This window comes from Bacillus sp. JCM 19034 (genome assembly GCF_001310635.1).
Classification (GTDB): domain Bacteria; phylum Bacillota; class Bacilli; order Bacillales; family Bacillaceae_D; genus Halalkalibacter.
Genome location: NZ_BAXR01000001.1, coordinates 287,065 through 344,735, shown reverse-complemented (window position 1 = coordinate 344,735; position 57,671 = coordinate 287,065). Strand labels below are relative to the sequence as shown.

Annotated in this window: 43 protein-coding genes, 16 pseudogenes, 2 riboswitches and 1 other annotated feature (1 of these 62 running past the window's edge); of the genes and pseudogenes, 6 read left to right on the top strand and 53 right to left on the bottom strand. The window is 36.0% G+C overall.

Annotation, left to right across the window (positions count from 1 at the left end; all coding sequences use genetic code 11):
• Positions 1-177: 177 nt before the first annotated feature.
• The 32 genes and pseudogenes from aroH to prsW form a co-directional block, all read right to left on the bottom strand.
• On the bottom strand, positions 178-540 hold the full coding sequence (gene aroH / locus JCM19034_RS01810; protein WP_062046801.1) for a chorismate mutase: 363 nt from the start codon (positions 538-540) through the stop codon (positions 178-180).
• Positions 533-1,623: pseudogene (gene aroB / locus JCM19034_RS01805) on the bottom strand (3-dehydroquinate synthase). The gene aroH and the pseudogene aroB overlap by 8 nt, the downstream one beginning before the upstream one ends.
• Positions 1,623-2,795, bottom strand: coding sequence for a chorismate synthase (gene aroC / locus JCM19034_RS01800; RefSeq protein WP_062046798.1), 1,173 nt, complete (start codon positions 2,793-2,795; stop codon positions 1,623-1,625). The pseudogene aroB and the gene aroC overlap by 1 nt, the downstream one beginning before the upstream one ends.
• 148 nt (positions 2,796-2,943) lie before the next feature.
• Positions 2,944-3,710 (bottom strand): annotated as a pseudogene (locus JCM19034_RS01795) (protein-glutamate O-methyltransferase CheR); the annotation flags it as partial.
• Between the two features lie 35 nt (positions 3,711-3,745).
• Positions 3,746-4,189, bottom strand: coding sequence for a nucleoside-diphosphate kinase (ndk, locus tag JCM19034_RS01790; protein WP_062046796.1), 444 nt, complete (start codon positions 4,187-4,189; stop codon positions 3,746-3,748).
• A 169-nt stretch (positions 4,190-4,358) separates the two neighbouring features.
• Positions 4,359-5,330 (bottom strand): heptaprenyl diphosphate synthase component II, encoded by a 972-nt coding sequence (gene hepT, locus JCM19034_RS01785; protein WP_062046793.1) that lies wholly within the window; start codon positions 5,328-5,330, stop codon positions 4,359-4,361.
• 76 nt (positions 5,331-5,406) lie between these two features.
• On the bottom strand, positions 5,407-6,255 hold the full coding sequence (locus tag JCM19034_RS01780) for a menaquinone biosynthesis protein (protein WP_062046791.1): 849 nt from the start codon (positions 6,253-6,255) through the stop codon (positions 5,407-5,409).
• Positions 6,252-6,866: a UbiX family flavin prenyltransferase gene (locus tag JCM19034_RS01775; protein WP_062046789.1), complete on the bottom strand. Its 615-nt coding sequence runs from the start codon at positions 6,864-6,866 to the stop codon at positions 6,252-6,254. Before JCM19034_RS01775 ends, JCM19034_RS01780 begins: the two co-directional genes overlap by 4 nt.
• Positions 6,851-7,726 carry a UbiA-like polyprenyltransferase gene (locus JCM19034_RS01770; protein WP_082393680.1) on the bottom strand — a complete coding sequence of 292 codons (876 nt, stop codon included), beginning with the start codon at positions 7,724-7,726 and terminating at the stop codon, positions 6,851-6,853. Before JCM19034_RS01770 ends, JCM19034_RS01775 begins: the two co-directional genes overlap by 16 nt.
• Positions 7,727-7,738: 12 nt before the next feature.
• Complete coding sequence (locus JCM19034_RS01765) at positions 7,739-8,458, bottom strand: demethylmenaquinone methyltransferase (RefSeq protein WP_062046787.1); 720 nt, start codon at positions 8,456-8,458, stop codon at positions 7,739-7,741.
• Between the two features lies 1 nt (position 8,459).
• Positions 8,460-9,241: pseudogene (locus JCM19034_RS22670) on the bottom strand (heptaprenyl diphosphate synthase component 1).
• 31 nt (positions 9,242-9,272) lie between these two features.
• The gene (gene mtrB / locus JCM19034_RS01750; protein ID WP_062046782.1) at positions 9,273-9,491 is read right to left on the bottom strand and encodes a trp RNA-binding attenuation protein MtrB; all 219 of its coding nucleotides are present in this window, start codon (positions 9,489-9,491) and stop codon (positions 9,273-9,275) included.
• Between the two features lie 215 nt (positions 9,492-9,706).
• A pseudogene (gene spoIVA / locus JCM19034_RS21475) lies at positions 9,707-11,183 on the bottom strand (stage IV sporulation protein A).
• A 199-nt stretch (positions 11,184-11,382) separates the two neighbouring features.
• Positions 11,383-12,135, bottom strand: coding sequence for a hypothetical protein (locus JCM19034_RS01740; RefSeq protein ID WP_062046780.1), 753 nt, complete (start codon positions 12,133-12,135; stop codon positions 11,383-11,385).
• A gap of 21 nt (positions 12,136-12,156) precedes the next feature.
• Positions 12,157-12,309: a DUF2768 family protein gene (locus tag JCM19034_RS01735; protein WP_370621772.1), complete on the bottom strand. Its 153-nt coding sequence runs from the start codon at positions 12,307-12,309 to the stop codon at positions 12,157-12,159.
• A gap of 282 nt (positions 12,310-12,591) precedes the next feature.
• Positions 12,592-12,831, bottom strand: a complete 240-nt coding sequence (locus JCM19034_RS01730; protein ID WP_370621800.1) for a stage VI sporulation protein F — start codon at positions 12,829-12,831, stop codon at positions 12,592-12,594.
• Between the two features lie 103 nt (positions 12,832-12,934).
• Positions 12,935-13,984: pseudogene (locus tag JCM19034_RS01725) on the bottom strand (NAD(P)H-dependent glycerol-3-phosphate dehydrogenase).
• Between the two features lie 23 nt (positions 13,985-14,007).
• A pseudogene (plsY, locus tag JCM19034_RS01720) lies at positions 14,008-14,630 on the bottom strand (glycerol-3-phosphate 1-O-acyltransferase PlsY).
• 14 nt (positions 14,631-14,644) lie between these two features.
• A pseudogene (der, locus tag JCM19034_RS01715) lies at positions 14,645-15,957 on the bottom strand (ribosome biogenesis GTPase Der).
• Between the two features lie 38 nt (positions 15,958-15,995).
• Positions 15,996-16,622 (bottom strand): hypothetical protein, encoded by a 627-nt coding sequence (locus tag JCM19034_RS01710; RefSeq protein WP_062046776.1) that lies wholly within the window; start codon positions 16,620-16,622, stop codon positions 15,996-15,998.
• A 113-nt stretch (positions 16,623-16,735) separates the two neighbouring features.
• A pseudogene (rpsA, locus tag JCM19034_RS01705) lies at positions 16,736-17,892 on the bottom strand (30S ribosomal protein S1).
• A gap of 97 nt (positions 17,893-17,989) precedes the next feature.
• On the bottom strand, positions 17,990-18,496 hold the full coding sequence (locus tag JCM19034_RS01700; RefSeq protein WP_082393678.1) for a lysophospholipid acyltransferase family protein: 507 nt from the start codon (positions 18,494-18,496) through the stop codon (positions 17,990-17,992).
• Between the two features lie 70 nt (positions 18,497-18,566).
• Positions 18,567-19,232 (bottom strand): (d)CMP kinase, encoded by a 666-nt coding sequence (gene cmk, locus JCM19034_RS01695; RefSeq protein WP_062046772.1) that lies wholly within the window; start codon positions 19,230-19,232, stop codon positions 18,567-18,569.
• Between the two features lie 98 nt (positions 19,233-19,330).
• Complete coding sequence (locus JCM19034_RS01690; RefSeq protein WP_062046768.1) at positions 19,331-19,660, bottom strand: flagellar brake protein; 330 nt, start codon at positions 19,658-19,660, stop codon at positions 19,331-19,333.
• Positions 19,612-19,932: pseudogene (locus JCM19034_RS24460) on the bottom strand (flagellar brake domain-containing protein); the annotation flags it as partial. The gene JCM19034_RS01690 and the pseudogene JCM19034_RS24460, both read right to left, overlap by 49 nt.
• Before the next feature lie 214 nt (positions 19,933-20,146).
• Entirely contained in the window at positions 20,147-21,499 is a 1,353-nt protein-coding gene (ypeB, locus tag JCM19034_RS01685; protein ID WP_062046766.1) for a germination protein YpeB, read from the bottom strand.
• An 18-nt stretch (positions 21,500-21,517) separates the two neighbouring features.
• A complete protein-coding gene (locus JCM19034_RS01680) occupies positions 21,518-22,654 on the bottom strand; it encodes a cell wall hydrolase (RefSeq protein ID WP_062047327.1) in 1,137 nt (378 codons plus the stop codon).
• Between the two features lie 311 nt (positions 22,655-22,965).
• Positions 22,966-26,412, bottom strand: a pseudogene (gene metH / locus JCM19034_RS01675) (methionine synthase).
• A gap of 20 nt (positions 26,413-26,432) precedes the next feature.
• On the bottom strand, positions 26,433-28,265 hold the full coding sequence (locus JCM19034_RS01670) for a bifunctional homocysteine S-methyltransferase/methylenetetrahydrofolate reductase (RefSeq protein ID WP_082393676.1): 1,833 nt from the start codon (positions 28,263-28,265) through the stop codon (positions 26,433-26,435).
• Positions 28,266-28,282: 17 nt separating this feature from the next.
• A pseudogene (locus tag JCM19034_RS01665) lies at positions 28,283-29,403 on the bottom strand (methionine biosynthesis PLP-dependent protein).
• Between the two features lie 105 nt (positions 29,404-29,508).
• Positions 29,509-29,613, bottom strand: a riboswitch (SAM riboswitch).
• 141 nt (positions 29,614-29,754) lie between these two features.
• A complete protein-coding gene (locus JCM19034_RS22135) occupies positions 29,755-29,919 on the bottom strand; it encodes a hypothetical protein (protein WP_197276323.1) in 165 nt (54 codons plus the stop codon).
• 14 nt (positions 29,920-29,933) lie between these two features.
• A complete protein-coding gene (prsW, locus tag JCM19034_RS01660) occupies positions 29,934-30,581 on the bottom strand; it encodes a glutamic-type intramembrane protease PrsW (RefSeq protein ID WP_062046764.1) in 648 nt (215 codons plus the stop codon).
• A 176-nt stretch (positions 30,582-30,757) separates the two neighbouring features.
• On the opposite strand from prsW, the gene JCM19034_RS01655 reads away from it, so the two are divergent.
• The gene (locus tag JCM19034_RS01655) at positions 30,758-31,723 is read left to right on the top strand and encodes an asparaginase (protein WP_082393675.1); all 966 of its coding nucleotides are present in this window, start codon (positions 30,758-30,760) and stop codon (positions 31,721-31,723) included.
• A 131-nt stretch (positions 31,724-31,854) separates the two neighbouring features.
• Here the strand turns inward: JCM19034_RS01655 and JCM19034_RS01650 are convergent.
• From JCM19034_RS01650 to JCM19034_RS01610, 9 genes and pseudogenes are all read right to left on the bottom strand, one after another.
• A pseudogene (locus JCM19034_RS01650) lies at positions 31,855-32,821 on the bottom strand (YpdA family putative bacillithiol disulfide reductase).
• A gap of 70 nt (positions 32,822-32,891) precedes the next feature.
• Positions 32,892-34,151 carry a Glu/Leu/Phe/Val dehydrogenase gene (locus tag JCM19034_RS01645; RefSeq protein ID WP_062046759.1) on the bottom strand — a complete coding sequence of 420 codons (1,260 nt, stop codon included), beginning with the start codon at positions 34,149-34,151 and terminating at the stop codon, positions 32,892-32,894.
• 173 nt (positions 34,152-34,324) lie between these two features.
• Positions 34,325-34,918: a genetic competence negative regulator gene (locus JCM19034_RS01640; protein WP_370621771.1), complete on the bottom strand. Its 594-nt coding sequence runs from the start codon at positions 34,916-34,918 to the stop codon at positions 34,325-34,327.
• Positions 34,919-35,093: 175 nt separating this feature from the next.
• On the bottom strand, positions 35,094-35,792 hold the full coding sequence (locus JCM19034_RS01635; protein WP_062046758.1) for a Ger(x)C family spore germination C-terminal domain-containing protein: 699 nt from the start codon (positions 35,790-35,792) through the stop codon (positions 35,094-35,096).
• Positions 35,765-36,286, bottom strand: a complete 522-nt coding sequence (locus JCM19034_RS01630; protein WP_062046756.1) for a hypothetical protein — start codon at positions 36,284-36,286, stop codon at positions 35,765-35,767. Before JCM19034_RS01630 ends, JCM19034_RS01635 begins: the two co-directional genes overlap by 28 nt.
• A gap of 7 nt (positions 36,287-36,293) precedes the next feature.
• Positions 36,294-37,868, bottom strand: coding sequence for a spore germination protein (locus tag JCM19034_RS01625; protein WP_062046754.1), 1,575 nt, complete (start codon positions 37,866-37,868; stop codon positions 36,294-36,296).
• A complete protein-coding gene (locus tag JCM19034_RS01620; protein WP_062046752.1) occupies positions 37,855-38,910 on the bottom strand; it encodes an endospore germination permease in 1,056 nt (351 codons plus the stop codon). Before JCM19034_RS01620 ends, JCM19034_RS01625 begins: the two co-directional genes overlap by 14 nt.
• A gap of 51 nt (positions 38,911-38,961) precedes the next feature.
• The gene (locus JCM19034_RS01615) at positions 38,962-39,201 is read right to left on the bottom strand and encodes a hypothetical protein (RefSeq protein WP_062046741.1); all 240 of its coding nucleotides are present in this window, start codon (positions 39,199-39,201) and stop codon (positions 38,962-38,964) included.
• Positions 39,202-39,457: 256 nt separating this feature from the next.
• Positions 39,458-40,638: pseudogene (locus JCM19034_RS01610) on the bottom strand (M20 family metallopeptidase).
• A 416-nt stretch (positions 40,639-41,054) separates the two neighbouring features.
• On the opposite strand from JCM19034_RS01610, the gene JCM19034_RS01605 reads away from it, so the two are divergent.
• Complete coding sequence (locus JCM19034_RS01605; RefSeq protein WP_062046739.1) at positions 41,055-41,282, top strand: hypothetical protein; 228 nt, start codon at positions 41,055-41,057, stop codon at positions 41,280-41,282.
• Between the two features lie 2 nt (positions 41,283-41,284).
• Here the strand turns inward: JCM19034_RS01605 and JCM19034_RS01600 are convergent, their stop codons facing one another.
• The 3 genes from JCM19034_RS01600 to JCM19034_RS01585 all read right to left on the bottom strand — a co-directional run bounded on the left by JCM19034_RS01600 (position 41,285) and on the right by JCM19034_RS01585 (position 44,593).
• Entirely contained in the window at positions 41,285-41,743 is a 459-nt protein-coding gene (locus JCM19034_RS01600; RefSeq protein ID WP_062046738.1) for a DUF2663 family protein, read from the bottom strand.
• Positions 41,744-42,048: 305 nt separating this feature from the next.
• Positions 42,049-43,548, bottom strand: coding sequence for an ATP-dependent DNA helicase RecQ (locus tag JCM19034_RS01590; RefSeq protein ID WP_062046733.1), 1,500 nt, complete (start codon positions 43,546-43,548; stop codon positions 42,049-42,051).
• A complete protein-coding gene (locus tag JCM19034_RS01585) occupies positions 43,538-44,593 on the bottom strand; it encodes a helix-turn-helix domain-containing protein (RefSeq protein WP_062046732.1) in 1,056 nt (351 codons plus the stop codon). Before JCM19034_RS01585 ends, JCM19034_RS01590 begins: the two co-directional genes overlap by 11 nt.
• A gap of 288 nt (positions 44,594-44,881) precedes the next feature.
• On the opposite strand from JCM19034_RS01585, the gene JCM19034_RS01580 reads away from it, so the two are divergent.
• Positions 44,882-45,130: a ferredoxin gene (locus JCM19034_RS01580; protein WP_062046730.1), complete on the top strand. Its 249-nt coding sequence runs from the start codon at positions 44,882-44,884 to the stop codon at positions 45,128-45,130.
• A gap of 43 nt (positions 45,131-45,173) precedes the next feature.
• On the opposite strand, the gene JCM19034_RS01575 is transcribed toward JCM19034_RS01580, so the two are convergent.
• Entirely contained in the window at positions 45,174-45,923 is a 750-nt protein-coding gene (locus tag JCM19034_RS01575) for a M14 family metallocarboxypeptidase (RefSeq protein ID WP_231686790.1), read from the bottom strand.
• Positions 45,863-46,222, bottom strand: coding sequence for a LysM domain-containing protein (locus JCM19034_RS22665; RefSeq protein WP_231686752.1), 360 nt, complete (start codon positions 46,220-46,222; stop codon positions 45,863-45,865). The genes JCM19034_RS01575 and JCM19034_RS22665 overlap by 61 nt, the downstream gene beginning before the upstream one ends.
• Before the next feature lie 171 nt (positions 46,223-46,393).
• Positions 46,394-46,616, top strand: a binding site (T-box leader).
• Positions 46,617-46,721: 105 nt separating this feature from the next.
• Between JCM19034_RS22665 and serA the strand changes: the two genes are divergently transcribed.
• Positions 46,722-48,311 (top strand): phosphoglycerate dehydrogenase, encoded by a 1,590-nt coding sequence (gene serA / locus JCM19034_RS01570; RefSeq protein ID WP_062046728.1) that lies wholly within the window; start codon positions 46,722-46,724, stop codon positions 48,309-48,311.
• Positions 48,312-48,516: 205 nt separating this feature from the next.
• On the opposite strand, the gene JCM19034_RS01565 is transcribed toward serA, so the two are convergent.
• The 6 genes and pseudogenes from JCM19034_RS01565 to JCM19034_RS01545 all read right to left on the bottom strand — a co-directional run bounded on the left by JCM19034_RS01565 (position 48,517) and on the right by JCM19034_RS01545 (position 53,780).
• Positions 48,517-49,281, bottom strand: a complete 765-nt coding sequence (locus JCM19034_RS01565; RefSeq protein WP_197276322.1) for a peptidoglycan DD-metalloendopeptidase family protein — start codon at positions 49,279-49,281, stop codon at positions 48,517-48,519.
• 66 nt (positions 49,282-49,347) lie between these two features.
• Positions 49,348-50,460 carry a Ger(x)C family spore germination protein gene (locus tag JCM19034_RS01560; protein ID WP_062046726.1) on the bottom strand — a complete coding sequence of 371 codons (1,113 nt, stop codon included), beginning with the start codon at positions 50,458-50,460 and terminating at the stop codon, positions 49,348-49,350.
• Positions 50,438-51,465 (bottom strand): annotated as a pseudogene (locus tag JCM19034_RS01555) (GerAB/ArcD/ProY family transporter). The gene JCM19034_RS01560 and the pseudogene JCM19034_RS01555 overlap by 23 nt, the downstream one beginning before the upstream one ends.
• Positions 51,466-51,557: 92 nt before the next feature.
• Positions 51,558-52,187, bottom strand: coding sequence for a spore germination protein (locus JCM19034_RS23860; RefSeq protein ID WP_269431646.1), 630 nt, complete (start codon positions 52,185-52,187; stop codon positions 51,558-51,560).
• 5 nt (positions 52,188-52,192) lie between these two features.
• Positions 52,193-53,004, bottom strand: a pseudogene (locus JCM19034_RS23855) (spore germination protein).
• 182 nt (positions 53,005-53,186) lie between these two features.
• Positions 53,187-53,780 carry a cob(I)yrinic acid a,c-diamide adenosyltransferase gene (locus JCM19034_RS01545; protein WP_062046724.1) on the bottom strand — a complete coding sequence of 198 codons (594 nt, stop codon included), beginning with the start codon at positions 53,778-53,780 and terminating at the stop codon, positions 53,187-53,189.
• A gap of 160 nt (positions 53,781-53,940) precedes the next feature.
• A riboswitch (cobalamin riboswitch) is annotated at positions 53,941-54,136 on the top strand.
• A gap of 129 nt (positions 54,137-54,265) precedes the next feature.
• Between JCM19034_RS01545 and metE the strand changes: the two are divergent.
• Both metE and JCM19034_RS21470 read left to right on the top strand, forming a co-directional pair.
• Positions 54,266-56,532: pseudogene (gene metE, locus JCM19034_RS01540) on the top strand (5-methyltetrahydropteroyltriglutamate--homocysteine S-methyltransferase).
• 9 nt (positions 56,533-56,541) lie between these two features.
• Positions 56,542-56,712 carry a hypothetical protein gene (locus JCM19034_RS21470; protein WP_156323841.1) on the top strand — a complete coding sequence of 57 codons (171 nt, stop codon included), beginning with the start codon at positions 56,542-56,544 and terminating at the stop codon, positions 56,710-56,712.
• Between the two features lie 43 nt (positions 56,713-56,755).
• Here JCM19034_RS21470 and JCM19034_RS01535 read toward each other — a convergent pair whose 3' ends face one another.
• Positions 56,756-57,671, bottom strand: the 3' portion of a protein-coding gene (locus JCM19034_RS01535) for an ATP-binding protein (protein WP_062046722.1). The gene runs 872 nt beyond the window's last position; the window shows 916 of its 1,788 coding nt (coding positions 873-1,788); the start codon falls outside the window, past its right edge; it ends in the stop codon at positions 56,756-56,758.

Genomic DNA, 57,671 nt, shown 5'->3' with positions numbered 1-57,671 from the left:
ACAGAATAAACCTCCTAAGACCACTGGTATAGGAGGCGAACTTATTTTAAAACTCAACTACACTCAGCTCTCCTCAACTCAATCTCATTCTCATTCTTCTACTAAACTAATCTTTACTCAACTTAGATTGGAATAATCTAAATATCTCGACTCGCCTTAAGTCTACTCTGAACTTACTTATTCGTCAAGGTCAGGTCTAAGTTTAACGGCTTCCCTTAAATAAATATGCTTAATGTCAGCTTGATTCTTTTCTGTATTAACAGTCATTAATACGCGCACACAAAGTGGCAAGCTTCCGGGGACTGGAATTTCACGTGCACAGACAACTGGTACATATGACCAACCATCTATTTCCCGCAACACCTTTGCAGGAAAAGCCTGGTCCAAATCTTCTGTCACCGTAAATAAGACATGTGCAACCGACTCTGGTTCAATTTGATTTTCCTGTATTATTTTTTTGACAAGCTTTAATGTTTCGTTTGAAATATCCTCTACCGTATTATCTTGAACCGTTGTTGCCCCTCTAATTCCTCTAACCATGTGAAACCTCCATCCGTTCTTCAAGAAGTTTGCAAATTTTCTCAGGTGGAATATTCACAATTATTGCTTCTCCCAACTTTTTCAGTAACACCATTCGAATCGTACCAGCTTCAACTTTTTTATCCTGACTCATCGTTTTCAGAAGACGATCTCTACTCAATGAGTTAGGAATTTTCGTTCGATAGCCTAGTTGCTTAAACCATTCTTCATATTGAGCGATAGGAAGAGATGTACCTAACATTTCTTCTGATAGTCGTAATGCGAAAAGCATACCAATCGCTACTGCCTCACCATGAGTCATCGCACCATAACCAAGCTCTGCCTCAATTGCATGCCCTAATGTATGGCCGAAATTTAAATGAGCCGGATCCCAATTTCTTTTTCGTCTTCACTTACTACGTCTGCCTTAACTGCTATTGATTTAGCGAGCATTTCATTTATTTGTTGTGTCGGTATTGAATCAAATGAGTGCCAATGGTTTCTTAACGTCTCTAGAAAATTGTTATCGCGGATAAATCCGTGTTTTATCACTTCAGCAAAGCCTGATCTCCACTCATCTAAAGGTAATGATGTCAAGCATTGTGTATCATATAGAACTGCTTCGGGTTGATGAAAGCAGCCAACCATATTTTTACCAAGATTATGATTAATCGCTACTTTCCCCCCGACACTGCTATCATGAGCTAGTAGTGTTGTAGGCACTTGTACAAAACGTATTCCCCGCATGTAGGTTGCTGCAACAAAACCTGCTAAATCTCCAACGACACCTCCACCAAGAGCCACCACGACTGATTTACGATCAAGTCGGGACTCTAAAGCTTTTGTTAACACTTGCTCATAAACAGTAAATGATTTAGATCCCTCTCCACTTTTTATAACATAATCAAAAACAGTGGTAGATTGGTCAAAGCTTTCTTTCACGTCTTCTAGATACAGTGGTGCAACATTCGAATCAGTTACAATTAAAACGGAAGATATCGATGGTATCATTTCCTTAACTAATGACCCGACCTGATGTCTTAATCCTTCATCAATTATCACAGTATATCGTTTGGATTCCGTCTCAACATGAACAGTCTGCATTAAAACTTCCTCGCTTCATCATTGTGTCGCTTCACATTATCTTTAATCGTCGACATTTTGTCATGTCCAAATGTTTCCAGCAGTGCGTTAGCCACTTCCCAAGCAACAACAGCTTCTGCAACAACTGATGCAGCAGGAACCGCACAACTATCAGAACGTTCGATACTCGCAGCAAAAGTCTCCTTCGTATCAATATCTACACTTTGTAATGGCTTATAAAGTGTTGGGATAGGTTTCATAACACCTCGCACGACTATCGGCATTCCATTTGTCATACCGCCTTCAAAGCCACCAAGACGATTTGTTCTACGTGAATACCCATTCTCTTCATCCCAAATAATTTCATCGTGAACCTTGCTTCCTGGAAGACGAGCTGCTTCAAAACCAATACCAATTTCAACACCTTTGAAGGCGTTAATACTCATTATAGCAGCCGCAATTTTTGCATCTAACTTGCGATCGTATTGGACGTGGCTTCCTAAACCGATCGGAACATTATCAATCACAACTTCTACAATTCCACCGATTGAATCACCGTCTTTTTTCGCTTGATCAATTGCTTCAATCATTTTCGTACTAGCTTCTTCATCAAGACAACGAACTTGAGACGCCTCTGAGCGTTCCCTAAGGTCTGCTATCGATTCATAATCTGTTTTTTCAGCCTTCACTCCTCCTATTTCAAGGACATGACCACCTACTTGAATATTAAAATCAGATAATAATTTCTTAGCTACAGCACCAGCTGCTACTCGCACTGTCGTTTCACGAGCAGACGATCGTTCAAGTACGTTTCGCATATCACGATGACCGTATTTGATAGCTCCATTTAAATCTGCGTGTCCAGGGCGTGGCCTTGTCAGCTTCCTTTTCACTTCTTTTTCTGCATCTTCTCCGATTGGCTCTGCACCCATTATTTTCGTCCAATGAGTCCAATCTTTATTTTCTACTACTAAAGCTACTGGTGCTCCTGTTGTTTTCCCATGACGTACTCCACTCAATATTTGTACTTGATCTTTTTCAATTTGCATTCGTCTCCCACGACCGTAACCGCCTTGTCTCCGTGCTAACTCCCCATTAATATCTTCAGCAACTAACTCTAACTGTGCTGGAATCCCTTCAATAATTGTCGTTAATTGTGGTCCGTGTGATTCCCCCGCTGTTAAATATCTCATTTTCCTGCCTCCATTATCGTTTCCATTCTCTTTATCGCTTTTATGCGTTAAATTATAACATGATTGAGCATGTCTGTCTCGTACATTTTGAAAATAAATCATTGCAATAGTATATTTTAAACAGGAGATTATCAGTTAAGCAGTTACATTTTTTATAAAAGAATGTATCCTCTGTTTCAAATTGATACGTCGTTGGGTTAAAAATCTGTTCCGTGCTACCAACGAATAGAACACCACCTGAACGCAATGCACGACTAAATTTATGGTAAAGTTCATTTTTCGCTTCATCTGTAAAATAGATCATAACGTTTCGACATACAATTAAATCATAATTTTGCTGAAATGAATCAGCTAATAAATTTTGTTGCTTAAACGTTACTGTATTTTTGATTTCATCTTTCACTTTATAACCCATTGGATCCTTATTGAAATATTTTTTAAATAAAAGTTAGGAACTTCTTTTATTGAACGCTCTGGATACAGTGCTAACGCTGCCCTTTTTAGTACTTCCTTATCAAGGTCTGTTGCCAATACTGAGACCTTTGATAAAGGCATAAATTGAGATAAGATCATTGAAAGTGTATACGGCTCTTCACCAGTTGAACAAGCTGCACTCCATACCTTCAAGTTATTATTTTCACGATATAATCGAGGTAATATCTTTTTCTCTAACACATCCCAACGACTAGCATTGCGGAAAAATTCTGACACATTTATAGTCATTCTTTCTAAAAATTCATTAAAAAGATGCTCATCCTGAGTCATTGCATCATAATATGTATGAAACGATGTAAAACCTCTCTTTTCATATAATGATGTTAATCGCCGTTTCATTTGTGCTTCTTTATATAAAGCAAGGTCAATAGCCGTTTTGCGTTTCACTTTCTCTATAAACGTTTCATAATCATTACTCATTTTGTCTCTCCAGTCTCCGGTCACCTATATATATCTTATGTCCACTTAGAAATAGACTTCTTATAATCAATTAATTCTGAATCTTTAAAGAAAATGGAAATCTCCCTTTTAGCACTTTCGACTGAATCTGATCCATGTATAATATTATTCGGAATTTGTACTGCTAAATCTCCCCGAATTGTGCCTGGTAACGCCTCAGCTGGATTCGTTTTACCAATCATTAAACGAGCTGTTTCAATTACATTTGGACCTTCAAAAACCATAGCAAACACTGGTCCTGAAGTAATGAAATCAACAAGCCTTTCAAAAAACGGTTTCCCTTTATGTTCAGCATAATGTTCTTCTGCCATTTCATTAGTAATCATTAACAATTTAGCAGCTACAAGAGTAAACCCCTTTTTCTCAAATCGTGTCATAATTTCCCCTATAACACTTCGTTCAACGCCATCAGGTTTAACCATAATATATGTACGCTCCATAATCTTCTCCTTTATAATAGATTCACTCCCAAGTATAGCAAATGAGACTAGAGTCGACAATATGAGAAAGAACAGAGTACTTCTTAGATCTTTAAGTGTTAGTAGTCACCCGGAATGTTTAAAAGATTAATATAAAAAGAAGAAAGTTGGCAAACTTGCCAACCCTCCCCTAAAATTTTCTTTTACCAATATAAGAAGCAATTTCATACAAATATTTCTTTTCTATAATATCTGGTAATGTCTCCAACGTTTCAAATGCCTTATGTAAATATTGATCACTAATCTTAATGGAATATTGAATTGCATTTGTGTTTTTAATCATCGCTATAATATCTGAAATGCACTCAGCATTTTTTTCAATATCTTGAAAGAACGATTGGATTTGCTTACGAATATCATCATGGTTATACATCGCATATAAAGCTGGGAGTGTCACATTCCCTTGCAATAGATCACCACCAGCAGGTTTCCCAAGCTGTTTTTCCGTCCCGACAAAATCTAAAACATCATCTGTAATTTGAAAAGACATACCAACATAATAACCGAATCGATAAAGCTGATTTTGGATATAGGAACTTGCATTTGCCGCTAATGCCCCTAACTGACAACTAACAGCAATTAAAAGAGCTGTCTTACGCTTAATTCTCCTTAAATAGATTCGAAAATTTTGCTCTAAATTGTATTGATCTCGAATTTGTTCGATCTCACCGAGGCACATTTCCATCATAGCGTTTGATAGAATTTGATGAATTTTAGGATTATCAAAATGAGTAGAGGTCTCCAATGCTTTGCCGAAAATAAAATCACCTGTATACATGGCAACCCGGTTATCCCATTGCGATTTGATCGTTTTCTTACCTCGCCTCAAATCTGCATCATCGATCACATCATCATGTACTAACGAGCCCATATGAATCAATTCTAAAGGTGCAGCGATATGTTTTAAGGAGTTTATATCATATGAACCAAAACGTGCTGCAAGTAATACAAAAACTGGACGTATACGTTTTCCACCGGCCTTTAACAATTGTAGCGATGCATTTGTTAAAACGTCATGTTGTGCTTGTACATTTGCTTCTAATTCTTTTTCAATCATTTCTATATCTGACTGGAATTGCATATAGATTTCTGCTAGCTTCATGTCGTCCACCTTATTATTCAAACGAATTCATTACACTTCCTTTAATTAGAACATTGTTTCACATATCATGCAAGTATTAATATTGCATAACTGGATTCCATACATGTAAATGATCAATTGGTTTATGCAAATAGCCTAGTTTAAACAGTAGCTCAAAATAATAGAGCAAGCCTTTTTGTTCTTGCTTACCAAAATCATTACAAAGCTGTTCAAAATAACTTTCCCAAAAATCCTTTATCCCACCATGTGTAAGTAAAATATCCTTTATCATTGGTTGGTAGTGGTGCAGTTCACTCCTCTTTTTACTTTCCACGAGAGCCTCATAGATTTTTAATACTTTGCTAGGTTGTTGTTTAATACACTCGTTCCTTACCGCGAAAACAGCAAATGTCATTGGTAAACCTGTTTCTTTATACCAGATCTCCCCTAAATCATATACGTACAATCCGTTCTGCTTTTGCCGATTGGCGATAATGGCGTCGTCACCAATTAACAAACATGCATCGAATTCATTTAGCATTCGCTCAAAATGGGGCTCTACAATTTCATAGGAAACGTCCTTTTGATAAAAATATTCTATTATAATTTTCAACAAATGAATAGAAGTCTCCGAGCTTGAAGTAAGTGCAACTCTTTTTCCGTCAAGCTGATCAATTCTATACTTGGAAAACATAAAAATCGATTGAACTTTACCATATGTTGTAACTGATAAATTAGGCAATAACGTAAATGCATGATCGTTCTTTGCATAGGCAAATGATGAAATTCCCCCGATATCAACTAAACCTTTGGCCATAGCCTGATTTAGCTGCGAAGGTACTTGAGGGACAAAACGAACATCATCCTTCTTTAATTGATCCCGATTTAAATAATAGAAGAAAGGAAGTATGTTTGTGTATGAAATTTCTCCAATTGTTAGGCTCATGACTTCTCCCCCCATCGAGTAAACAAAGAATGATCTACCCCTAAATTGTCGAGGACTTTCCCAACGACAAAATCAATTAAATCATTAATATCGGTAGGCTGTTGATAGAAACCTGGCATTGCAGGTAAAATTGTTACACCCATTTTTGAAAGCTTCAACATGTTTTCTAAATGAATTTCATTTAAAGGTGTTTCTCGTGGTACGATAATTAGTTTTCGTTTCTCTTTTAACATAACATCTGCGGCCCGTTCTAACAAATTATTAGAGGAGGCACTTGCGATACTTGAAAGAGTCCCCATTGAACAGGGAATGATCACCATGCCATCATGCTGGTAGGAACCACTTGCAATCGCCGCACTGTAATCATTCAAGGAATGAATTTGTAACCTCTCGCTATTTTCTGAAAAAAGTTGATTCAACAGTTTTTCTCGATTACTTGTATCTAAATTCAACTCTAATTGAAAAACTTGCCATGCAGCTTCTGTTAACACAAGATGTACTTTACATGATATAGATAATAGCTTTTGAACAAGTCTAATACCGTACTGGGCACCACTTGCCCCTGTTATCCCAACCGTATACGTCCCCTTCACTTTTAAAGATTGGTCCATATGAGTACATCCCCAATCGTAAAAAGAAATAACACAACACTCAATATCCCATTCATAGGAAAGAAGGCGATTTGTACCTTCGATAAATCATGCTCTGACACGAGAGAGTGTTCATATACAAGTATCCCGCCAGCAATTATCACCCCAACAAAATAAAGCCATCCTAACGGCGTTACAAAAAATAAACTTAAAAAGGAGAGAAAGCTAATTAAATGAAAACCTCTAGCAATGACCAATGCCCGTTTTATCCCAAAACGACTTGGTATAGAAAACAAACCATGCTCTTTATCATAACTCGCATCTTGTGTTGCATAAATAACATCAAATCCGGCAATCCAAAATGCAACAGCAGAAAATAATAAAAAAGCTTCAGCTGGTAATGTAGCTGTTGCTCCGACCCAACCACCTAATGGTGCTATACCAATTGTAATTCCTAATATGAGATGACAAGTCCAAGTAAATCTTTTTGTATATGAGTAAATAACAAGAAAAAAGACCGCAATCGGCAACAGATACACAGCAAGCATATTTAATTGGTACGCTGCAAAAAACAGAACAACAAATGATATAACAATAAATAACCACACTTCCATTTTTGAAACTAATCCAGCTGGAATCGCTCGTTTGGCTGTTCTTGGATTGTGCTTATCAATTTGGGCATCTATGACTCGGTTTAAAGACATAGCAGCACTTCTTGCCCCTACCATGGCAAGAGTAATCCATATCCATTCCGAAAGAGAAGGGAACTCTCCCCGAATAATAAAACTACCAAGTATCGCTCCCAAAAAAGCAAAAGGTAAAGCAAAAACAGTATGTTCAAACTTGATCATTTCTAAGATGATTTTTAATTTTCTAACCAACACAATCGGCTCCTATCTCTTATCTTCCATCGGTTTTATCCCCATATGCATCGCTACAACCCCACCAGAATAAGGTTTTACTGTCACATTTTCTAAACCGGTTTTCTCAAACATTTTTGCCAGTGTATCGCGGTCAGGAAATGACATGGTCGATTCTTGGAGCCAGGAATACTCCTGATAACTTTTGGCAAATAGTTTTCCGAAAAGCGGCATAACCCTCTTAAAATAAAAGAAGTATAATTGTTTAAAAACTGGAATTGTCGGTTGTGATGTTTCTAAACAAACGACTTTTCCACCTGGTTTTGTAACGCGATACATTTCGTTTAAAACTCTCATATAATCAGGCACATTACGTAGGCCAAATCCAATTGTTACAAAATCAAATGAATTTGATTCATAAGGCAAATCCATCGCGTTACCAAGCACTAGATGAGCATGATTCAGTTGTAAGTCATTAAGTTTTTCTTTTCCGATTTTTAACATGTTTTCACTAAAATCCAACCCAATGACTTGTCCATTACTCCCAATGGCTTCGGCTAATGCGATCGTCCAGTCAGCAGTCCCGCAACAAAGGTCTAAAGCGTGATTTCCTTTTTTAACATTCATTCTTTTCATTGTATCTTTCCGCCATGCCTTATGACGTTGAAAGCTAATAACTGAGTTCATAACATCATACTTTTTATAAATTGATTGGAACACTTGATGGACACGTTCCTCTTTCGTTTGAGACATTTCATTCACCCTCTGCGATATTCTCTATGGAATCATAGTAACTAAGATTATCAATATGCCATATAACAAACGGCTTCATTGACGTCCATGATTCTGTAAATTGTAAAATCCGGTCTTTTAATTCTTCAATTTTTTGATCGAGGATAAACTCGAGGCGATTACGTGTATATTCCTTTTGCATCGTTTTCATAAAAACCGTTTCATTTCCCGACAGCCAGGTTTCTTTTTCAGTAATAAGCTTTTTTAAATAAAAGAATTCTTTTATTAAAATCTGCCATTTTTTTTCATCAAAGTGTGAAGCGATTTGTTGCATTAAGCCTGTTTCAACAATGTTAACGATGCCTTCAAACTCTTTCAATGTTAGTCGCTCTTGTTCATAATGTTTCATTTTCACTTCATTAATTTGTTGAATCGTATAACTAATTTTTGAATGAGGGGAACATTGCCACTTTTAGCAAGCAAATGATAATAAAGTGCCACATAATAATCACCTGCTAAAACGGTTAATTGTCTTCTTTTTCTTAAGTGATCAGTATGTACATCTTGTAGTGTCACTTTATCATGTAAATCAAGCCCAGCTTGAACTAACAAAGTTGACAAAATAAATACATCTAAATCGTGCTTGGCAATCCTATTATGTAACATCGCATATAAAAAACGAATTTTATCATTATCTACTTCAACCTTTGAAACATACGATTGTAAATAATGATGTTTTATTGCTTGGTTAAACTGCTCTTTAATTGCCTCGATATTCTCTTCAAATAAACATAAACTTCCCATTGTATGTCCCCCAAAAATCCTTATCTGATAATTATTCTTTCGTATCAATCTTCCCATAACTTGTTTGAATAATAGCATGCCCGCGAATTTTTACTGCTGAAGTATGTTCAGTGAATTGGGCAATCATCACTTCACCCTTGTCAAGCTTTTCTGAATGATGGAACCGTGTATCTGATCCTCTAGTTAATCCTATTACGTTAACACCATTTTCCATAGCTTTAATCACAAAATATTCATTTTGATTACTCATTCTAAAACTCTCCTATCCGATCATTTTCTCGGCTAATCCTCATACACATATAGTATCATACATTCTAATTTTACGCTGTCACAAGAGCATATGTAAAAATCTTAGCATATTCCTAAATAAAAAAGCAAAAGAAAGTAGCACCTTCAATCATTGATCACAATATCAGTTCAATTGAAGTGCTACTTTTTACATTATTCAACTATTTATTTCACTTTTTACAGGATAATGGCGATTAATCCTCCTGAGCCTTCATTAATGATTCTCTCAAGCGTTTCTTTTAATTTGTAGCGTGCATTTTCTGGCATAAGGGAAAGCTTTGCTGAAATGCCTTCTCGAACGATTGAATTTAATGATCGACCGAAGATATCCGAATTCCAAATCGAGAGCGGATTCTCTTCAAAATCTTGCATTAAATAACGAACAAGCTCTTCACTTTGCTTTTCAGTCCGATAATTGGTGCAAACTCTGATTCAACATCGACTTTAATCATATGAATAGAAGGAGCTACTGCTTTAAGCCTTACACCAAAACGAGAGCCTTGCCTGATAATTTCAGGTTCGTCTAAACTCATGTCAGACAATGCAGGTGCAGCGATTCCATAGCCTGTTTGCTTAACCATACGCAAGGCATCGGCGACTTGATCATATTCTTCCTTTGCATGAGCAAATTCTTGCATTAGTTGTAAGAGGTGATCCTTTCCACGGATTTCTACACCAACAACTTCTTTTAATACTTGATCATACAAATCATCAGGTGCATATAAATCAATTTCTGCTACCCCTTGCCCCATTTCAATTCCAGCTAATCGTGCCTGCTCAATAAACTCATATTCTGTAAAATGTCCAACAACACGATCAACATCTCGTAATCGTTTTATATCTTGTACTGTTTCTCTTACTGATTCTTCGTAACTTTGACGAAGCCAGTGCTCCTCCCGAAGAACCATAACCCAACTAGGTAAATTCACGTTTACTTCATGAACAGGAAATTCATAAAGTACTTCTCTTAGAACATTATTAATGTCGTGGTCAGTCATCCCTTCAATGCTCATTGTAAGGACAGGAATATCATATTCTTCACTTAAACTTTTTCTTAATTGTTCTGTTTCTGGGTGTTGAGGACGAACACTATTTATAACCATGATAAACGGCTTACCAACTTCTTTTAACTCTTCGACTACTCGTTGTTCTGATTCTTTATAGTCATGTCGTGGGATTTCACCGATTGTTCCATCCGTGGTTACAATAATACCAAGTGTTGAATGTTCTTGAATGACCTTTCTCGTTCCAATTTCAGCTGCTTCTTGGAACGGAATCGGCTCTTCGTACCAAGGAGTGTTGATCATTCTTGGGCCATGCTCATCTTCATAACCTTTTGCACCTGGTACAGCATAGCCAACACAATCAACTAAACGTATATTGACATCTAATCCATCATCAACATGTACCGAAACCGCTTGATTGGGTACAAACTTAGGTTCTGTTGTCATGATGGTTTTTCCGGCTGCACTTTGTGGTAATTCATCTTGTGCTCTTGCTTTTTCTGCTTCATTTTCAATATTCGGGAGTACGACTAGCTCCATAAATTTTTTAATGAATGTCGATTTCCCTGTTCGAACTGCACCTACAACCCTAGATAAATATCACCGCCTGTTCGTTCGGCAATATCCTTGAAAATATCAACCTTTTCCACATGATCCCCTCCCGATCAGTAAAGATTTGAGATTCATCTACCTACTTCTTAAAACAAACCTTGGACATTACCATTACTATGATGGTGTACAAGGTTTATGACAAGAAGTTACTAGTAGAATGAAATCTCTTAGCTACCGAGAAGGGTCCATACAAAAAAAAGCCCCTTCCTCTGATTATATATATCAAAAAGAAGGATCTTATAGACCAATTTTTTTATGATTTTTATTTCTTAGAGACATTTCATAGACAGGCTCCCCGTGTTCATCAATTACATATGGAACACTCCTTGCAGGGACAAAGTGAGAATGTTCAACTAGTATAGGGCGAATGTCTTCCCCTTCTTCAAAATCATGCTCGTGCTCTGTCAACATTTGATAAAGGTCCAGTCGATAATCTATGACAACCTCATGGTCATTTGTAAACAATAATGGTAAGAACTGATCCGTATAAGGACTTTTCACTAGTGGCTCCTCGGAAAAGCCAAGCTCTTCAAAATCAAGCATAAACAATCCATTATCAACGATTTCTTTAATTGGAACATATGTATGCTTCCTAATATAATCATTGACCCTTCGATGGTACTGCTGAATAGTGGATTGCGGTCGTAAATCAATAACTTTAACCTCTGGTTCATCCTCGACATTGACGAGTGCATAACGAAACACACCACCATTCTCAAAAGCAGTACCAGGTGGTTGTTGTAAATATTGCGGCACCAATTGGTTGAAATCGACTATGTAACGATTATATAGTGAAGTATGTTCATCAAACGTATAAATGGGTAATACACCTGTATCTATTTGAAATTGTTCAATAGCAGACTGAACAGCTTGTAACTGATCGGGATAAGTGATTTGATTTTCAAGGCGTTGTTCATCCGGTAGGAAGCACCCAGAAAGAAAAATGCTACTTAATAATGCTACCACTATATAATTAAATGTTCGCTTCATACCACTTTAGCTCCTTTTAACTTAAACTGTTGCAGTAGGACCTCCAATGACAATGATAAACACAATAATCCCAGCAACCACTAAACAAATAAATGAAAATGATAAAACTACTTTTTGAACCCAACCGGATAATTTCTCTCGACTAAATATCGCTGTACCTGCCGAAACAAACATTAGGCAAGTGCAAAAAATGAAACCCACATATTAAACATCGCTTGTGACAATTGAGTTCCCTTCCTTCTTTCATAATCTTTTAACAGTTATTATAACATACTTGTCCAAAAACAACGTGACAGACTTACGAACGTTTAAACATAAAAAGTTGAAGAAGCGGGGCACACTCCTTCAACAATGACGAAACCCTTCGTCTAAAACACAGCCCTATTATTATATTCTTTCAGTAAAGTATATGCTCCTAGATGGAACATGCTTGTGATATTGCCTAAGTTGTAAACTTTACTTTTTGTTTAACAATTTAGCAAGTGAAGCGAAATCTGCAGGCATATTGTTGTTTACAATTGCATTGACGATTTGGTCTTCTTTTTCTTTTGGTACTTCTTTATTAGCAAGCTTAGCTACTTGAGCAATAAGCTGTCGAACTGTCTTTTCATCTTGCAAATTAGCCGAACTAACTGAATTAGCTAGTTTCATAATTTGATCTGGTTTCACACTCGTCTTTTTCTGAATCTGATCCATAAATGAATCATTATTTCCAACCATGGTTCGCCCTCCCTCAAATCTATAATCACCATATCATATGCATTGGTTAACAGATGGTGAGAGCAACTAACTATTTATCCTAATCTTCTTTATAAGTTGAATGTATAAGATCTACGGGCAAATCTTCAACTTCATGCTTTTTTACTCGTCCCATCAATTCTTCGGCTGCTTCTTGAGGTTTCATTTGTTCAAAAAGCACTTTATATAGAGCTATTGTAATAGGCATGTCAACCTGTAACTTATTGGCTAACTCATATGCTGCTTGGGCAGTCCGTACTCCCTCAACGACCATACCCATTTCATCAAGAGTTTCATTTAATGTTTTTCCTTTTCCTAACATTAATCCTGCTCGAAAATTACGAGAATGTAAACTTGTACACGTCACGATCAAATCACCTAAGCCTGATAAACCAGCAAATGTCATTGGATTAGCCCGAGTTTCATCCCAAGTCGTGCTATTTCCGTTAACCCACGAGTCATAATCGCTGCTTTAGAGTTATCTCCTAACTGAAGTCCTTCCGTTAATCCGCATACTAAAGCAATAATATTTTTCAATGCTCCTCCAATTTTCAACACCAATTAAATCTGGATTTGTATAAACCCGAAAATGTTGGTTGAAAAATAAATCTTGAGCAAACTCAGAAGCTTGCTCACTTTTTGAGGAAACCGTTACCGTTGTCGGCTGTCTTCTACTCACTTCTTCTGCATGGCTTGGACCTGATAAAGCAACAACGTGTTCTAGCTTTCCGGAAGCTTGCATTTCCTCTTCAATCATCTCAGATATTCTTTTATGGCTACCAGGTTCAATACCTTTACTTGCATGAATAATCATAACTTTATTAATCAATTTTTTCGTTAATTCCCTAATCGTTTCCCTGATTGCTTTCGTCGGTACAACAATAATAACGACATCAACATTTTGAAGAGCTTGTTCCATTTTTTCGAAGGCTTTTACCTTTTCAGGTAGTACAATACCTGGTAAATATTCTTTATTCGTATGATGAGCATTTATTTCCTTAATTTGTTCTGATCTTCTTGCCCAAATACGGACATCATGATTATTATCAGCAAGCACCATTGCTAAAGCACTTCCCCAGCTACCTGCTCCTATAACGGCTACTCGTTTCAAATCTCTTCCACCTCAATATATATTCATTTACTTTTTTGTCCAATCTTACTTTCTTGACCAGTAAGAAGTCGTTTTATATTCGTTTGATGTCTCCAAATTAACAAAACAGCAATAACAATGGTTAAATAAATATAAGGATTAGGATAGTCGAATAATAGCACCATAAATAAAGGAGTACCGATGACAAATATAATCGAACCTAAAGAAACATAACGAGTAATGAAAATACTTCCGATTGCAATTATACCGGCATACAATGCTGGTAAAAAACAAGTGTTGCTAACACACCAATTGTCGTTGCTACTCCTTTTCCACCACGAAAACCATAATAAATAGGCCAATTATGTCCAGCAATCGCTGCAAATCCCGCTAAAGCCGGAAATACACCAGCCTCATCAGGGGCAAAAGCATGACCTAACCACACTGCAGCGATTCCTTTAGCAATATCTAAACTTAACACAAAAATAGCCGGACCTACACCGAGCACACGCAATGTATTTGTTGCACCGGCATTACCACTTCCATGCTGACGGATATCAACTTTTTTTATTTTTTTTGCAATGATATAACTAAAGCTGATTGAACCAAGGAGATAACTAATGATTATGACAAATAGTAATGAAATTGCAATAGCTCCTTCTCCCATTTCATCTACTCCCTTTAACTATTTTTCTTTCTAGCTATAATTTTTATAGGTGTCCCTTCAAATTCAAACGTATCTCTTAAACGATTTTCTAGAAAACGCTCATATGAAAAATGCATTAACTCTGGTTCATTAACAAAAAAGACAAATGTTGGTGGCTGTACGGCCACTTGAGTTACGTAATTTATTCTCAAACGACGTCCTTTATCAGTTGGCGTTGGATTCATCGCTACTGCATCCATAATCATATCATTTAATACATTTGTCGGTACACGTAAATGATGGTTTTCAGAAACTTTACGAACCATTGGTAGTACAGTATGTAACCGTTGCTTTGTTTTTGCCGAAACAAATAGAATAGGAGCATATGTTAAGAACAGCAATTCATCCCTTAGTTTTCGCGTGAAATTTTGCATCGTTTTGTCATCTTTCTCCACTGCATCCCATTTATTAACAACGATAATAACTGCTCTACCAGCTTCATGGGCATATCCAGCTATTTTTTATCCTGTTCAATGAGACCCTCTTCTGCGTCGATGACAACTAACACAACATTAGAGCGTTCAATCGCTCTTAAGGAACGAAGGACACTATATTTTTCGGTTGCTTCATATACTTTCCCACGTTTTCTCATACCTGCCGTATCAATTAATACATATTCTTGTTCACCTTGTGAAAAAGCGGTATCTATCGCATCACGAGTTGTACCAGGAATATTACTTACAATGACCCGTTCTTCACCTAACATCGCATTGACAAGCGATGATTTCCCAACATTCGGACGACCTATTAACGCAATCCGAATCGTATCCTCGTCATACAGTTCCTCTTCTTCTTCAGGGAAATGCTCAATTACTTTATCTAATAAATCTCCTAACCCTAATCCATGAGCACCTGAGATAGGATAAGGTGTATCCATTCCTAATGAATAAAATTCATAAAGCTGTTCTTGCATATCTGGATTGTCAATTTTATTTACACCTAAAACGATCGGCTTATCAGAGCGAAATAAAAGATTAGCTACTTCTTGATCAGCGGATGTGACCCCCTCACGACCATTTACAATAAAAATAATAACATCAGCCTCTTTAATAGCAAGCTCCGCTTGAGCACGCATTTGAACGAGCAACGGTTCTTCCCCGAGTTCAATTCCACCTGTATCAATGACATTAAATTCTCTATTTAGCCATTCTGCTTTGCTATATATTCTATCACGAGTGACCCCAGGCATATCTTCTACGATTGCAACTCGTTCTCCAACAATCCGATTAAAAATCGTCGATTTGCCGACATTTGGTCGACCAACGATTGCCACAACTGGATTTGGCATTTTACCACAACCTTTTCTTATTTTCATTGACAATCATTTTATTTTAGCTGATTTCCTGAATATTGTCGACCTGTTCTAACGATTACGTAGCCTTTTATATGTGAAGATATGAAAGTTACTAGTAATTGCAGGAAATAACCTAACGCATAATACATGCAAACAATACCTACTATATCAAAAAAATATAAATTGCCGACCGAGGCATTTTGATCAAAAAAAGGTGTTAATGAATATAGAAATTCTCCATGAATAAGTCCTGAAATCGAGAGTAAACATTTCATTTTTAATGTCGAAACTAAAAAGTAACCGATAGCTGAAACTAAACTAGCTAATAGCCATCGACTATCAATAAAGGCAATAACAGGATCATAAATAAGTAATAGTCGAAAGCCTGCAAAGCACGCTGCTACAGATAACGTCATGAGAAGAAAAGAAAAATATTTCTCTCTTTTTCTTAATAGCCGTATTTGATCGTAAAGATAAATAGCCAAAATGATGTAAACAATGTGAAATGATTGACTAACGACCTTAAGTTCGTATGGTATTAGTATAAGCAAGAGCAATAAAGCACAGCTTCGCCAATAGTTTTTACTATGAACACGACAAAAAAAAGTGATCACGACCCAAAATAGCCAACCTAACCAATATACAAAAACACCGTCCATAATACCACCTCATCCTCATTATGGACGGAAATATCGTAAATAATCCTCGTAAACGAGTAAAAAAAAGGATTAGTACGATGTTCCGTTACTAACCCTTTCTTCTTTACAATTTTTTATTTTTTATATTGATCAAGCTTATTACCAATCATATCACCTAAGGAGAAACCAGACGATTCTTCATTTTGTTGTGCCTCATATTGCTTATAATCTTCTTCATCATTTGTTTCATCTTCCAAAAGTGCACGTATACTTAATGATATACGTTTCTCCTCAATATTTACATCAAGTACCTTTACTTGAACTGTTTCGCCTTCTGTTAACACTTCCGAAGGTGTTCCGATATGGCGGTTTGCTATTTGGGATATATGAACAAGTCCCTCAACACCCGGAGCTAGCTCAATAAATGCTCCAAAATGAACAAGTCTTCTTACTACACCTTCTAAAACATCGCCTACTTTAACAGAACCAGAGAACGATTCCCATGGTCCAGGTAGCGTATCTTTAATTGATAATGAAATACGTTCACTATCTACATCTACAGATAACACCTTGACGTTTACTGTATCTCCTTCAGCAACTACATCTGATGGATCTTCTACACGATGATGTGCTAGCTGTGAAATATGAACAAGTCCATCTACACCACCCACATCAATAAATGCTCCAAATGATGTTAAGCGTTGTACTTTCCCTTCAACAACATCACCTTCTTTTAAGGAGTGTAATGCATTTTTTTCTTTTGCTCTAACTCTTCATCTAAAACGGCACGCTGAGATAGGATTAGCTTATTATTTTCTTTATCAAGTTCGACAATTTTCAAGCGTAATGTACGACCTTTATAGTCAGAAAAGTCTTCTACATAATGTCTCTCAACTAATGAAGCCGGAATAAAGCCACGTACACCTAAATCAACAACTAGTCCGCCTTTAACAACTTCAGCCACTTCAACTTCAAGTACTTCACCTGATTCGAATGTCTTTTGCAGATCACTCCATGCTTTATCCGCTTGGACAGCTCTTTTGGATAAGATTAATTCATCATCATCAAGTTTAATAACTTTTAGGTCAACTTCATCATCAACAGATAAGACATCACTTACTTTTTCTACGTGTAAGCTTGATAATTCGCTGATAGGAATAATTCCATCCACTTTAAAGCCTACATCGACAAACGCCTGTTTATCTTCGACCTTTGTTACCTTTCCTGTGACAACATCTCCTAAAGATAAAGATTTCATCTCCGCCATTTCGTTGTTCATTTCTTCGACCATTGACTTCTGCCTCCTTCATTACTCGCCGTCTATATACGGTATTTTAAACAAAATATTTATTAAATCTTTCACGCTTGCGAAAGAATTTTAATAACGTTTACTTATTGTGATTTATTAACTTTTGAATTTCACTCATAATTAATTGTGTTGCTTCTTCTGCAGAAGCTTTTCTTTCCTTTAATTCTGAAAAATCAATCGGCTGACCGTATACTAATGTCACCTTTTTCCGGAATTTATATGGTCCAATGATAGCACTTGGTACTACCTTAGCATTCGTGCGTAATGCAAAAAAACCAGCCCCAGACAATCCTTTACCAAGCTTTCCGTCTTTACTCCTCGTTCCTTCTGGAAAAAGCCCTACAATATGATTTTCTTTAAGTAATGTGATGGCTGTACGTAACGCCTGTTTATCACTCATGCCGCGTCGAATAGGGAATGCATTTAGTTTCGTTAAAAGCCAGTTTAAAAAGCGATTTTCAAACAACTCTCTTTTAGCCATATAGTGAACGTTTCGCTTAAGATATGACCCTAATAAAGGAGGATCTAAATTACTAATATGATTACAGCATAATAATACGCCGTCTTCTTTTGGTACATTTTCCATCCCTTTTACTTCTACTTTAAAAAAACATGAGAAAAACAAGAAACAAATTTTTTACCAAGATTATATATCGTCATTGTCCGGCTCTCTCCTTAGCCAAATCGGTGATTCGATTGACAACCTGATCTATTGTTAATGAAGTAGTATCTAGTTCAATAGCATCTATGGCTTTTTTTAATGGGGCGATTTCTCTATTTGAATCCATTTCATCTCGTTTTGAAATATCGTGAATTAATTGTTTAAAGTGAACTTGCTCTCCTTTGTTAATCAATTCTTCATATCTTCTTTTGGCACGCTCTTCAACGGTTGCTGTTAAAAACACCTTTAATTCAGCGTGCGGTAATACATATGTACCTATATCACGCCCATCTAAAACAGCATGGCCTTTTTTCGCTAACTGGCGTTGGCGTTCAACCATATCATTTCGAACTTCTTTATGTTGAGAAACAACTGAAACATTTGCTGTAATAGATGCTGAACGGATTTCCTCCGTCACGTCCTCACCATTTAAAAGTACAATCGTTCCTTGCTTCCCATTTTTGAGTTCGATTTCTTTTTCACTTAATAAATGTGAGAGTAAAGCTCCATCATTAATGTTAACATTTTCCTGCAATGCTGCATATGTAAGTGATCGATACATCGCTCCCGTATCGATATATACAAAAGATAGTTTCTCGGCTACTAACTTAGCAACCGTACTTTTCCCTGCCCCAGCAGGCCCATCAATGGCAATATTCATCTTGTCTACACCTTCCAAACGAATCAACTAATAGTATTTTATCTTAATTTTATCACATGTATTGGCATTTGGTCTAACGAATGATTAAAATACTAGCATTAAATTCGTTTTTGCCTCCGTTGCTCCAACTGCTTTTCGAAACAATACTGTACAACTAACTGTCTTTCCTCTTTAGATAATGTTAAAAATTCTAATGAAACACGCTTATTTAAATTACCTTTACTTGGTGTTACTCGAACAATTTTACATTTTGTTTGTAAATAGTAGATTTCACCGGTTTGTTGATGAATGGCGAGCCATACTTTCACTTCACCTTGATTGGGAAACATATATTCTTCTGGAACAATCACTGCACATCCGCCACCACTTAAATCCCATGTTACTGAACGCAATGGAGGGTATGAATGATCTTCTGGATAAACAGCCACATCAAGGCAGTCTCAATACGGACATAATTGCGCCGCTGTATACGCTTGTAAGTTTCCTTACCTGGATCTTCTAACAGTAGAACAGGTACCTTTAATTTTTTCCTGCTTACGATTTTTGTATGTAACATATAAACAGCTTCATCCTTACCAACAAATGAGGCTTTAAACTCCGTTCCGTCTAAAAAATAGCTCTGTTTTTTCGTTTCTATATCTATTGGATAATCAACTACTAAATGAGAGTCAATATAATCAACTAACCGACATCGATATTTTTTTTCTGTTGATTCGTATTTTTATCTTTTAATTCTAATACGATCGTTGTCCCCATTTCGACCACTAATATTACCTCCTAATTACCACTACTCACCTTCTCCTATTATGACATAATAAGACAAAAGTAACACTATCGTTTCATGAAAATTGCAAACTTTTTTCCTATTCTCTAACGCAAAAAAGAAGGAGGGCACCCCTTCTTTTTTACATAACTTAGGAAAATTGATAAGATGGTTCAGCTTGATCAAGCATTTCAACTTTTTCTTCTTCCCCGTCCTCTGCATTTATAAATATACGGTACGTGTCACTATTTATGACTCCGAAGAACTCATAGCATAAAACCTCTTCACCTAATTCATTTTCAATCACTGCTATGTGATCTTCCATCACCTCTAGACGTGGATTCAAGCTTTCCATTGCTTCTTCTACCGTAATATCAGGTTTTGGAATAGAACGTTCCTTATGATTAACTAAGTAGCTTACAGCATCATATCCTAAAATATCATTATCGTCTAACGAAACTTGAAGTGTAATTTGATCAGGGTAAATTCTAACATTATCTTCTAGGTATACATATTCTAAAACAGCTATAGAGTCATATTGCGTACTATCAATTAACTGCATATTATCCTTACCTTGATTTTCTAAAAATTCAGATCCCGCTTCTGAAGCTTCATTTAAGCTCTTATTAATCTCCGTTATTTGACGTTCTTGTAAAAACCATATTGGTTCACCGCCAAATACACTCATATCCATATAGTAATTTGATGCATGATCAGGATCATTCACAACAATACTGTAAGCAGGATATTCTAGTCCGTTTCCTGTTTTGGAGACTTCAACCTCTGTTTCTTGATTTATCCCTATAAACGCTAAAGCTTTCTCCTTTGCTTCCTCTTCCGTAATTTCATCACCTTCTTCTAAGGCTCGCTTTAACTCACCATTTAGATCATCAATAGCTGCTAAACTTACTCCCCAATCTGTTTCGCTATAACCTTCAACTGCTTTATTCATTACTTCAAAGTTCGTAACTACTTCATTCTCTTTAGCTTCACCCGTCTGTTCTAATGCTTGTTCAACATCAAGCCACCTTGACCCTTGCTGTAACATCATGGCTTGTGCTCTTCTCACCTCTTGACGTATCTCCTTTGAATAATCGTATAGCTTTTCCAACGTATCGTATTCTTCATCAGTTAAAGGCTCTTTACCCAAATCACGAATTGAGGTTCGATAAGAGAAACGTCCAATTTTAAATAAGAACTCCTCTGTTTTTCCAATATCGACGAAACTTAATGGTAATTGGCCGATACTTTCTTGAGCCAGACTAGTTAGGCGCCATATTTCGGCAAGTGCTGGAGAAAGCTGTCTTCTCGTATTCATCGCTAAACTAGAACCTAATTGATCTTCAATTTGATCTAAGTAATAAGCTAATTCATGAAAGGCTCTTTGATAGTTATTTTCTGCTTGTATTTGTAGACCTTGACTTTGAGTTTGTTGCTGGTAGCCCCATACTCCTGTCGAGACTAGTGCAATTGCTAATAAGCCGATAACAAGATTTTTACCCATCCTACTCACCTCCAAAAATTAATGACAGAAAATATGTTTACCAATTCGTTTAATTTGCGGTCGACTCCAAATCCATCCAGATGTTGCTGTATCAGGATTAAAATAATAAATCGCATTACCTGTTGGATCTTGACCGTTTAAAGCATCTAACACGGCCCTTCTTGCTGTTTCATCAGGCTCCATATAAATTTGTCCATCGGCAACAGCGGTAAATGCACGTGGTTCAAAAATAACTCCAGACACTGTGTTAGGGAAAATTGGACTGTTCACACGATTAATAATAACCGCAGCAACAGCAACTTGACCAACATATGGTTCGCCTCGAGCCTCTCCATAAACAGCTTGAGCCATTATCTGGATATCATTGTCAGAATACCCTGGTGGTACATTATTTGCTTTTTGTATATTAGCTTGATTATCTTGTTGGTCTGGTACTTCTTCATAAGGAGTAGGCTCTTCCTGAGCAGGTGGTGTCTCTTGTTCAGGTTGTTCTCCTTGTCCTTCAGTAGGTGGTGTTTCTCCCTGTTCTGCTGGTGGAGTTGGTGTCTGCTGATCTCCTCCTTGTTGAGGTTGTTGGTCTTGACCACCAGTCTCTTGTCTAGGTGCCTGGTCTTGCCCAGGAGATGGACTTTCTCTGTTATCTTGTGGAGGCACTGCTTGCCCCTTGTCCTCTTGCGGATGTTTTTTATCTGTACCTTTTTGTGCTTGAGGTGCCTGTCCTTTTTTGGCACTTCCTTTTGGTCCTTTTTGAATTTCTATTGGTGTTGTTCCATAATGAGTGAAATTCCTACCTTCTGTTAATGCTTTTTGCACAAACTCTTCATGATACTGTGTTGAATTTTCTAAACGTTCCTTTAATTCTGGACCTACTAAACCATCAACTGTCATCCCGAATTGATCTTGATAGTTCCGTACAGACCAATACGTTCCCCAACCGAAAACTCCATCAATCGTCCCATCGTAAAAACCGATATATTGTAACCTTGCCTGTAATTCTACGACATCGTCTCCCGTAGCTCCCCTTTGAATGATTTGATCTGAAAATGCGTAAGAGTGTTGAGATACACTACAAATACTAACAAAACCTAGCACAATCGCTATACAAATGATTTTTGCTATCTTATTAATCAAACTATTTCCCTCCTTATCATCCATACTTAACATTCGGGCTGACTTACTAAGGATATTGTTTGTAGGGAAGCATATTTTATACAAATTGATCATAAAAACAAATCATTTTCTAACATTTCTTTTCATCAAACAAACACATAATACTATTTTTGATATATCTATACTTAGGAAAGATTAAGATGTATAGGGGGTTTATGTACTGTTTAATTAAGAGGGGAAAATAGGATATGGAATGGCAATAGAAAATATCATTTTAAAAAGTGACTTCCTTAAGAAGTCTAAAGAAGTCACGAGTCATAAAAAGTAAATCACGAGTTAACAAAGGAGACAGTTCCCTATTTTGCTAAAACATTAAAATATCGTCCTTCAGGATGAGCAAAAACCATCGCAGTTACGGATGCCTCTGGTTCCATCATGAACCCTTCCGTTAAAGATATTCCGATTTTTTCTGGCTTTATTAAAGAGAATAATTTCTCTTGGTCTTCTAAATTTGGACATGCTGGGTATCCAAACGATACACGAACCCCTTGATATTTTGCCGCAAAACGTTCATCCATTGTCATATCAGGCGAATCTGGAAAGCCCATTTTATCTCTCATTAATTGGTGAACACGTTCAGCAAATCCTTCAGCAATCTCCAATGCTGCTGCTTGAATTAAATGACTATACAAATAATCTCCATCACGTTTCGCTTGCTCTGCCAAATCTCTAATACCTTGTCCTGCTGTAACGGCCAGAAAGCAACATAATCCATTTCACCACTGGAAACAGGTCTTAAATAATCTGCTAAACATAAAAATGGCTTATGGTTTTGCCGAGGAAAACGAAAGCGTTGCAAAATCTTTTTTTGATCTGTTGGATCATAAATAATAACATCGTTCCCTTCAGCCTGAGCAGGAAAGAACTGATACATGCCATGTGCCTTTATCATCTTGTTCTTTTTTGCTTCCAATAAAAATTGATCAACCTTCTCTTTTAAAGCAATAGCCCGTTTGTCACCTTCTGTTAACAAACGACTGACTTTCCCTTGTAAACCTAAATGTCGCCCAAGTAGCATTTGCATATTAATATACGGTTCTAAATGTGACAGTTCGTAATCACGTAAAATATGGGGAGTAAGATCATTCGGCTTAAATACTGGTGCTTCACTAATATCGGAACGTTCAGGAATAACAAAAGTTGATTTCACTTCTTGTTTTTTCGTCTCATTTACAAGCTCTCGCTTTTCTTGAGCTGCTTTTACCTCTTCTGCTAACTTCCCCCTTTCCTCTTTCTTCGCTAAGCGATTTGCAATTTCTAACCCGTTCATTGCATCTTTCGCATATAAGACGAGACCATCGTACTCGGGTGCAATACGCGTATTCGTAAATTTCCTCGTTAAAGCTGCACCACCGACAAGGATGGGGAGTGAAATTTTCTGTTGTTTTAAATCTTGCGCAGTCAAAACCATTTGCTGGGCAGATTTCACGAGCAAACCTGATAAACCAATAGCATCAGGATTCTCTTTTTTAACCGCTTCAATTAATTCGTTTGATGTCACTTTAATACCTAAGTTAACAATATTAAATCCATTATTACTTAAAATAATCTCAACTAGGTTTTTCCAATATCATGAACGTCACCTTTTACTGTTGCAAGAAGAATTTTCCCTTTACCATTATCATCGGCTTTTTTCTCCATTTTTGGCTCAAGATAGGCCACTGATGCTTTCATAACTTCCGCACTTTGTAAAACCTCAGCCACAATTAATTCATTATTGTTGAATAGGCGACCAACCTCATCCATTCCATCCATTAATGGGCCGTTAATAATGTCTAATGGATCGTCAAATTTTTCTAACGCTAAATCTAGATCTTTAATAAGACCATCCTTGGTTCCTTCAACGATATATAAAGCTAGTCGTTCATCCAATGATAAATTTGAATGTTCTACTTTTTTCTCAGCTTTTTTTCCACGATAAAAAGCTGTAAAGTTCGCTAAATTTTCATCTGTTGTCTGAAATAATAATTGAGTTGACATTTGTTTTTCTTCATCAGAAATAGAGGCATATCGTTCTAGCTTTTCTGTATTGACGATCGCATAATCTAGTCCAGCTTGTGTACAATGATACAAATAAACAGCGTTTAAAACTTCACGTCCGACTGGCGGTAATCCAAATGAAACGTTACTAACGCCAAGAATCGTTAAACATCTTGGCAGAGCTTCTTTAATTAAACGAATTCCTTCAACAGTAGCATTGGCAGAACCGATATATTGTTCATCACCAGTTCCTACAGGAAAGACGAGTGGATCGAATATAATATCTTCAGGCTGTAAGCCATATTGGTTAACTAATAGATCATATGATCGTTTCGCCACTTCTAACTTTCGTTCTGCAGTAACGGCCATCCCTACTTCATCAATCGTCCCAACGACAACCGAAGCACCATATTTTTTTATTATAGGAACTACAGCTTCAAAACGCTCTTCTCCATCTTCTAAATTAATGGAATTAATAATCGCTTTACCTTGTGAATACGTTAATGCTTTTTCAATTACCTTCTCATCCGTTGAATCGATCATAAGCGGAACTTTCACTTTATTAATAACGAATGAAAGAAACTTCTCCATATCTTCTAATTCATCTCGATCAGGATCAGCTAAACAAATATCAATGACATGTGCACCGCGTTTAACTTGTGCTCTAGCAATTTCGGATGCTTCCTCATATTTCCCATCTGCTATTAATTGTTTAAATTTTCGTGATCCAATCACATTTGTCCGTTCTCCAACAAATAAAGGACGCATACTATCATCATAAATAAGAGGTTCTATACCAGATACAGCATGCCCATGTTCCCTTTTAAATGTTCGCGGTTGAAGACCATTCGTAGCCTTCACCATAACACGTATATGTTCTGGAGTTGTTCCGCAACAGCCACCAATCACATTTAGCCAGCCTTTTTCAGCAAAAGCTATCAGCTTTTTCGCAAGTGAATCTGGAGATTCATGATAATGACCATCTTCATCAGGTAATCCAGCATTAGGGTAACAGCTTACATACGTTGTTGCAAGTTCAGATAATGAACGAATATGATCACGCATAAACTCGGGTCCAGTTGCACAATTTAAACCAACAACTAGTGGCTTCATATGCTCTAATGATAAATAAAATGCCTCGATATTTTGCCCTGCTAAAGTAGTTCCCATCGGTTCAATTGTTCCAGAAATCATTAAAGGCAATTTGACATTCATTTCCTTGCTTGCTTTTTCGATTCCTATAAAAGCCGCTTTTACATTTCTCATATCCTGGCTAGTTTCTAATAAGAAAAGGTCAATGCCTCCTTTAATTAATCCACGTGCTTGCTCGTGATAGGAATCGATTAATCTTTCAAATGTAGTTCCACCAGTTACAGAAAGTGATTTTGTCGTTGGCCCCATTGCTCCTGCGACAAACCTAGGCCATTCTGAAGTTGAAAATTGATTCGCTACGTTTCTGGCAATTTTTGCAGCTAATCGACTTAACTCCTCTGCTTTATAGCCAAGATCATAATCATCTAATACGATATCTGTAGAACCAAACGTATTTGTCTCAATAATATCGGCACCAGCTTCTAAATATTCACGATGGATTCTTTCAATTACATGAGGGCTGTTTCATTTAAATACTCATTACAACCCTCATAATCTTCACCACCAAAATCTTCTGCAGTAAGATTAGCAGCTTGAAGCATTGTTCCCATAGCTCCATCAAGAATCATAATTTTCTTTTCTAGCTGTTGTTCAAACATTGATTTTGTCATACTCGCTTCCCTTTCTCATTTTAAACTTTCCTAACGGCCTTTGTTTTTTGATCAATATAACCTTTAAGCTCAACGGACATTTCATAACGTAAAAAAGGTGTAATTACATAAATACCGTTAAAATATTCGAGTGCTACATCGATTAAGGATTTAGCTATTTTTAAGCCTTCAGCAGTGGATTTTTGGCGATCTTCTCCACAAGCTGCCATAGCATCGCGAATTGTGTCTGTTAATTTTATTCCAGGAACTTCATTATGAAGAAATTCGGCGTTTCGACTATTAATAAGAGGCATGATTCCAATATATATAGGATGAGATAAATGTTTCGTTTCATTATAAAGTGCTTCAATTTGCTTTTCATTAAAAACCGGTTGTGTCATAAAATAGTCCGCTCCACTGTGGATTTTCTTCTCTAGTCGTTTAACGGCTTTATCTAAGTATTTTACATTCGGATTAAAAGCTGCACCTACAGAAAATTGCGAATTTTCACCCAACTCTTTCCCTGAAAATGAAATTCCCTCATTTAACTGCTTAATCAATTGAATTAATTGAAAGGAAGTTAGATCGTACACTGAAGTTGCACCTGGAAAATCACCGACTTTTGTAGGATCACCTGTAACAGCTAAAAGATCATTCATTCCTAGTGCATGTAAACCCATTAAATGCGATTGTAATCCGATTAAATTTCGATCTCGGCATGTAATATGAACGAGTGGGCGAGCATTTAACTGCTGCTTCACAAGTGAACCAAGGGCTAAATTATCTACACGTGGTGAGGCTAATGAGTTATCAGCAAGAGTGATTGCGTCCACACCAGACTTTTTTAACTTTTTAGCTCCTTGCATAAACTGTTGTGTATTTAATTGTTTTGGTGGATCTAATTCTACTATTACCGAAGGGCGTTCTTTCACAATTTCTTGTAAAGGCTTTTCTACTTTCGTATGAGCAGGCTTGATTGTTAGATGATGAAATTGGCGAACTACTTTTTTTGTTGCAGGTACTGCTTCTTCCTTTAATTTGGAAAAAGCAGCGATATGTTTAGCAGTCGTCCCACAACATCCACCGAGCAACCTTACTCCTTGTTCTATAAATTTTTTCCCCATTGTTTGAAAATAATCCGCATTCGACTGATAAAAAACACGCCCATCACGAAAATCTGGTAAACTTGCATTTGGATAAGCAGCTAAATAGCCTTTTTTAGGAGTAGGCACAAACTCAAATGAACGAAGCATATGATAGGGTCCCATTCGACAATTTAAACCGACAACATCTGCACCATGTTGATACAATTCATCAAAAGCTTCTGTTACGGAAATACCTCCATTTAATACACCGATTTCTCCTAACGATACATTTGTAATAATTGGCAAATCCGTTAAACTTCTCATAAGATTAGTTGCCATTTTTGCTTCTTCTAAATCATAAAATGTTTCGAGTAATAAACCATTTACTCCCGATTCAAGTAATACTTCTGCTTGCTCCTTAAATACGTCTTTAACAACTTCGAGCTCCACTTCTTCTAATTGAAATCTTCTAATTCCACCAATCGTTCCAAATACAAACGTCCCCTCTTTTGCCGCTCGTTTTGCTAGTTGGACACTTTTGTGATTAATATCTCTCACTTGTTTCTCTAACCCATATTTCTCAAGCTTAACAGCATTAGCAGCATAAGAATTTGTTTGAATAAGGTCTGCTCCAGCGTTGACATATTGTTCATGTATGTTAAGAACAATATCCGGTTGTGAGCAATTGAGCTCTTCAAAGCATTGATCAATACCAATTGCATATAGTTGAGTTCCCATTGCTCCATCGCCGATCATAACTTTAGACTGTAGTTGAGTTAAGAATGACAAGACACTGTCACCTCTCTTTACTTATATTTAATATTTTCTTTGACAAAATGAAACGCCTGTTTTAAATCAGCTATTAAATCTTCTGCTTCTTCAATTCCGACGGAAAAACGTAACAACCGATTACATACACCGTTTGCAATGCGAATATCTTCTGGAATATCCATATGCGTTTGCGTTGCAGGGTAAGTCATTAAACTTTCCACCCCGCCTAAGCTTTCAGCAAATGATACTAATTGTAACTGTTGGAGAAAAGGATTAACCCATTCTTCATGCTCAATTCGAAACGAAACCATTCCACCTTTTCCAGGATATAATACTTCATGAACTCCTTCCTCGCTTACTAAATAATTGACAATTTCTTTGGCGTTCTCTTGATGCTTCTTCATTCGTAATCCTAAGGTTTTCATACCTCTTATTAGTAACCAAGAATCAAATGGTGATAAAATAGCTCCGACACCATTTTGGTAATAAAAATCTTCTCACAAAGTTCCTCACCTTTAGCAACGATTAACCCAGCAATCACATCATTGTGGCCTGCTAAGTATTTCGAGGCACTATGAATAACGATATCAGCTCCTTCTTCTAACGGACGTTGAATTAATGGCGTATAAAACGTATTATCGACGATCAATAATAAATCATGTTTTTTTGCGAATACTGCTAATTCACTAATAGACGCTTCCTGCATAAGTGGATTAGTAGGTGTTTCAATAAATAGTGCCTTTGTTTTATCGGTCAAACATGCTTCTACATTCCGTAAATCTCGTGGGTCCGCATATGAAAAATGTAAGCCCCAACGGTTCCATCCCTGTTCAAACAAGCGATATGTACCACCATACAAATCTTTTGATGCAATAATTTCATCTCCCGATTCAAAAAGAGAAAATACCGTTTGAATGGCAGCCATTCCTGAACTACATGCAAATCCACGATCCCCTTTCTCTAAACTAGCAATCGCCTGCTCTAATACTTCTCTTGTTGGATTTCCCGTACGAGAATAATCATAGCCCGTTGACTCACCAATTCCAGTATGACGATACGCCGTTGAAAAATAGACAGGAGTATTAATTGTTCCTGTTCTGTCTTGTGATCTATTCCCTATTTGTACAAGCTCCGTTTGTAAATGTCTGTTTTTCAATTTAATAACCCCCAATTCAAATGTGATAACTCAGAATAATAGCTTTAATTAGAAAACACCTTCTTCAAAATAAGAAGAAGGTGTCTAATAGTCAATCAGCTCTTCTTCTTATCTCTCAAGTCAATTGTGACTTGTTGGAATTAGCACCTGACCTTTTGGCTGGTTGCTGAGACATCATAGGGCCATTCCCTCCGCCTCTCGTGATAAGAAATCAACATATTGTGTTTTAATAAAAGTACAATACTTTTGAAAAGAATGCAAGGGGCTATCCCCTACTTTTTATAAAAATATCCATCATACGTTTCACACAGGAAACAAATGAATGGATTGAGGTAACATAAAATATTTAGTCTATTCAAGAGTAGCATCTGTATGTAATTGTTGATCATTATCACAGACACAGCGTTTAAATCCTGTTTCAAACTCACCATTTTCTTTTAAGTGACCTCGTAGAATATACTTTTCTCCACAAATTAAACAACGAATAACAATTTTGTATCGTTCTTTGTGCATCATTAGTGATCCCCTTTCTAAATATCTAATTGATGAGCTCGTTTCATTTTCGTTATCGCTATCCACCATAATAACAGCATAAATGGAATCGTGCCAAAAAGAAAATACATCTCAAATAAAATGATAATATAATCATATGTTCCGTGTAGAAGCACGGGGAATAATAACGCTAGCAGTAAATTTTTATACTTTCCAGTTTTTTCTAATTTACTACGTCCAAAATAATATCCCATAATTACACCATATAACGCATGACTTGATACAGGAAATATAGCACGCCCTAATGCTGCGTCTAGACCATTTGCTAACAAATAAAACACATTTTCTAATGTGGCAAAACCTAATGAAAGAGAAACGGCAAATACAATTCCATCATAACGTTTTGTAAACGTTGCATGCTGATATGTAAAAATATATAAAAGAAACCACTTAAAAAATTCCTCAACAAAGCCGTAAAGGATAAATGTCCTTAGTAAAGGTTGGATAAAGTAACCTTCTGCCAAAAAAGCATATTGTAAAACCATCACTGGAAACACTAATAAAGCACCAACAAAAAATGTTTTTAATATAAAGCCAATTGTTGTTCCACTATAGTGATTTCTTAAATAAAAATATGATAATAATGCCAGACCTGGAGCTATAGCCGCAGTTATAAGTGCTATCATTTTAAACCCTTTCTCTTATACCTATTTAGCTATTGGACATAGCAAAGGAAAATACATTTCTCCTATGTGCCTCAATCTTACAAATTGATACAACATTTTGATCAACCAGCTACCCATAAACAACACTATTTTGCTATACTAAATAAGATAAAGTTAAATGGAGTTGAATTGTTACATTGAAAAAAATACTTATAGTTAACACTGGCGGAACAATAGCTATGCAAGAAAATAATTTCGGAACCTCTTTAAAAGATGATATAAATCCATTATATGCAACGATTGAATCGCTATCAACAATTGCTTCGATCATTGTCGATGATTTCCTAAATATTCCGTCTCCACATATGACACCAGCTTTAATGGTTCAATTAGCTGATCGGTTAATCGAACGTGTAAAACAAGATCAACTAGACGGGGTTGTCGTTACACATGGAACGGATACTCTCGAGGAAACAGCTTACTTACTCGATTTATCACTTAATTGGGATATACCAGTAATTGTCACTGGGGCAATGCGTTCAAGTAATGAGGTTGGTGCTGACGGGCCACACAACTTACTTTCAGCAGTGAAAGTAGCATCATGTGATGACGCAAAAGGTAAAGGTGTACTTGTTGTATTAAATGACGAAATTCACACGGCGAAAAATGTTACAAAATCACATTCAAGCAATATTGCAACATTTCAAAGTCCACAATATGGTCCCATTGGAATTGTGACGAAAAGAGGTGTTCGATTCCACCACACGCTAACTAAACGAGAATGCTTTAAGCTTACATCCTTATCAAAAAATATAGCCTTATTAAAAGCTTATACAGGAATGGATCCACTGCTTATTGAAGTGATTGCAAATACGCAGATCGATGGCTTAGTGATCGAAGCTTTTGGACAAGGGAATCTCCCACCTGGTTTAGTAGATCCAATTCAAAAACTACTATCGAAAAACATTCCTGTCGTCCTAGTATCACGTTGCTTTAGTGGAATTGTTCAAGATGTTTATTCATATGAAGGTGGGGGACGAATACTAAAAGAATTAGGTGTCATTTTTGCAAATGGCTTAAATGGACCAAAAGCACGTCTCAAATTAATGGTTTTATTAGAGCACACAAATGATCTTACTAAAATTCAAAAACAATTTGAATAAGAACATATATTTGTAAAGCGTCGGCGGGAATCTTTACAGGTTTACAGTTTCGTATAATCCATGTATTAGGAGTTTTAGCCGACGCCCTTTTTCGACACATTCATTTTCAGTTTTCGTTAAAACAGTTCAGTCTATCCGTAAGTTGATACGATATGATTGGCAATTGCTTCCCCATGAAAGCGCCCATTTTCGATAAATATTTCATTTGCATTATTACCTGCTGCAATCACTCCTGCTATAAATAAACCTGCTATATTTGTTTCCATTGTATCTGGATGGAAATATGGTCGACCTGTCTCCTTTTCAACCTTTACACCCATCGCTTCAATAAAACGATGATTCGGATGATAGCCAGTCATAGCAAATACAGCATTGGCAGGTACTTCAAAACTGCTTCCACCAACTTGATATTTAACAGTGTCCTCAGTAATTTCCTTAACGTCAGCGTTAAAAACCATCTTAATTAATCCATGCCGGACTAATGAATCGAATTCAGGCAAAATCCAAGGCTTTACGCTACTAGAATATTCATTTCCTCTGTATAAATTCGTTACACGTGCCCCTGCTTTTTGCAATTCCAACGTAGCATCTACAGCTGAATTTTTACCACCAATAACAACAACATCCAAATCAAAGAAAAGGATGAGCTTCTTTAAAGTAATGATGAACATGATCTAATGTTTCGCCAGGTACGTTGAGCATATTAGGTGAATCGTAATATCCTGTCGCAACGATAACGAAGTTTGCTTCATATTTATCTTTTGACGTTTCTATTATAAACTTTTTATGTTCTTTTTTGACCTTTAATACGCACTCATATTTATTAATACGTATATCTTTCCTTCTCACGACGTCACGATAATAAACTAACGCCTGATTACGTTTTGGCTTTCTCTCTTCCGTTAAAAAAGCGACATCGCCTATTTCTAACTTCTCACTAGTACTGAAAAACGTTTGATGAGTTGGATACCGATATATGGAGTGAACGACATTTTCTTTTTCAATGACTAACGTTCTTAACCCTTTCATTTGGCAAGCAATTGCCGCTGCTAATCCGCATGGACCAGCACCAATAATAATGACATCTTCTCTTTTCATAAATACCACCTACTACATAAAAAGGAGTGCCATACTTGGCTTCTCCTTTTTTTCTTTTTAGTATATCAAACTAATAACTTCCACGGAAACGTTGTGCTTCCATTAGTAAACGTAAGCTATACATATAAGACGCTAATTGTAAATCAACCTTCCGGCTATTCGCCAAATATGAAACATCTTCAAAGCTTTGAACCATTATAGCCTTAAGTTTTTGTTCGACTTCATCTGCAGACCATCTATATCCTTGCTTTGCTTGTATCCATTCTAAATTCGAAATGATTTCATTTCCGACAGTTGCTAATAGGTTCGGAACAATAACCACACCTTTTTGTGTAAGTTTGTTTGTCTGCGATAGCGTCATAAAATGATTCGTCGCTTCAATAACAATTGAGGCATCGAGGTTTTCAAAATTAATCGCCTTCATGTCTGGTTTTTCACTCGCTAATAATAATACATCACAAGTTTTTTCTCTTAATTCCTCGACCGAAATTGATTTTTTAAATAATTTTGTGACAGTACCAAAGCTGTCGCGGCGGTCTAACAAATAATCGATATCCAAACCATCTTCCTCATAAAGACCACCATACTGGTCTGATAACCCAACAACTTTTGCCCCTTTTTGATGAACATATTGTGCAAGAAAACTTCCAACCTTACCAAATCCATCGATCACAATACTCGTATCCTGTAAATTAAGTTGATTTCGTTTTAATGTTTCGTTAATTGTCGTTATCAAACTAATGGCCATAGCTTTCTCACGACTATATGTACCACCAAGTTCGTAAGGTTTGCCCATGATGACACAGTTTGCATTTTCGTTAAAATAGCTTAATTCATCGTACATCCAAGCCATCATTTGTGTGTTGGCTTGACCTTCAGACGTTAATATATCATTATGATTTATAGTACGTCCGTATAATGCACGGATATAACTTCGGCTTAATCGTTCCATTTCACGGTACGACAGTTCGCGTGGATCGCAAACAATTAATCCTTTCGCTCCAGCAAAAGGAAGGTTTGCTATACCGGTTTTTACACTCATCATCATCGCAAGTGATTGCACGTCGTTTTCATCATAATTTGGATGACAAATAACCCCCCCCATCGTTGAACCTTTTGCTAACGTATGTTGGACACGATACGCTGTAAATAATCGACACGTTCCATCATCAAGTTTCAAAGGAAGGTTTACTCTCATTAATTGAGCTGGCTCTAATAAAAAGAAATAATCCTTTTCCGTATAGCCTAGCTTGTCTAAAGCGGTCGCATACTGCTCTTTCGTTACTAAAAGTACGTCATTTTCATTCGTACTTTCATTCATCATTAACATCTTCAATTTCACCTCAAATGAGTTATACAAAAATCAATATTCATCTCAATCTAATATAATCAATGCCTCAATGAATTTCCACAGTTTATTAAATTTTTAATAATAAAAATAATGAAATTTTGCATAAAAATAGCCAAAAAAAGAGACTGATGTTATTCAGTCCATTAAACTCTTTAAATAAAGTGCAAAACGATTAATTCAACGGCATTATTTTCGATGATACACTTTCCGTATTCTCTTACAAGGTGAATAGACGCTGTCGCGATTGTTCCATATTCGGCTAACAAAGCTATGACTGCATCTTCTAGTTCTATATCTATATCGAATTCATCGAAAGCTAAGTAGTACTTTTCTTTAAAGCTATATAAATCACCACTTTTAATCCCTAAAGCATGAAGCCGCTTTGATAAGGAAATCAAATTTTCAAAATCATCAAACACATAATAAAAGTCGTTCATTTCATCTAAAGTTACTTGCATTTCAATATAACCATCTTCAAATTCGTCTTCTGTCCATTCGTCTACATCACATTTTGAAACGACAATAACCATTCCTTGAGATGGCACTGCAAAAACCTCTACTGCTATAGGACCATCTATCTTAAAACCAAGCTCATCATCTGCTTCAATCATCATATCGCGAAAAAGATCGTGAACCTTAGGTAAATCCTTCCAAAGGTCATCCTTTTTTATCCCTCGATCTTTCATATCATCATTGGATAAATATGCTTTAAATTTATTGGGATTTAATCGTTCTAAACGCAACATTTTCACCCTCCTTACTTTCTGTCAATTCGTATCAAAACCTCCACACTATACGGTATGATTAAATGAAATAGAAGGTTCGACATTGACAACGGTTCAAATGTAAATCAATATAAGATTTAGTTTTATTAGCGTCCCCCAATTCCTTGTGATTACTCTTAATGAAACAGAATGGGTCTTAATCATTTACATGTTGTAAAAATCCTCTTGTACGAATACCATCTCTTCTTACGTAGGTACTCACTTCGATTTCAATAATTGAATTTGTAAACTGCTCATTCCAGTCATCCTTTATTTTTTTAAATATAGGATATTGCTGACGTTGGAAGATTTCACCGAAACCTAAAATATCTACTCCAAATTCAGACTTTATCTCCTCAATCAGCGTATGTAAATCTTTAGTAAGTTGTTCCGAAACTAACTTTTCGTAACGCTCATATGTATCGACTTCATCTAACGGCAGACCACACTGATTATCGCTTATTTCTCCTTCTAAGACTATCGTTACGTTAAAATGAGGTACGCCAGCATGATAAGAGGATTCAACACTTGTATTAGAATGGAATATATGACCTGCAATAAAGTCATCACTCGTCTCACAAGGGGTGCTATAAACGGTTTCATTTACTTGATTTTTTAACCAAAGTAATAACCTTGTTTGTTCTAATGACAAAAATCCTATCAAACGATCTTTTTTAAATACGCCAGCACCATCAAATTCAACAACCGCAGGAAGATCTAAGGAATGATTTCCCTCCACAGTATTCATTTTTCCCACATCCCCTGTAATAGTTACAACACCTGCTATAGGTTCAATACCGTCTGTTGTTAATGAGTTAACCCAATCGGTTAAAGTAGAATCGGGAAATCCCCCCACCTTTCCTTAACCGTTTCAAATTGATTGAACAACTTTAAAGAAGGAACCTTATGAACTGGATAAGCTGTTTTAACAACATCCGATGCTTTTACACCTTTTGATACTAGAAGTATAAAATCACTGCGAAAACGAGCATCCTTTTCAATATATTGTAAGTATGGACCAATTCCTTCTCGTGCTAAATTCTCATCAATAATAACGGTCTGTAAATGAGAAAAAACTAAATTCCGTGCAAGACCTTTGTTCATTTTATTTAACAATTCGCTCATTGTTTTTCCTGTGTCACTATAGGTGATGACAGGCGTAAATCCTTCAGCTTGTTGACTAAGTTCAGGAGAATTGACAACTTCTACTGTTAACGTAATATCACCTGATGTCTCTTTTTCTAACGTTATTCCAGAAACAATTGAAACCTCATTTATCTCCTTTCGATCCCAACACCCTGCTAAACTGCATACGATTACTATGATACAAAGCCATTTCCATCGCTTCATGATTCGCTTATGACCCCTTATTTTTCTTCATTTTTTTAGAAGTCGATTTCACTTCTGAATTTGTTGCTAAATAACTTGGACGACGATTGTACATAAATATCGGCAGGCGAAAGAAAATATCTTTTTGATCCTCAATGATAAATGGACCCATTGGTGTTAAATACGGGACACCAAATGAACGTAAATGAGTTAAATGTACGATCATCATTAAAAAGGCAATTAAAGTACCTAGTAAGCCAAATATTCCTGTAATAATGATTAAAGCAAATCGTAACAACCTTAACGCATTGGCAAATGAATAGACAGGTATTACAAAACTAGCCATAGCCGTTAACGCAACAATGATAATAAGAATATGTGATACAATACCAGCTTCTACTGCCGCTTGTCCGATAACCAATGCTCCAACAATCGAGACAGTTTGCCCAACAGCTCTCGGCATTCGTACTCCAGCTTCTCGTAAAATTTCAAAGGTTAACTCCATGATCAAAATTTCTACTACAGCTGGGAAGGGTACCGTTTGTCTTTGGGCTTGTACACTTATTAACAAATTAGTCGGTATTAATTCATGATGAAACGTCGTTACGCCTATATAAAAAGAAGGGAGAAGTAACGCAATTAAAAAGCCGACATAGCGTAGTACACGCAAAAACGAACTCATCATAAACCCTTGGTAATAATCTTCACTAACTTGAAAGAAATCCGTAAAAACAACTGGTATCAATAAAACAAACGGACTACCATCACATAAAATAGCGATTTTGCCTTCGGTCAAATTTGCTGCTGCTGTATCTGGTCGATCTGTATGGTATACGGTCGGGAAAGGCGTTATCACTTTGTCACTAATTAATTCTTCAATATTAGCCGAATCAAATATCGCACTAATATTTATTGACTGTAACCGTTCTTTTGCTTGCTTCTTTATATCTTCATTCGCCACACCGTCTAAATATGCCATACAAACCGTCGTCTTTGTATCTTTACCAAGGATAAACTTTTCAAAAATTAATTGTTTATTTTTAACTTTCTTTCTTAACAAGCAAATATTTGTACTGATCCCCTCGATAAAGCTCTCTTGCGGACCCCTCACAATGGTCTGGGTTTCCGATTGTTCAATTGATCGTTCAGCATTATGTAAAACATTAATCGCTAATGCTTTCTTTGTACCACCAAGAAAAAGAATGGCGTATCCTGATAATGCATAATAAATGACTTCATGTTTATACGATAAATATTCACAATCTTTACTACTAAAGAAATGTTGACCAAGTTCGGTTATAGTATCGACATTTTTCCCAAACTGATTAATCATCGAGATTGTATCTGTAATTGATTCAGATATTTTTTCTAGATTAACCATTGTAGTAAAATATAAAACTCCACCTATTTTATTATGAATAAAAAAGGATTCAAAATAAAAATCAAAGTTTTTTCCTAATAACGTTTGAAACATTTCCTTTGTTTCATCAATTGTCTCTGGAAGTGCTACTTTCTCCTCGCCATTAAGAATGGAATCAGGTGTAGTACTCTCATTTGGCTTATTCAATCTCATCGATTCCATTACTTGCTTAAAAATGTTCATAAAGATTGCCCCTTTTTCTCATTTTTTTAATGGCTAATAGAAGAAAAATGCATGTCGGTATAATAAATTGGAAAGGGATATGCAATACATATGGCACTAATTGTAGCCCTTCTTCAAAATGCTCGGCAACATTACTTGCAATAACAATGGAATAATAAGAAATGAGCATTCCTATCGGAAGTACTAGATCACGATAATGTACGTTAAATACAAATTGCAGTCCTTTTATAGACGCTAGGAAAAATACACTTACTTTAATAAAAATACCTGTAGTTAAAATAAATACTACGAGAATATCGACTCTTTCGAAAAAACCTAAAATATTGATTTCTCTTGCCGCAACTAGTAAAGGAAATAACGAACGTCCTTTTAAATCAACGCCTAATACTGTTATTTGAATTAAATCTGATAAAAGAATGAGCATACCAGCACAAAGGATAGAAGAAACACTAATTTTCCCAACATAAGAAATGTGATTTGTGGATGCCATAAATACGGTGAAAACAATTAACTCACCATAAGGAAACGTAAGGAGAGTTGGAAAGATAGCCTTTAATATAGGTTGAAAGCCTTCCGCAAAGATTGGTTGTAGATTTTGGAAATCCATTTCCCCACTTACAAATAGTAACAGAGCTATAAATAAAATCAGGCCAACAATATAAGGTACAACAATTTCCGTTACACGACCGAGTATTTCTAACCCTAAAAATACGGTATACGTTACTAATAGGATCATCATGATAGAAACGACTTCAATTGGCGTAAGTGGCATAATTGTAACGCGCATTAATTCCGTTAAATCTCTAATATTTCGACTTGCTAAGTAAAGAAAATAGATAACATAGCAAAAAATAATGGTTCCCCCAAGATAAGTACCAAACTGATCCTTTATAAGTTGGTATAGGTTTCGATCACCACCATAGCGAATTAAATAAAAGTAAGCGATAACAATTAAGCTTCCTAAAATAATCGCAATCAATTCAGCTATCCAAAAGTCCTGTTTTGCTTCTTCACCAGCACCAACAACTACGGCTGTACCCATTAAAAAACAAGCATGAGTACAAATATTTGCCATAATGATATTTTTTCATTTTCATTTGCTTTCATTTTGAACCTCATTCTTATGTTTTTTCCGATTATTTACATCGATCCAAATTGCACTAATTATTCCTATAATGCTTCCAACTACAACAATCATACGTTTCGTTCCCATCTCAATTAAATAAATATAAGTTAAGCTTTCCCAAAATGTTTGTTTCATTATAAATGCATTAAATGCTGTCGATAGAAGCATTAAAGCCAAAAATACGAGAAGATATATTAAGGTAACCACAGTATCACCTCACTGAATTCGTACTTTTATCATCTCACAACAAATGAAAAGTATGTTATTATTTAGAATTGATTTCATCTCATTCCGAATCATTCCGAATTTGTTATAAAGAAAGATCGATGTTCAATCGAATTCAACAACTACCAGCTTTTATTTCTTAAATATTTTTCGCACAATAAAAAAGGTTGTATCGAAAGGTGTCATTTGCACCTCTTGATACAACCATAGCTTTAAGTACTAGCGGCATTCATTCGTACTATTTAAAGGAATTAGATAAAAATGCGATTGTTGCTTTTCCTAATGCTTTTGCGGCGACAAGCATCGCACGTTCATCTATATCGAATTTAGGATGATGATGCGGGTAAGATGTTCCTTCTTTCTTTCCTGCTCCTGTAAAAAAGAAAACACCTGGTACACGTTGTAAATAATAGGAGAAATCTTCCCCTCCCATAACGGGATCCATTTGCTCCACTTTAACATTCTGTAAGCTTTCATTCATCAACATTGCAAATTGTTCTGTTATATGATGATCATTTACAACAGTCGGATAACCCTTTATATATTGAAAAGAATATGTTGCCCTCATGGCATCGCATATACCTTTAATAACTTGCTCCATACGTTCAATAAGATAATTTTGGATGTCAGCATCAAATGTGCGAACGGTACCTATTAATTGAGCCTGATCAGCGATCACATTAAAAGCATTTCCAGCATGAAATGAGCCGACAGAAAGAACTGCAGATTTTAGGGGATCTATATTTCGACTAACTAATTGCTGTAATTGTGTAACGATAGAAGTTCCCACTGTAATAGCATCAACTGTCTCATGTGGCTTGCCCCATGACCACCTTTCCCATAAATGGTTAATTCAAAACGGTCTGCCGCTGCCATAATAGCCCCTTGTCGGTAACCAATTGTTCCAAAGGGAAATGAGCTCCATACATGTGTACCGAAGATGACATCTACATTTTGTAGACAGCCATCCTTTATCATTTCAATCGCTCCACCAGGTGCTAATTCCTCTGCAAATTGATGTATAAGGACAATTGTACCTGACAGCTCAGCACGAATTTCCATCAATGCCTTTGCTAAAACGAGTAATGTTGCTGTATGTGCATCATGCCCACACGCATGCATAACACCAGGATGTTGAGATGCAAACGGAAGATTTGTTTCTTCCTGTATAGGTAATGCATCAAAATCAGCTCTTATTGCAACGGTTTTACCAGGATGCCCTCCTTTGATATAACCTAACACTCCACGTCCTCCAACATTTCTCCTAACTTCAACTCCTATATTTTCTAAGAAATCAGCTATCATTTGTGGAGTTTTCACTTCTTGAAATGAAAGCTCAGGAAATTGATGCAGCTGTCGCCTTATTTGAACCATTTCAGGATATAATTCTTCTAATCTTTGAAACAATTGCTTCTCCATCCCATCCCTACTTTCTACACGAACTCACTGTTATAAAAAAGGAGCGTCTTAAAAGGGGCTAGACCCTTTTAGACACCCTACACCTGCCTACATAAATGTTCATTATTCAGTATGCTCAGATACCTTTAATAAGTATATGGCCATCGATACCGCTAACCCTAATGCGATAAATCCAAAACCTAAAATTGCAACTAATTGAATCGCAGACATCTTCTCTCACTCCTTACACTAACTGATCACTCACATAATGATATTAAAATTATAGCATAATACATCACAATCATAAATGATGATTGTGACAATATATAAAGAATACTATATAACAATTCTCGAGAAATGGTCATTGAAATTGAATGACATATTGGATATACTTAATCCGTAAGCGCTTCCACATAAAATAGAAAGGATGCTTAATGATGAAATTAATAAAAGTTAAAAATTATTCAATTGTCACAACTAATGAGCTTTCATACAATTATCGTCTTGGGTTACCTATAGAAGTGTTTTGTCTACATACAAAAAGAACGATTGCATTCGGTCGCATCCAAATTTTAAATGATGATTTCATTCAAATCCACGGTCATCAATACAACCGAAATTCGTATTTATTTTTCGGAGCTATTAAACTAGAAAAAAGCTCCTAACCTCACTTAAAATATAAATTTATATCATGATTTGTTTTTAAATATTGAAATACGTGTTCTCGAGCTTGCCATCCAGTATCTTCTTCCCATAATTCTGAGTTGCGATCAATCAATTCCTCTCGAAGTTCTTCGTACTCTTTTTCCGTTTTGATCGTTTTCTTATGGAAATATTGCAGTAAGAGTAAATTAAACCCAATTAATAACAGTGCAAAAATGAACAATGTTTCATCGGTTAATTGCGTTAAAATTGAATAATGAAACGAAAAAGCAGGTTGAGAAAATGTAAAATAACTGATTGCTAGTAATAATAATAGAAGGAAACATGTTCCATAACCACAATACGTTTGATAGTTCTTCCATTTCTCAACCTTGGATTTCCTTTCGATTAATTCCTTAAGCATAATCTTAATTACCGGACTAGCTTGATAATCCTCTATACTCCAATCAGTAACATTTTTCATTCATACCACCTCTATAAAGATGGTATGTCCTAATTAGCAAATTTAGAATCATCTATAGCCATTTTGGTAAAGCTAATGCCGCGAAAATTAATAAAAAAACAAAACTAGGAATATCCTTATTAGGATAAAACGAAACCGCAACTTTGATTTATTATTTCTCTTTCTAGATTTGCGTTTATGCATTCTACTCCTTGGAGGTAATGATTGTTCATTCGCACTAACGTGTTCACGTAATGATTCAGCTTGAGCATTTATATCATTGTTCAAAATTTGTACCCCCTTATTATATTTAAATAGTTCATTGATTAAATACTTTTCTTTAAGTGGTTTTGCCACGTGATAGGTAGTTCATTTGAGATTTCATCAGGATATTGTCGACAATATTTAACTATATCGAATTTACAAATATCACAACACTGATTTACTTTTTTTTGATTATAGTCTTCTGAGAAATATCGTAGCAAGTGTGCTCGGCGGCAAGAAGTATTCATTACATACGTTTCAACTTCCCTCCATTTTTTCCGCTTTGCTATTACTCTATTTTCTTGTAGCTTCAGTAGATTATCTACCGTATCCTTTAAATCAAAGGAGACAATCTTTGTGTGTGAAATTATATTGAATTTCTCCAAATGATATAAAATAATCCTCCATGCTGTTTCACTACAATCTGCTTCTAACAAAATTGTTTCAACAGGAATGTCATCAACATATTCAAAAGATAATAGTCGCTTAAGAATAATCGTAAGCTGTTCTTTTGAAAGAAATTCTTTTTCCAATAAGTTTTTAGCTAATCCTCTATCTTCTTCACTATAAAGAGCTATCGCGACACTCGGAGATTGATCTCTCGCTGCTCTACCTATTTCTTGAACGTAGGCTTCTAACTCAATTGGCATATGAAAATGGATAACATAACGAATATTTTTTTTATTAATGCCCATTCCAAATGCACTTGTACAACAAATGAGATCGATTTCTTCTCTCATAAATTGCTCTTGAATTAAAAGCCGATCTTCTGTTGATAATCCTCCATGGTAATAAGCAATATGTTTGCTACCGTCACTAATCAATTGGTCATACAAGATTTGTGTCCATTTCCGGCTCGAACAATAAATCATACCTGGGCCTTCTAGTTGATGAACAAGTTCCTTTACTCTCTTTACTTTTTCATCGTTTGAGTATAAGTGTTCAACAGACAAAGCTATTTCGGGTCGATCAACCGAATAAATAAAACGATCTACTTGATTTAGAGACAATTTCTCCATCAAATCTTCTTGTACTTGCTGTGTAGCAGTAGCTGTTATCGCTAAACAGGGCGGATTGCCTAATCTTTTAATAATATCACCTAAACGCAAATAATCTGGTCTAAAATCTTGCCCCCATTGCGAAATGCAATGAGCTTCATCCACGACAAATAAGGATACGTTTACTTGCGATAACTTTTTTTCTAACTGACGATGTTGTAACATTTCTGGCGATAAATAGACCAATTTATATTGAGACAAATGTTTAATCGTTTGAATACGTTCTTCTTTTTTTACAAAACTATTTATTGCTACTACCTTTTTTATTCCAATCGATCGTAGCTCCTGTACTTGATCTTCCATTAATGATAATAAAGGTGAAACAATGATCGTCAAACCTTCTGACAATAAAGCTGGTAATTGATAGCAGATTGATTTCCCCGTACCTGTAGGCAACACGGCAATAACATTTCTTTTTGCCATTAACGATTTAATAATTGGTTCCTGGCCTTTACGAAAATGATTATAGCCAAAATATTTCTTTAAAGGTATTTTATAATCCATTTTGTACCTTCCTTTTTGCCATTACGAGGCGAATGATAAAATAACTATACTCATCACCTAATCTATTTTTTATTAAACGTAATTTAGTTGTTTTTAGCTGATTGACACAGTCGAATATTTTCTGCTCTATTTCTTCTGAAACAAAAGAACGATATTGAAAGGAAAGATCAGAATGAGCAATTTCAACAATATGGTCTTCAATTGTGCTTATTTTTAATTGACGCCTATCTTGGATTTCCTCCAAACTAATTCCTTTTTGAAGCAATTGATAAGTTTTTCGTGCTGATTCTGTTAAAGGGGCTTGAGTGTTTACACCATCTAATAAATAATTCAAGATGGGGAAAGTTTCTGAGCATTGAGCTCGCTCACAGATTTTATGCATAACAGATTTATGTAGCAAAGCAACCGTATCTTCTGTTCCATCTATTCGATGTGCAATTTGCTTTTTCGTCAACCCTATTTGATGTTTACTTGACAATTGCAAGGAAAAAGCGAGTGCTTGTTTTTTTACACAATCTTCTAAAATTGTTAATAGCTCGTGATGCAAAGAAGTAAACTGTTCTTTTTGGGCTAGTTCATTTTTAGGAATGTGGCTTTTAACCCACTTTTGTATACTTTTCTGTTGGGTTAACGGATAAAATCTTGATTCTTTCTCAAGTAAAAATGATAACGTTTGGACGTACAATACAAGTCTTAACCAAACAATTTCTGTCCATTTATCATATTTCCATCCATTAAAGTCATGGATAAAACGATAATTCTCTAGATTATGCTCATACATCCGCATCCCTAAATTCGTTACTTGCACTCGTTCTTTCTCATGCCATTCCAAATACTTATATGCAACTAACTTCTTAACTTCATTTAAAAACTGCTCTCTTGATAATGGTAAAATCCCAAAATATCCTGACATATTAAAGATTGTCCCATCTTGAATTGTCTGAACTGATCTTTTACCTTGTAATAAGTGATAGGCGCCATATATAGATCGTTCCCCATTTAATGCCTTTAGAACCGTTAGAATGACAAATTGTTTTTCATCCACGACACATTCACCTACTTCGTTTTGCACTTGTATCTATTGTATCAAAAACCCACTAAAAAAGCGGCTCAATTATTCGTAATCACAAGAAGGAATAAAAGATCATTATTCGATCAGATTGTGACAAAATAAAAACGATTAACTATTTTTGAACGAATATGTTGAAATGTTGACTATTACGTTTTACAATAAGTCATTAGGGAAACTTATTCAACATTGTTATAAAAGAACACTTATTCGTTGCTTTGGATAAGGTAGTATAGATATAGATAAAATGGAGGGTTTTGAAAAATGGCGAAATATACAATTGTTGATAAAGATACGTGCATTGCTTGTGGTGCATGCGGTGCTGCAGCACCAGACATTTATGATTATGATGATGAAGGGATTGCATTTGTCATTTTAGATGATAATCAAGGAACAGCTGCAGTTCCAGATGAATTAGAAGAAGATATGATTGATGCTCTTGAAGGTTGTCCTACCGACTCCATTAAAGTTGCAGACGAATCATTTGATGGTGATCCACTTAAATTTGAATAACATTCACATAACAAAAGGTCATCTCAATGATGACCTTTTGTTATTACAGTGACAATCCTTCCAATGCGAGTAGACAATTATTTGACCATACCTCTGCAAAATGACGTGGTGATAGAGGGTTTACACCTACCCCAACTTCAATAGTAAACCCTGGTCTTCTAAAATGTTGTATAAACCAATCTTTATAGCCTCCATCGCTATCAGCTGTTTTAACCGGAACATAGGAGCTAACGTAGGAAAGTCGCTTAACCATATCTTCACTAACCTCTGGTTCAAAATCATTGTAGCCCCAATATATAACTTGTCCTTGTGAATGAAAAGCTAATACATAATCAAATTGATGTTTGTTTGTAAAGTGATAAATGGCCTTGGCTTCAGGTTCTGATAATGGTTTTTCCCCACTATAATACCTTGACCAAGGGACTTTAGGGCTTTCCTCTGCTTCTTTTTCCCAACCTGCTGGCCATTGGTGATTAAGGTCAACTCCTCTAATATTGCTAGACCAATGATCAAAGCTCTTCATCCCTTTATTGATATCAAGAACTTTTTTGTAAAAAGGATGATCCTTATAAATTCCTTGCTGAACCAATTCTATTCCGTCCGGATTAACGATCGGAACAACAAGTAATGTCACATCTTCTAATATATGTTTAATATTATAATCATACCAAGTTTCGTTTCTGCTCTTTTTTTCTGCTAATAAGTACATAAAATACGACAATAATTTACTTGTTAACCATTCATTCGCATGCCAGCCACCTGAATAAAATACTTTTTTCTTCCCGCTTCCGATTGTAAAGGCGTAAATGGCTTATTCATGACAGAATACCCAATCACCTCACTTTTCACTCCATTATTTTGTAGCTTTGGAATGGAACGCTCTAAGTCAAATTGGTTAAATTCTGTCAATCCTTCCCAATCCATTTGATCATTTTTCACTGAATCTTTAGGAACATATAATTTCATACCTGGATACAAATATTGATTCTCTGAATAAACATCACGATTAAATAACAAAATATCGACAGGACGAATGCCATATTGAAAAGCAACTTTCCTAATTGTCTCGCCATATTGAACAATATGTAACATTTTTTTTCCTCCTTCCCTAGTTATATATGTTTTTCATTGTCATTTATGCTCTTTACACTTGTTTCTTTTAAACACTAATTGACATAGTGGTAACGTTTATGTTAAATTATCAAACAATTAATACTATTTTTTATCCTACATTATTAAATAAAAAATAGTTACTTATACATAACAGAAACGATGATGAAGAAAAACGGAATGTGAAACCAATTTCAGAGAGCTAGTGGTTGCTGAGAACTAGTTTGGTTCCTTTTTAGTAAGCCCTTCGGAGTTCATGTACTGAACCATTTTAGTAGGTACATACGGTTAAACCGTTATCTTTGAGATGATTCTCACTAAGTTGCGTTAAGCAAAAATGAGGGTGGCACCGCGGTTACAACCTTCCGCCCCTCACGACACACGTCGTGTGCTGAAGGTTTTTTGTTGTAACGCTTTCATTTGTTTAAGAAAGACGCTTTTAGCGGTTTCTAATTATAAAAATCAATGAGGAGTGTAGAGAATGAACAAAGATGAAGCTGTTTTCCATATTTTAGTTTCTGACAGCATGAGTAAAGAAGGACTTTTACCTTTACTAGAAAGTAGCAATGTTCGTTGTATTGAAAAAAATGTAAATGATGTCGAAGATTTAACAATTTTTGATGCATTACTTGTTCGTAGTGCAACAACTGTTAATGCAGATCTGTTAGCAAAAATGCCGAATTTAAAAATTGTTGCACGTGCTGGTGTTGGGGTAGATAATATTGATTTAGATGCCGCAACAAAGCATGGTGTTGTTGTTATCAACGCTCCTGATGGTAATACGATTTCAACTGCTGAACATACATTTGCAATGATGATGTCATTAATGCGGAATATTCCTCAAGCGTATGCATCCATTAAGGCTGGTGAGTGGAATCGTAAAGCATTTCAAGGTTTTGAATTACGTGGTAAAACACTTGGTATCATCGGCTTTGGACGTATTGGTACCCAATTAGCGAAACGGGCAAAGGCATTTGAAATGTCATTACTCGTATTTGATCCATTTTTAACAAAAGAGCGTGCAGAAAAGGTTGGTGTAACAACGGCATCACTTGATGAGGTCCTTGCCGAAGCTGATATTATAACGGTTCATACACCACTTACAAAAGAAACAAAAGGCCTTTTAGGCATGGAGAATATCGCCAAAACGAAAAAAGGTGTATTCTTAATTAACTGTGCTCGTGGCGGTATTATTGATGAGCAAGCACTAAAAACTTATTTAGAAAATGGACATGTTGCTGGTGTCGCATTAGATGTATTCGAAGAAGAACCCGTTGTCGATCAAGAATTAATGTCTTACCCGGGTGTAATTGCTACACCACATATTGCCGCCTCTACTTTAGAAGCACAATTGAATGTAGCTGCACAAGTCTCAGAAGAAGTATTGCGCTTCTTACAAGGCGAGCCTGTAAGTAATTCAATTAATTTGCCTACATTATCGAAAGAAGTTTACAGCAAAGTGAAACCATTTTATGATTTATCGAAAAAAATGGGAAATATCCTTTCACAAGTTATGCGTACACCTGTTCAAGAAATTGACGTTCAATATGGTGGCTCAGTAACTGATTTAGAAACATCTATTATTACGCGCAGCTTGATGGCAGGCTTTTTACAGCCTCGTGTTGATGCTGGTGTCAATGATGTAAATGCCAGTTTAATTGCCAAAGAGCGCGGCATTACTTTTGGTGAAAAAACGATGAGTCAAACGTATGGCTATGCTAATATTATTCATGCTGTTGTTCGAGGTGAAGACCGAACATTTGAGCTAAAAGGAACGTTTATTAAAGAATACGGTCCGCGAATTGTCAATATTAATGGTTTCAATGTAGACTTTACACCAGAAGGTCATCTTATTTACATTCAACATAATGACCGACCTGGTGTCATCGGCCGTATGGGACAATTATTAGCAAAGCATGACGTCAATATCGCAACAATGCAAGTAGGCCGAAAAGAAGAAGGCGGCGAAGCTATCATGATGGTTGCTGTTGATAAACTTGTCGATCAATCTGTTATTGATGACCTACTGCAAATTGAAGATATACACTTTGCTGATACAATTGAATGTTAATATTATAGCTTTTAAAGAAAATGACGGAATGTTTTCGTCATTTTCTTTTTTTAGTAAGATTAGCAACTAGCTCATTACATAAGTATCGCTATTCTATTAATCATGATCGATAAATAAATCTTCTCCTACAATAATTTCGTCTGATTCCAATGAATTTAATTCCATCACGTGTTCGACTGTTTTTCATAATGATTTGCAATCGCTGTTAGCGTGTCCCCTTTTTTACATTATGTACCGTTCTCGCTGGATATAAATGTAGTTGTTGATTTACATAAATGAGTTCATTATTCAACTCATTCCATTCCATTATTTGATCAATCGTTACACCATTGGAATTTGCCAAGCTCCAAAGCGTATCTCCTTTTTGTACAGTTATTGTCTTATTAGCTGCTTCATTTTGATGAGAACTAGCTGGGACCGCTTCTCCACGTTTCGGCTGTAATGAAGCATATATATGCTCTGGCTCTTGCGATAAAACAATTAATGGGTCAATGGCCTCTGATTTATCTACATTCCAACTTGCATGATGAACTTCAAAGTGTAAATGATTTCCTGAAGAACGTCCTGTTGATCCTACGGTACCAATTAATTGTCCTTCAACGACAGGTTGTCCTTCTTCTATTAAACGTTCATGAAGATGAGCGTATACGGTCTCCATCTCATCGTCATGATTAATAAATACTACATTTCCGTATGTATCAGAATAATAGGAACGTGAAACGACTCCATTAGTTACTGCCACGACATATGTTCCTTCATTTGCAGCGATGTCAATTCCGTAATGGTAGCCATCTCTCGTTCCAAAAAAATCTGTTATTTCACCGACTGTTGGCCAAATGAAATTTTCCTTCCACTCGGTTGGCACATTTTCCGTCTCGGCTGCAATTGTATAAGTTGTGCTGAAAAATAAAATACCTAAAAAAGTAGCAATCCCTAATACAATACATAACCTTTTTATTATATCGATCATTATATCCTCCTCCAAACTTTGACAATGACTGTACTATCATATGAAGCTTGACCGATTTTATGCTTTTTATTCAACAACGCCGGATTGAACTATGTCCAAATTGAGGCGTACATCGAAACGTGCAGACGGGTAAATCGTTTCACGCCACAATGATGCATCCCAATCTCTCGTTTTGCTTCGATACAATTCTCCGATCCCTACTGGATCGATATCTTGATCTCTGAAACGTTCAAGCATATCGATTATTTGTGCTTCAAGCTTTTCACTAATTTTCTTTTCATAGTACTCTACAATTTCAGTATTTTCAAAATTAAATTGTCCACTATCGTCTTGAATCTCACCATCAATATGAATGTCGAAAATGAACAGAGGACTTTCCCCCGTTTTGTCAACATTTCTCTTTACATTACTATTAATTTTTTCAATAACTATATAAACTGAATTACCTTCCTCATCTAGTATTTCAAATTGTTTCGTCGCTCTTCTTGTTACAGACGTTAACGTTTTTAAAAGAAATGACTCATCTAAGCCAATGTCAGAATGATAATACTGACCGGAAAACAATGCTGTACCAACAATACGAGGATGATCTTCTTTAATGCCTAAAATTGGAGCAAAGGGATCTCTTCCGTCATTATACATGCTAAATAAAAATTGATGCATATTTGTCATTGGGATCGTATTTAAATCCATATTATGCTGAACCAAATCGGGAATAAACACACCAGCCAATTCTCCCCCCCCCATTTCGATTTCTAACATTTTCCCTGCCTGATTTCCTGCAACTACCCCAAGCAATATTCTATTTCCAACTGAGGGATCACGATACATACTATCTAAAAAAGGTTCAACTCCTTGTTTTGCTAACTCATCACCAAACAACATAATTCGTGCTTGTCCATATTTCAATGGCTTTTGTGAGCGTCGATTGAGTAAAATATTTGTACCTTTTGTCGTTTGCCCTTCTGCAGAAATGGTCCCTTGTTGTAACAAGCTTTCTTCCCCTTGTTCAACAAAGGTAGGAAAGTTAACTGTGATCTTTACAAATTCCTCTTGATCTGATTTATCAATGGCAATTACTCGTATAAGAGACACCTCATCAACGACACTCGTTTCTAGACAAGAAGTTAGAATTAATAAAAATAGGAATAAGTAGCTAAAGCGAAGTACTCTGCCCATGGCTCTTCCTCCTTAATTTCAATACGAGTGTTTGTAATACCGTTAAGAACGGAATATATACGTATATAAAGTAAAAGCCTACATCACCAATGATATTATTGTACATTTTAATTTCCTCACGAGATGGGAGCATCAGGCAGACAGCTCCTGTTATAATGATTGCGATAATCAAAGCCTTCCTTTGACTCATCTTAAATACTTCTTTTCCACATCTAGAGGCAGCCCACAAGAGCACTCCTATATTTGGTGCAATTAAAAACATCCACAACGAAATACCTACATACTCAAAACGTTCTAAAAAAGGCAATTGAACAACTTTAAATAACGTTAAAGTTGCCCAGATTGTTTTATTCAACTGTTCCTCACTGTAAAAGGCTAAACTAACAATCATTATCACTAAATAATTAAAGGTTGTTAAAAAACTCCTAGTTGAGACCATTTTTGAGTATCTTCTTTATTTTTTAAGAATGGGTAAAAAAGGAGGAGGAGTTCTACTCCTATGAAACTTAACGTAGCTTCTTTTGCTCCAAGAAATAGCTCCTCTACAGAATGCTTCATAATCGGCAACATGTTAATGAATTGAGCGTATTCTAATGGCAATACAAGCGTTAGAAATAAAGGTATCGGTATGATCACTCCAAAAAACGCTAAACCAACAACCGTACGAAATCCTCCAGACACGACATAATAGAAGAAAACCATTGCGATAAGTGTAATTCCCCATGTCGATAAATCAGGAAATACCCATACTTGAACGATTTCAACATATGATCGTAATACAGTGATCGTCAACCCGATAAAATATAGTGCAACAAGAAAGCTTAGTGCCTTCCCTAACCATTTACCGAACAATTGTTCATGTATATGCATTAAGTCACCATCAGAACGCTTCAATAATAAATACATGCAAGCTACGATGAGATGTAACGAAATACCTGAAATTAAAATTGAAATCCATGCATCATAGCCAGCAACTTTGACAACTGTCCTTTGAAAACCTAACATACCAACACCGACTTGAACGGAATGAATCAGAAATAATGCCAAAAACCCTGAAACTAAATATTGCTCTTTAATTGGCTTCATGCATTTCCCCCCTACTCATCAATGTCATTTTTATGTGTTGCTCGTTTAAAATTAAAGCGACCACTATCAAGGGGGCGCATAAATATCGGTCTTTTTGACATTCTGTTAAATGGTAAACGAATAAATGCATCCTTCCAATCAACCATTCTAGGCGGGAAAATAGGTTCTAAATAAGGTCTACCAATTGATGTAAGCCTTACTAAATGGATCAAAATATACAAACCACAAAACGCAACACCAATTGCACCCCAAAAAGCAGCCATAAACAAAATTGGAAAGCGGATGACCCGAATTGTATTGCCCATTTGATATATGGGTGTCGTAAAAGAAGCAAGTGCCGCTAATGCGACGATAATGAGGAGAATGTTACTTGTTAAACCTGCTTCAACTGATGCTTGCCCGATAACAATCCCCCCAACGATCCCAATTGTTTGTCCTACTTTTGTTGGTAATCTTGCACCGGCTTCACGTAAAAGCTCAATTGTTAATTCTAAAAAGATGGCTTCAATAATCGGTGGAAATGGAATATTACTTCTTGAAGCAATAATTGTTGCTAGTAAATCTCTTGGAATAAGCTCATAATGAAACGTTAAAACGGCAACATAAATCGGTGTAGCAAAAACAGAAAAACAGAACAGCACCGAATCTAAGTAGCCTTAAAAAAAGAAGCAATTTGCCAATGTAAATAATAATCCTCTAAGGAAGAGAAAAACTCAACGAGACTCGCCGGAGCTATTATCGCATCTGGAGAACCGTCCGTCATAAATGCTACCTTCCTTCGGTTAATACTGCGGCAACCCTTTCAGGTCGTTCTGTATGAATTAATTGAGGAAAAATAGACATCGATTGGTCAATAATCATCTGAGAAAGTGCATTTGCATCAATTACCTGATCAATTTCAATGGATTCTAGCCTTTGTGTAACCGTTTGAATATTGACAGGATCCGCAATTCCCTCTATGTACATGATTACTACTCGTGTTTGGGTTATTTTCCCAACTTTTAATTCTTTAATTTGAAATTGCGGAATCGGTAAACGTTTCCTGATTAAATTTATGTTCGTATCTATTGCTTCAATAAAGGCTTCTTGTGGACCTGAAACACTAAATTCTGTTTCTGGTGGTGAAACAGAACGATTAAAATGTTGACTAACTTCAATAGCGAAGCAACGATTAGGAGCAGACTGATCATAAATAACGACAAATCCTTGCATGACCTTTTCTCTCAAATCATCACTATTCGTAATCCAATCTGATTTAATCATTGGGATCACGTCTTTAATATCTTCAAGTGTATACAATTTCGGATCATCTTGTAGCTCTTGTAGGGCTTTTAATACGTTTTCATTTAACTGCTTCATATCAATGAGAGGTTCGTAATAAGCGAGATAAAACACTTTTTCGTTTAAAGTATATTCTTCTTCAACAAAGTCCTCCGACTGCTTGAATAGAGATAACATACTCTCTAATGGATGCGAGTTATTTTGTTTTCTTTTAGATAAAAGCCATCTACTAAGCACTTCTTTCACCCACCTATATACTCACGTTATCGTTAGTATGAAAAGAGGAAAGCGATATTATGCGTACCAACCAAAAAGAAATAGAGCTTTATAGGTGCGATTCACCTATAAAGCTCTGTACACTATTCATCATCCGCGATTTTATTTACGTTGTTAAAAACTGATGTCCCCCGAATATATTCTATATCCTTTACTTCTAACTTTGCATTTACAACTCGTGCTAAAGCGAAGAAATAATCAGATAAGCGATTCAAGTATTTCAGTACATAAAGATTAAACTCTTCCTCTTCAGTCAACATATTAACTATTTCACGTTCAGCTCTTCTAGCAACTGTACGACAAATATGTAATGTTGCTGCTGGAATTGAACCACCTGGCAAAATAAATCGTTCAATTGGTGGTGCTTCTTTTATGTACGTATCTATTTTCTCCTCTAATTGATCGATCATTTGCTGAGTTGTTTTGTACGTAACTTTCTCAGTAACTTTCACAATTGCCAAATCTCCTCCACAGTCAAACAACTCATGTTGAATAATCTCTAATTCTTTCTTAATTTCTTTAAATTCCTTCCCTTTCAATTGCGTAATCACTTGACCTACAAATGCATTTAATTCATCAATAGTCCCATATGCTTGAACTCTTTTATTGTTTTTAAACACTCGTCCACCTATAACACTTGTTTTTCCTTGATCTCCTGTACGAGTATACAACTTCATAAAATCTCATCTTCCTCTCGTTTTTCATTAGTATACATCAAATGTAACTCACTTTCATTGAGAAACTAAATAAATAGTACGCTTTAATACACCTCACCTACTTTCTTACATATAAAAAATCTCTTGACATTTCCTCTCCTTCACGTTAAAGTATAAAAAATTTCATATTGTGGAAATAGGTACTTTGAAAATGCTAATAATTTCAAAGTTTAAAAGGGAATTCGGTGAAATTCCGAAGCGGTCCCGCCACTGTAGATGATGAGTTGCAATTGCTTAAACCACTGGCAAAATGCTGGGAAGGTTATTGTAACGTTGACTCTAAAGCCAGGAGACCTGCCTATTTCAACAACACTGTTTTTACCTACGGGAGATAGGGAGGTGTTATAATAGCTTATTTTGGCATGCGTCATTAGGATATTATTACACTACTTCTATGTAATAATATCCTTTTTGTATGAGAACAAAAAACTGGAGGAGGAAAATGGATGACTGTAAAAACTAGTAACTTAGGGTATCCTAGAATTGGGGAGCAACGTGAATGGAAAAAGGCTTTAGAAGCGTTTTGGAAAGGTTCAATTTCTGAAGAGCAATTGCACAAAGAGATGAAAATGATTCGGTTGCACCATTTGAAAAAGCAAAAGGACTTTGGTGTAGACTATATACCAGTAAATGACTTTACGTATTATGACCATGTGTTGGACACAGCCGCAATGTTTGGGATTGTTCCTAAACGTTTCAACCATACCGGTGGCCCAGTTTCTCTAGAAACCTATTTTGAAATGGCCCGTGGCGGAAAAACTCAAGCTTGTGAAATGACGAAATGGTTTGATACAAATTATCACTACATTGTTCCTGAATGGACAGATGCACAACCAACATTAGTAGAAAATAAACCGTTAAAGGCGTACAAAGAAGCAAAAGAAGAGCTTAACATAAATGGAAAACCGGTTATCGTAGGGCCTTTTACCTTTTTATCTTTATCAAAAGGCTATGACCAATCCGAATTCACTAGTCTTTTATCGCAATTAATCCCACTTTACTCACAGGTTTTATCAGAGTTAAAAGCTGAAGGTGCAGAGCTCGTACAGATTGATGAACCTATGTTTGTAACAGACTTAACTACAGAGGATTGGCAAGTCATTAAGCAAGCCTATACACAACTTGCAAATGCAACAAACATCGACATACTTGTTCAAACCTATTTTGAAAGTGTTGATCATTATCTTGAACTCATTTCATTACCGGTAAAAGGAATTGGACTTGATTTTGTTTACGGAAAAGAAAAGCATTTAGAAGCGTTAGCTACATTTGGATTTCCACAAGAAAAAATATTAGGTGTCGGTATTATTGATGGTCGTAATATTTGGAAAACAGATTTAAAAGAGTCAATTATGCTCCTAAAACAAATCGAAAAAGTGGTCCCTTATTCAAGACAGCTGTTACAGCCATCATCAAGCTTACTCCACGTACCTGTAACCCTTAGTTTGAGGATTCAATTGATTCACTAGTAAAAGAAGCATTAGCTTATGGAGATGAAAAGCTTAAGGAATTACACTTATTAAAAAATCTTACGATTGAACCAGATCAGTTTGCTTCCGAATTAGAGCTACATCAAAAAGGGATTCTAGCTTTACGAGAATCCGATTGGCGAAAAGAAAAAAAATTAAAGCAATTAAAAACGACTCGGGACACTGAATTTAGTAAAAGAGCAGATCTACAGCAAGAAAAATGGAAACTCCCAACTTTACCAACTACGACCATTGGCAGTTTCCCACAAACGAAAGAAGTACGACAAATACGTCAAAAGTGGCGTAAAGGTGAACTAACCAATGAACAGTATGATCAACGAATCAAAGAATTTATAATGAAATGGATCCAAATTCAAGAAGAGCTAGATTTAGACGTTTTTGTTCATGGCGAGTTTGAGCGTAATGATATGGTTGAGTACTTTGGTGAGAAATTATCAGGCTTTGCTTTTTCGAAAAATGGTTGGGTACAATCATATGGTTCTCGATGTGTAAAACCACCTATTATATTTGGGAATGTTGAATTTACTGAACCAATGACCGTTAATGAAGTCGTATACGCACAATCTCTAACAGATAAACCAGTAAAAGGGATGCTTACCGGACCTGTAACAATCCTAAATTGGTCTTTTGCACGTAATGATATCTCAAACAAAGAAATCGCCTTTCAAATTGCCGAAGCTCTTTTAACTGAAGTTCAAACACTTGAAAATGCAACGATTACGATGATTCAAGTCGACGAACCGGCTTTACGAGAAGGGCTGCCATTAAAAAAGGAAAAACAAAAGGACTATTTGCAATGGAGTATTGAGGCATTCAGACGTTGTACGTCTGATGTAGATGATTTAACACAAATTCATACTCATATGTGCTATAGCGAATTTAATGAAATTATTGATGCCATTGATCATATGGATGCAGATGTCATTTCGATTGAAACTTCTCGAAGTCATGGAGAAATGATTGAAGCTTTTGAAAAGACGGTTTATACAAAAGGGATTGGTTTAGGTGTTTACGATATCCATAGCCCAAGAATTCCTGAGGTTTCAGAAATGCTATCCATTATTGAACGAGCTTTAAACGTTTTACCAGTGGAACGCTTTTGGGTTAATCCAGATTGTGGATTAAAAACCCGATCAGAAGAAGAAACGATTTTAGCATTGAAGAAGATGGTTGAAGCAGCAAAAACTGCCCGAGAAAGAATAAACGTCACAAACCAGGCTTAGGAGCTGACTATGCGACAAGAAATCGTTCAATTTCTTGAAGATACAATAAATGTTGAGGACATGAAACATTGTATCTACCAATTGGATGCACAGGGATTGCACACTTTAATAGAACATTTACAATATGTTTCGTTAGAAGCAAAGGAACGTTGGTTTGCGATACTTAAAGAAATAATATAACAAAAATAGAAGCCTTACTTGATTGTAAGGCTTCATAAATAATTTACTCCTTATCTTCTTTCGATATATTTTTAGGAATAAAAAAGGTGAATTCTGTTCCTTCATTCAATTTACTCTGTACAGAAATATGTCCATTATGAGCCTCTACGATGTTTTTTGCAATAGCGAGTCCTAAACCAGTTCCGCCCCTACTACGAGTTCTCGCTTTATCTGCCTTATAAAAACGCTCAAATACAAAAGGTAAATCCTCATCAGGAATACCGCTTCCTGTATCTAGGACATCAAATTTCGTACCTTCATCAAATGAACGAACCTTCAACACAACATTCCCATTTTCGCTTGTATGTCTAATCGCGTTATGAAGTAAATTCGTTAACACTTGCTCAATTCGGTCTGGATCAAACGTAACTTCTTTTTCTGTTTTTTCATCTAATTCGAGTGAAATTTTCTGTTCCTTCGCTAACCCTTGAAACTTTCGTACGATTTTTGTTACAAAGGCATGTAGATCAATCGTTTCGCCATGTAATTCAACATGACCCGCTTCCATCCGAGCTAAATCTAATAGCTCATTAACAAGGCGACCAATTCTCAACGATTCATCATAGATAATTTTAGCCATCTCTCTATTTTCTTCGGCTGATTGAGCAACATCATCAATAATTGCTTCACTATAACCTTGGAGCATAGAAATAGGCGTTCGTAATTCATGAGAAACATTCGCAATAAAATCTTTACGTAATTTGTCATGACGTCGTTCCTCTGTCATATCACGAAAAACAGCAACTGCTCCTCTAATGACATTTTCATCATATAAAGGCGTCATTAAAATCTTCCAGCTACGTCCTTGTACTTCTATTTCCGTCGTTTGCTCTTTTTCAAAAGAGACAACCTTTTCAAATAAAGACTGAATTGTATCTGGTAACTGATCCTCTTGATGCATTAGACCTTGCTCATAAGTC

Coding starts and splice junctions, on each gene's coding strand:
- aroH (WP_062046801.1), bottom strand. CDS start 540: ATGGTTAGAGGAATTAGAGGGGCAACAACGGTTCAAGATAATACGGTA.
- aroC (WP_062046798.1), bottom strand. CDS start 2,795: ATGAGATATTTAACAGCGGGGGAATCACACGGACCACAATTAACGACA.
- ndk (WP_062046796.1), bottom strand. CDS start 4,189: ATGGAGCGTACATATATTATGGTTAAACCTGATGGCGTTGAACGAAGT.
- hepT (WP_062046793.1), bottom strand. CDS start 5,330: ATGAAGCTAGCAGAAATCTATATGCAATTCCAGTCAGATATAGAAATG.
- JCM19034_RS01780 (WP_062046791.1), bottom strand. CDS start 6,255: ATGAGCCTAACAATTGGAGAAATTTCATACACAAACATACTTCCTTTC.
- JCM19034_RS01775 (WP_062046789.1), bottom strand. CDS start 6,866: ATGGACCAATCTTTAAAAGTGAAGGGGACGTATACGGTTGGGATAACA.
- JCM19034_RS01765 (WP_062046787.1), bottom strand. CDS start 8,458: ATGTCTCAAACGAAAGAGGAACGTGTCCATCAAGTGTTCCAATCAATT.
- mtrB (WP_062046782.1), bottom strand. CDS start 9,491: ATGAGTAATCAAAATGAATATTTTGTGATTAAAGCTATGGAAAATGGT.
- JCM19034_RS01740 (WP_062046780.1), bottom strand. CDS start 12,135: ATGAAGCGAACATTTAATTATATAGTGGTAGCATTATTAAGTAGCATT.
- JCM19034_RS01735 (WP_370621772.1), bottom strand. CDS start 12,309: ATGTTTGTTTCGGCAGGTACAGCGATATTTAGTCGAGAGAAATTATCC.
- JCM19034_RS01730 (WP_370621800.1), bottom strand. CDS start 12,831: ATGGATCAGATTCAGAAAAAGACGAGTGTGAAACCAGATCAAATTATG.
- JCM19034_RS01710 (WP_062046776.1), bottom strand. CDS start 16,622: ATGGACGGTGTTTTTGTATATTGGTTAGGTTGGCTATTTTGGGTCGTG.
- JCM19034_RS01700 (WP_082393678.1), bottom strand. CDS start 18,496: ATGGAAAATGTACCAAAAGAAGACGGCGTATTATTATGCTGTAATCAT.
- cmk (WP_062046772.1), bottom strand. CDS start 19,232: ATGAATATTGCCATTGATGGGCCTGCTGGGGCAGGGAAAAGTACGGTT.
- ypeB (WP_062046766.1), bottom strand. CDS start 21,499: ATGGGTAAAAATCTTGTTATCGGCTTATTAGCAATTGCACTAGTCTCG.
- JCM19034_RS01680 (WP_062047327.1), bottom strand. CDS start 22,654: ATGGATGATAAGGAGGGAAATAGTTTGATTAATAAGATAGCAAAAATC.
- JCM19034_RS22135 (WP_197276323.1), bottom strand. CDS start 29,919: ATGATGCACAAAGAACGATACAAAATTGTTATTCGTTGTTTAATTTGT.
- prsW (WP_062046764.1), bottom strand. CDS start 30,581: ATGATAGCACTTATAACTGCGGCTATAGCTCCAGGTCTGGCATTATTA.
- JCM19034_RS01645 (WP_062046759.1), bottom strand. CDS start 34,151: ATGTTAATGATGAATGAAAGTACGAATGAAAATGACGTACTTTTAGTA.
- JCM19034_RS01640 (WP_370621771.1), bottom strand. CDS start 34,918: ATGTTGCGTTTAGAACGATTAAATCCCAATAAATTTAAAGCATATTTA.
- JCM19034_RS01630 (WP_062046756.1), bottom strand. CDS start 36,286: ATGAAGCGATGGAAATGGCTTTGTATCATAGTAATCGTATGCAGTTTA.
- JCM19034_RS01625 (WP_062046754.1), bottom strand. CDS start 37,868: ATGAACATTTTTAAGCAAGTAATGGAATCGATGAGATTGAATAAGCCA.
- JCM19034_RS01620 (WP_062046752.1), bottom strand. CDS start 38,910: ATGGGTACAGCCGTAGTTGTTGGTGCTGGTGAAGAAGCAAAACAGGAC.
- JCM19034_RS01605 (WP_062046739.1), top strand. CDS start 41,055: ATGAAATTAATAAAAGTTAAAAATTATTCAATTGTCACAACTAATGAG.
- JCM19034_RS01600 (WP_062046738.1), bottom strand. CDS start 41,743: ATGAAAAATGTTACTGATTGGAGTATAGAGGATTATCAAGCTAGTCCG.
- JCM19034_RS01590 (WP_062046733.1), bottom strand. CDS start 43,548: ATGGATTATAAAATACCTTTAAAGAAATATTTTGGCTATAATCATTTT.
- JCM19034_RS01580 (WP_062046730.1), top strand. CDS start 44,882: ATGGCGAAATATACAATTGTTGATAAAGATACGTGCATTGCTTGTGGT.
- JCM19034_RS22665 (WP_231686752.1), bottom strand. CDS start 46,222: ATGTTACATATTGTTCAATATGGCGAGACAATTAGGAAAGTTGCTTTT.
- serA (WP_062046728.1), top strand. CDS start 46,722: ATGAACAAAGATGAAGCTGTTTTCCATATTTTAGTTTCTGACAGCATG.
- JCM19034_RS01565 (WP_197276322.1), bottom strand. CDS start 49,281: ATGATCGATATAATAAAAAGGTTATGTATTGTATTAGGGATTGCTACT.
- JCM19034_RS01560 (WP_062046726.1), bottom strand. CDS start 50,460: ATGGGCAGAGTACTTCGCTTTAGCTACTTATTCCTATTTTTATTAATT.
- JCM19034_RS01545 (WP_062046724.1), bottom strand. CDS start 53,780: ATGAAGTTGTATACTCGTACAGGAGATCAAGGAAAAACAAGTGTTATA.
- JCM19034_RS21470 (WP_156323841.1), top strand. CDS start 56,542: ATGCGACAAGAAATCGTTCAATTTCTTGAAGATACAATAAATGTTGAG.